Here is a 57356-nt window from a genome sequence, read left to right on the forward strand (position 1 = left end):
ATATGGGGTCTTAGCTCAGCTGGGAGAGCATCTGCCTTACAAGCAGAGGGTCATAGGTTCGAGCCCTATAGGCCCCACTTTCAAAGAAAACCTGGTTCGCCGATATGGCTCAATTGGCAGAGCAGCTGATTTGTAATCAGCAGGTTATCGGTTCGAGTCCGATTATCGGCTTTGAAAAAATAATATTTTGGGGGAATTCCCGAGTGGCCAAAGGGGGCAGACTGTAAATCTGTTAGCTGTGCTTTCGGTGGTTCGAATCCACCTTCCCCCACTCAACAACTTCATATTTCGCGAATGTCGCGGGGTGGAGCAGTCTGGAAGCTCGTCGGGCTCATAACCCGAAGGTCATAGGTTCAAATCCTATCCCCGCAATTTTGCCTTGGTAGCTCAGTTGGTAGAGCAGAGGACTGAAAATCCTCGTGTCACTGGTTCGATTCCGGTCCAAGGCATACGGGCGTGTAGCTCAGTCGGTAGAGCACTTGACTTTTAATCAAGTTGTCCGGGGTTCGAATCCCCGCACGCTCAGTACATTTAAAAGGCGAGAATCCTTAAGCAAGGTTCTCGCCTTTTTTGTTGATACGGATTAATCTTGTTTGATCGTAACTGTTCAGTACCCTCACAGTTACGGGCAAAAATCCATTGAAAATTGCCTTCGGCAATGGGATTTTTGCCTGCAAGCCCATGTTTTCATACGGTCAGCGCAGTGAATGCGCAGACCTACTAAATAGTTACGTTTGATCTATAACCATACTCTGACCAAAGAGGAGACGATGGAATGAAGACAAAAAAGGCACAGAATGTATCAGAACAGAGTAAGTGGATTCATGAGTTTGAGAATCTGTATATCCTGACCTACAAATCCCTGTACCGGCATGCCAAGCTGATTTTTAACCAGGAAGAAAAGACGAAGGAGCTTCTGGTTCAGGTTTATATGGAGGCGTATCAGCGAGGGGAACAGCTGCAGAAGGAGAAGAGTCCGCTGGACTGGCTGCTGAAACGTTCTGATTTCCTTGCCGAAACGAAGCTGGAGGCAACAAAGGAAATGATCGAGGCCTCCTATGCGGAAGAGAAAATGCAGTCCAAGGAAGCAAAGAAGGAGAATCTGGCAAATCTGGATGAGACATCGCTGCTTCTGGAAATTGAGGATCGTCTTGGAATTGTGGAAGGTGATGGGGAACATGCGGAGGAACCGGAGGTTTCCGCAGGAAAGAGAATAGGATCGCTGGTATTGCTTGTAGTGGCCAGTGTACTTGCTATTGCCGGAATCTGGAAGGTAAAGCATCAGCTTGATCTGCTGCAGGCACCGTTTGAGCGGACGTTTCAGCAGACAGAGGAAACAGAAGAAAAAAACGAGAATATAGAGATTCAGCTGGGGGATAAGGCTGTAGTTCTTTCAGAATCAGGACAGATTCTCTATACAATACCGTTGGAGGAAAGCAGTCTGGCAGGCACGCATGATTACAATGAGGAAATTCAGACTCGTGATGGCTGGACTTATTATTTACCGTGTCCGGAGCGAAAAGACAGCCAGCTTTCCCAGGTTCATCCATCCCTGTATCATACGCTGTATCGGGCAAATTCCGATCAGGAGATTGAGATTATTGCGCAGGATGTAGATAATTTTACATTCTGGGAAGACGGGATCTATATCATGCAGTATGGATCTGTGCAGCGTATCAGTGTAGACGCGGCATTTGCGACACAGCAGATTGGAATTTATGCGGCTGTGGAACAGGATGAGATTTACCTGTATGACACGCTGGGAAGGAAACTCCAGACCGATGTGGACGGAAATTATCTGTATGGGGACCGGATCTTTAAGATGTCCGGAAACCGGATTGAGGATATTCAGACAGCACCTCATGAGTCCGATGGTGTTTCGTATTATCTGAAAGAACAGGAGAATGGAAAGGGACAGGCTATTTTCTGCAATAAGGGCGGAAATGAAGTGCTCTTTGAATCCATGGGTAAATCGATTGACAGTTTCTGCATTGTCGGAGACTGGATTTATTATAGTGCCTGGATGAAGGGGAAGGAGCGCGGCAAGCAGTACAGTCAGCTATTCCGTCTTTCCCTGACAGAAGCGGATGCGGAAGTCGAAGAACTGCATAAGCGTTTTCCGGGACGCATCTGGCAGTTGTATTATTCTGAGGAAGGTGACCAGCTTTATGGAAATTACTGTCCGAAAAACTGGAAGAGCAGTTATGGCGTGATTGCGGTAATCTCCAGATCCGGTCAGATGAGCTATCTGGACGATGCGGAGCTTCGGGAGAGAGAAGAGACAACCGGTAATGACCGGGTAGAATTTGTGATGATGCAGGACGGCCAGGTATACTGTTACTGGGAGGACTGCTATTGGAAAAAGGGAGAAGAACCGGTGGCTATGTGGCGCAGGGTTCTGGTGATCCCGGATAAAAACAGGGTTGTGATGGAAGACTGATCTTCTGTCACAACCCTGTTTTTATATTCCTTATTCATCGAATTCTGCAATGACGTAGAAGCCACGGGCATTTTCCTTGATGTCCTTGATGACGCCCTTTTTCGATTTTAACCGGTCACGCGATTTATAGCAGCCGGACATGGCCACGGCCGGTTCAATGATATAACTGTAATTGAAGCCTTCACGTTCGGTTACATCGACTACATCGCCAATGTTCACCAGCCCCTGACGCTCCATTTTAAATTCCATTTCCCGCATGGAAGTTCATCTCTTTTCTTTTCATAGTATGTGTTTTGATAACTGTTCAGTAGGTCTGCGCATTCACTGCGCTGACCGTATGAAAACATGGGCTTGCAGGCAAAAATCCCATTGCCGAAGGCAATTTTCAATGGATTTTTGCCCGTAACTGTGAGGGTACTGAACAGTTATGCGTTTTGATTATAATGAAAATGAGTTGGAATGTAAAGATATTCTATGTTACAATCACTTATACGAAAAAGAAGGAACAGTAAAGAAGGATATTGTCAAGAAAGATGAAGAAAGAAGAATTACTGAGAGAGCGGTTAAAGCGCTATAGCGCTTCGGGGGCGGCAGCATTTCATATGCCTGGGCATAAGCGGCAGATGGACTGCGGACTGTTGCAGGACTTTCCTAACCCGTTTTCCATTGATATTACGGAAATTGACGGGTTTGACAATCTGCATCACCCAGAGGGCATTTTAAAAGAATCCATGGAATGGGCAGCCAGAGTGTATGGCGCGGATCATACCTACTATTTGGTAAATGGAAGCAGCTGTGGAATTTTAAGCGCGATCGGCGCGGCAGCGCGTCCTGGAGAGACCATACTGGTGAGCCGAAACTGCCATAAGTCAGTGTATCATGGGCTTATCCTCAATTCGCTGAAGCCGGAGTATGTTTATCCACAAATTATAGAAGAATTGGGGATTCAGGGCGGGATAAAACCGGAAGATGTGGAAAAGAAGTTAACAGAGCACCCGGAGATCCGGTGTGTTCTGATTGTATCACCGACGTACGATGGTGTTGTGTCTGATATCCGCGGAATCGCGCAGGTGGCACATGATCATGGAATTCCGTTGATTGTGGATGAGGCCCATGGCGCGCATTTTTCATTCGGGGAAGGGAACTTTCCGGAATCCGCGCTGCAGTGTGGGGCAGACCTGGTAATTCAGAGCCTTCATAAAACACTGCCAAGCCTGACCCAGACGGCAATCCTGCATTTGCAGGGAGAGCGGGTCAGCCGCGGCCGCCTGGAGCGGTGCCTTCAGATGTATCAGAGCAGCAGTCCGTCGTATGTGTTTATGGCGGTGATGGAGCAGTGTATTTTTGAGATGCAGCAGCACGGAACAGAATATATGACAGCATTTGCGGCGCGTATCCGAACTGTGAGGGAACGCCTGGGAGAGCTGCAGAATCTGAAATTGCTTGACCGGAAGCAGCGTGGTGCACATGGCGTATTCGATGTGGATGAGTCTAAGCTGGTAATTTCCTGTCAGGGACGAATGACGGGAGAAGAGCTGAACGAGTGTCTGCGCCGGGATTATGCAATTGAGATGGAAATGTGCGGGGCAGATTATGCTGTGGCAATTCTGACTTTTTTAGATAGTGAGGAACACCTGGAGCGGCTGGTGGAGGCGCTGCTGGCAATGGACCGGAAGGCTGGAACAGCGAAAAAAAAGCTGGAAGCTGCCAATGGGAATTTTCGAGGAGAAAAGGCCGGTAATGACGGGGATGAGCAGCAGAAAAAGGTATCTGGTGCACCGGAACGCTGCATGACTCCGGCGGAGGCCTTCAACGCACTTTTGGAGCGCGTCTCTCTGGAAGAGTCCGCGGGACGGATCTCTGGCGAATTTATTTATCTGTATCCGCCTGGGATTCCGATCATTACACCGGGAGAGCGCATGACGGCAGAAATCATCCGTCAGGTGGTGTATGACCGGAATATCGGACTGCCAGTGCAGGGAATGGAGGATCAGAATACCGAATATCTGCAGGTTGTAAAAGTGAATGGAAAACAGGACAGGACACCGGGAGAAAAAGGCAGATAAAACGGGTCTGGAGGAAATGGAAATGGGAAAGATTTTTTATCTGATGGGCAAGAGCGCATCGGGAAAGGATAGTATTTATAAGCGGCTGCGGAGTGTGTGCCCGGAGCTGAAGAGTATTGTGCTCTATACAACACGGCCCATGCGGGACGGGGAGCAGGAAGGCGTAGAGTATCATTTTATCGATGGTACCCGGCTTAAGAATCTGGAGCAGTCTGGCAGGGTGATTGAAGTGCGGACCTATCAGACGGTGTTTGGCCCCTGGAGCTATGCGACGGTGGATGACGGGCAGATTGATCTGGCAAAAAACAGTTATCTGGTGATCGGTACGCTGGATTCCTACGAAAAACTGCGGGAGTATTATGGAAAGAAAGCACTGGTTCCGCTGTATGTGACGGTGGATGACGGTGTGCGCCTGGAGCGTGCCCTTGCCAGGGAGCGGCAGCAGAAGGAGCCAAAGTACGCAGAACTCTGCCGGCGCTTTCTGGCAGATGAGGCCGATTTTTCGCCGGAACGCCTGAAGGGGCTGGATGTGACGGAATCGTTTGAAAACCGGGAATTGGAGGAGTGTGTCCGGGCAATTGCGGACCGGATCCAGATGGAAGGACGGCGGGAAGAAGCCGATCGTTAATGTATATAGCAGACATTTTCTGAACGGAAGATGCCGTATGGTACAGTGGTGGCTGCAGATTTTACCGATTTGGAATGCGGAGCATTGGCTGAAAGGAAAAAGTGTGTTATACTTTTGGGTGATATGCCTTAAAATTAGAGAGATTGTGAGGTGACTGCGATGCTGAATTTTCAGGAGATCATTGGTCATGACCAGATAAAAGAACATTTTCAGAAGGCAATTGAATATAACAAGGTGTCTCATGCCTATATTCTGGCCGGTGAGGCGGGGATGGGACGAAAGTCCCTGGCGAATGCCTTTGCCCTTACGCTTCTGTGTGAGAAAGGGAAAAGTGAGCCCTGTATGGAATGCCATGCCTGCAAACAGGTATTGAGCGGCAGCCATCCGGATCTGATCTATGTGTCCCATGAAAAGCCGGGCACCATCGGAGTGGACGATATCCGAAAGCAGATCAATGACACCATCATGATCCGTCCATACAGCAGCTATTATAAAGTATACATTGTCGATGAAGCAGAGAAGATGACGCAGCAGGCACAGAACGCGTTGTTAAAAACCATCGAAGAGCCGCCGTCCTACGCGGTGATCCTGCTTTTAACTACCAATCAGGAAGCATTTCTGCCAACGATTTTGTCACGCTGTGTGCAGCTGAAATTAAAGCCTTTGCGTGATTTTACCGTGAAGAAATATCTGATGGACACCCTGCATGTGGAGGAGGCAGATGCTGACATTTATGCGGCTTTTGCCCGTGGCAATCTTGGAAAGGCTATTTCGCTGGCGTCTTCCGAGGATTTTAAGCTTCTGCATGGTGAGATGCTTCATCTTTTAAAACATGTGAAGGAGATGGATATTTCCGAGCTGCTGGATTACATCCGGAAGATGAAAGAGGAAAATCTGGACATTTACGAGTGCCTGGATTTTATGCAGCTCTGGTACCGGGATGTGCTGCTTTATAAGGTAGCGCGGGATATGAACCAGCTCATTTTTAAGGATGAGTACAGCAGCATCAACGAGATTAGTCAGAAGTGTTCGTATGAAGGGCTGGAGAAGATTTTAGAGGCCATCGACAAAGCGCGTGTCCGTCTGGACGCGAATGTAAATATGGAACTGGCCATGGAGCTGATGCTTCTGGTAATGAAAGAGCAGATTGACCGCAGGCGTGAACCGTGACAGGAGCATGCCAGGAACAGATAGGAGATAGAAAATATGGTAACAGTAATTGGAGTACGCTTTCGCACGGCAGGAAAGATTTATTATTTTTCTCCGGGAAAGCTGGAAATTAAAAATGGCGACCATGTCATTGTAGAGACGGCCCGCGGTATTGAGTACGGCCATGTCGTACTGGGAAACCGCGATGTGGAAGATAACAAGGTGGTACAGCCGTTAAAGGCAGTCATCCGTATGGCCAATAAGGATGACATTGCCCGTGAAGAGGCAAACCGTAAAAAAGAAAAGGATGCCTTTAAAATTTGTCAGGAAAAGATTCGCAAGCATAAGCTGGAGATGAAGCTGATCGATGTGGAGTACACGTTTGACAACAATAAGATTCTTTTTTATTTCACAGCGGATGGGCGGATTGATTTCCGTGAACTGGTCAAGGATCTTGCGTCTGTATTTAAGACCAGAATTGAGCTGCGCCAGGTGGGCGTGAGAGACGAGACCAAGATTGTAGGCGGTGTTGGAATCTGCGGAAGAGCGCTCTGCTGTCATTCTTATCTGTCCGAGTTTATTCCGGTATCCATCAAGATGGCAAAGGAGCAGAATCTTTCTTTAAATCCGACCAAGATTTCCGGTGTCTGCGGACGTCTGATGTGCTGCTTAAAGAATGAGGAAGAAACTTACGAGTATTTAAACAGCAAGCTTCCGGGTGTGGGTGATTATGTAACTACCGACGACGGGTTAAAGGGTGAGGTGCAGAGCGTAAATGTGCTGCGCCAGCTGGTAAAGGTCATTGTGACCGTGGAAAAAGATGAGAAAGAGATCCGAGAGTACAAGGTAGAGCAGTTAAAGTTCAAGCCGCGCCGCAGAAAAGGCAAGGGCGAGCAGGCGGAGGACCATGAACTGAAGAAGCTGGAGGCACTTGAGAAAAAGGAAGGAAAATCAAAGCTGAATGAATAATGTGATCTGCGGTGAGGATGAGCGGATCGATGATCTGCAGAGAAACGGTTACCGCATCATCCAGAAAAAGAAAGGCTTCTGTTTTGGCATGGATGCTGTGCTGCTGTCTGGTTTTGCACAGGTAAAAGAGGGCGAAGTGGCAGTGGATCTGGGTACCGGAACGGGAATCATCCCGATCCTTCTGGAGGCAAAAACGAATGGAAAGCATTTTACCGGTTTGGAGATTCAGGAGGAGGTGGCTGAGATGGCAGGCCGCAGCGTCCGCCTGAATCAGCTGGAGGACCGGGTAGACATCGTAAGAGGAGACATCAAAGAAGCCAGCCGCCTGTTCGGCAAGGCTTCTTTTGATGTGGTTACCTCCAATCCACCTTACATGAACGACAATCACGGGCTGAAGAATCCGGATCTGCCAAAGGCCATTGCGCGGCATGAGGTGTTCTGCACGCTGGATGATGTGTGCCGGGAAGCATCGCTGCTCTTAAAAAGCGGCGGGCGTTTTTATATGGTACACCGGCCGCACCGGCTGGTGGAGATCATCACGGCCTTAAAGACCTATAAGCTGGAGCCAAAGCGCATGAAGCTGGTGCATCCGTTTGCGGATAAGGAAGCCAATATGGTGCTGATCGAGGCGGTGCGCGGTGGAAAGTCCATGATGAAGGTAGAGGCCCCGATCATTGTATACAAGGAGCCGGGCGTGTACACACAGGAAATTTACGATGTGTATGGATATTAGAGAAAACAGTGGCAGGAGGAAATTATGGCTGAGCAGGAAAAGGCAGCAGGCAAGTTATATCTTTGCGCGACACCCATCGGAAATCTGGATGATATTACGCTGCGCGTACTCAATACTTTAAAGGAAGCAGACCTGATTGCCGCAGAGGATACCAGACACAGCATTAAGCTGCTGAACCATTTCGGGATCAAGACCCCGATGACAAGCTATCACGAATACAACAAAATTGACAAGGCACGCTATCTGGTGGAGCAGATGCGTCAGGGCGTGAACATTGCGCTGGTGACAGACGCCGGAACACCGGGTATTTCTGATCCGGGCGAGGAGCTGGTGAAGCAGTGCTATGAGGCGGGCATTGAGGTGACGTCCCTTCCGGGGCCGGCAGCCTGCATTACAGCGCTGACCATATCCGGACTGGCTACGAGACGGTTCTGCTTTGAGGCTTTTCTTCCGGTGGATAAAAAGGAGCGTCAGTGGATTCTGGAGGAATTAAAGACAGAAACCCGTACCATGATCGTGTATGAGGCGCCGCATCATCTGGTGAGGACTCTGCAGGAACTTTCTGATGCGCTGGGAGCGGACCGCCGCATTACCATCTGCAGGGAGCTGACCAAAAAGTATGAGGAAGCTTACCGGACCACCTTCGCGGAGGCACTGGAGCGCTACGGGACCGAGGAGCCGAAGGGCGAGTGTGTCATCGTGATTGAGGGAAAGAGCATCGGAGAGCTAAAGGCGGAGCAGCAGAAATCCTGGGAAGAGATGAGTCTGGAGGAGCATATGGATCTCTATCTGAACCAGGACATTGACCGGAAAGAGGCCATGAAGCAGGTGGCGAAGGACAGGGGAATCGCAAAACGGGATGTGTACCGCATGCTGACGGAGCAGAAGGAACAATAACTGATCGGAAATGTCGGCCGCAAATTTGGATCAGAATGAGGAAAAGGAAAGTCCGATCCGAGTTTGCGGCAAAAAAATGGCAAATTATACCAAAATTCCGTCTTATATTATCAAAATATTAAATCTATGGCATGTCTTCGAAATCCAATAAGATAGAGATATTCAAAGGAGAAGGAGATATGACATCATGGAGAACGAAAGGCTGCTGGCGAAGATAGAAGAGCTGATGAAGCAGAGGGGGTACAGCCGTTACCGGCTTTCCCAGTTAAGTGGGATTAAACAATCGACTCTTACAACGATGTTTAACAAGCGGAGTACCGTCAGCATTGACACTTTGACCAAGATCAGTCAGGCATTCGGCATGAAGTGTTCGGAATTTTTAAGTCTGGTTGAGGATGATCCGGAAGCGAATACCGCAAAAGATTTTCCTGTATGCGAGTGGGAGGCACTGAATAAGGACCGCAAGCATGTGGTGGTTCTGATGATGCGTCTTTTAAAGGATGAACAGGCTGAAATAAAATAATAATAAAGAAGAGTTTTGTCGGGAAATATTGCTTGACAAAACTCTTTTTATTCTATAAGATATAAAACGTCAAAATACTTTGAATATCAAAACATTTGAAATTAAAAGTAAATAGAAGGCTGTTGTGACAAGAGACAGCACGAATTCAAGAGGAAACAGGTACGAGCATGACAGGCAGAATTATTGGAACCGGTTCTTATGTTCCGGAGCGGATTGTGACGAATGAAGAATTGGCAGGGGTTGTGGAGACCAGTGACGAGTGGATCGTTACCCGCACGGGAATCCATGAGCGCCGGATCGCGGAGACGGAAGGCACCAGCGTGCTGGCGTCCAGAGCGGCAGAGCGTGCCCTGGAAGACGCAAAGGTATCGGCAGAGGAGATCGATTTTATTCTGCTTGCGACATCCTCACCGGATCACTGTTTCCCAAATGGAGCCTGCGAGGTACAGGCGGCCATTGGCGCGGTTCACGCCATGGCGTTTGACATCAGTGCCGCATGTTCCGGCTTTGAGATCGCGCTCAGTACTGCTCAGGCTTTTATTCAGGCTGGAGTGTACCGGACCGGACTTATTATCGGCGCAGACTGCTTAAGCAAGCTGACCGACTGGAGTGACCGGGCAACCTGTGTTCTGTTCGGAGATGGCGCGGGGGCGGCAGTCATCCAGGCGGATGAGGAAGCTGGTATCATTCACACGGTCATGGGGTCCGACGGAGCCAGAGGCATGGTGCTTTCCTGTCTGGCCCGCAGCGAGGGAAATTTCCTGAATGGAAAAACTCCGGAGCTTGGATACATCTACATGAATGGTCAGGAGGTATTCAAGTTTGCGGTAAAGAAGGTTCCGGAGTGCATCCATCAGGTGCTTTCCGAGAGCAAAACGGATATTGAGGAGATTAAGTACTTCGTTCTGCATCAGGCCAATTACCGGATCTGCGAGGCGGTGGCCAAGCGGTTAAAGCAGCCCTTTGACAAGGTGCCCATGAACATTGACAAGTATGGAAATACTTCCGGCGCGACGGTGCCGATCCTGTTAGACCAGTTGAACCGGGAAGGAAAGTTAACCCGGGGGGATAAGCTGGTGCTGGCGGGCTTTGGCGGCGGCCTCACCTGGGGCGCTGTTTTGTTAACCTGGTAGTATGGAACCAAATCCGGTTCCTTCAAATTATAAAAGAAAACATTTCATATTAAAGGAGATCAAAATTATGTTAGAGAAGATGAAAGAAATCATTGCAGACCAGTTAAGCGTAGATGCAGACAGCATCACCGAGGCTTCTTCCTTCAAAGAGGATTTAGGCGCTGATTCCCTGGACCTGTTCGAGTTAGTTATGGCTCTTGAGGATGAGTACTCTGTAGAGATCCCGTCTGATGATCTGCAGAACCTGCTGACCGTTGGCGATGTTATGAATTACCTGAAGGAGAAAGGTGTAGAGGCGTAAGCCCTGCACCCTTTTTTAGACAGCACATCAGGCTTGTGCCTGCGACACGTCTGGTGGAGTAGTTACAGTTCACGGGTAGGAATTTTCTGAACTGAAAATTCCGTATGATACAGTGATGGTAGCAGATTTTGCCGATTTGGAATGCGAAGCATCGGCAAAATCCCGTTACTGTTTGCACAACGTGTGAACAGTAATGTAAAAAGCGGGAAGTTGGAGGAGTCAGATGAAAACAAGAATTACAGAACTCTTAGGCATTGAGCACCCGATCATTCAGGGTGGTATGGCATGGGTGGCAGAGAGCCATCTGGCAGCAGCAGTATCTGCAGCAGGCGGTCTGGGCCTGATTGGCGGAGCAAACGCTCCGGCAGAGGTAATCCGCAATTACATCCGCGAGGTAAAGGCAGTAACCGACAAGCCCTTTGGCGTAAACGTCATGCTGATGAGCCCGTATGCCGATGAGGTAGCAAAGGTTGTTGTGGAGGAAGGCGTAAAGGTCGTAACCACTGGCGCCGGAAACCCGGAGAAATATATGGAGATGTGGAAGGCAGCGGGCATTAAGGTAATCCCGGTTGTAGCTTCCGTAGCTCTGGCAAAGAGAATGGAGCGCTACGGCGCAGACGCGGTTGTGGCAGAGGGAACCGAGTCCGGAGGACACATCGGTGAGGCAACTACCATGACCCTGGTTCCGCAGGTTGTGGACGCTGTTTCCATTCCGGTCATCGCAGCAGGCGGTATCGGTGACGGACGCGGCATCGCGGCAGCATTTATGCTGGGCGCAGAGGCTGTTCAGATGGGAACCCGTTTCCTGGTTGCAAAGGAATGTACCGTGCATCAGAACTACAAGGATCGTGTCTTAAAGGCAAAGGATATTGATTCCACCGTAACTGGCCGTACCCACGGACATCCGGTACGCTGCTTAAGAAACCAGATGACCAGAGAGTATGTGAAGCTGGAAAACGAAGGCAAGAGCTTTGAGGAGCTGGAGTATTTAACCCTCGGAACTCTTCGCAAAGCGGTTCAGGAAGGTGATGTCACCAACGGAACCGTAATGGCAGGACAGATTGCAGGCATGGTTTCCAAAGAACAGACCTGCAAGGAAATGATCGATGAGATGATGGCACAGGCAGAAGCGCTTCTGGGCCGCAAGTAAAGCGTGCTACGGAAGGAAGCTGTGCAGAACAGACAGAAACAGAGTATTTGAATAAAAAAGGAGCAAGAGTGATGAGTAAGATCGCATTTATTTACCCGGGACAGGGCGCGCAGGTATGCGGCATGGGACAGGATTTCTATGAGCAGACAAAGGCCGGAAAAGAGACCTTTGACCTGGCGAGTGATATTCTGGGATTCTCCGTTCCGGAGCTTTGCTTTACGGAGAATGACCGTCTGGATATCACCGAGTATACCCAGGCAGCGATGGTGACCACCAGCATTGCCATGACCAAGGTACTGGAAGAACAGGGCGTAAAGCCGGATGTGACCGCAGGCTTAAGCCTGGGTGAATATTGCGCACTCTATGCTGCCGGTGTTATGAGCGAGAAGGACGCCATCGCAACAGTAAGACAGAGAGGAATCCTGATGCAGCAGGCAGTTCCGGCAGGACAGGGCGCTATGGCAGCGGTTCTGGCTATGGATGCAGCGGCAATTGAGGAAACCATTGCTGATATCGAAGGCGTACAGATCGCAAACTACAACTGTCCGGGACAGATTGTTATTTCCGGAAAGAAAGAGGCAGTAGAAACTGCCTGCGAAAAGCTGAAAGAAGCTGGTGCAAAGCGTACCATCATGTTAAATGTAAGCGGACCGTTTCATTCCCGCATGCTGACCGGTGCAGGCGAGAAGCTGGGTGAGGTGCTGGAGCAGGTGGAGGTACATACCCCGCAGATCCCGTATGTGGCCAATGTGACCGCGCAGTATGTAACGGACGCAGCAGAGGTAAAGCCGCTTCTGACCAAACAGGTTTCTTCTTCTGTCAGATGGGAGCAGAGTGTGCGCACCATGCTGGCTGACGGCGTGGATACCTTCGTGGAGATCGGACCGGGCAAAACCTTAAGCGGATTTATGAGAAAGATCGACAGAACCGTAAAGGTTCTTAATATAGAGAAACTGGATGACGTGGCAAAAGTTGTGGAGGAACTGAAGGAATGTTAACTGGCAAGATCGCAGTGGTGACCGGCGCAAGCCGCGGCATCGGAAAAGAAATCGCGAAGACCCTGGCAGCAAAGGGAGCAACCGTTGTTGTCAATTATAACGGTTCCGCAGCAAAGGCTGAGGAGACTGTAAAAGAGATCGAGGCACTGGGCGGCAAGGCAGAAGCCCTGCAGTGCAACGTGTCTGACTATGACAAGGCAGCAGAGATGATGGCTTATGTGGTGAAGACCTACGGCCGTGTGGACATTCTGGTAAATAACGCCGGAATCACCCGTGACAACCTGCTGATGAAGATGAGCGAGGAAGATTTTGACGCAGTGTTAAATACCAACTTAAAGGGCGCGTTCAACTGCATCAAGCACATTTCCCGTCAGATGTTAAAGCAGAAGAGCGGACATATCGTAAATATCTCTTCCGTATCCGGTGTTATGGGAAATGCAGGACAGGTAAACTACAGTGCTTCCAAAGCAGGCATCATCGGCATGACCAAGGCAGTGGCAAGAGAGATGGCAAGCCGCGGAATTACCTGCAACGCAGTGGCGCCGGGCTTTATCAAGACCGATATGACGGATGTGCTGTCTGACACCATCAAGGAAAGCATCAATGCCCAGATTCCGATGAGAACATTCGGTGAGACTGCGGATGTGGCAAATCTGGTAGCATTTCTGGCATCTGACGAAGCAAAGTACATTACGGGACAGGTCATCTGCGTAGACGGCGGAATGGCGATCTAATATAGGAGAACAGATATGAGCAGACGAGTAGTAGTAACCGGCATGGGTGCCATCACCCCGATCGGCAACAGTGTAGAAGAATTTTGGAATGGTTTAAAAGAAAAGAAAGTCGGCATCGCGCCGATCACCTATTTTGACACCACAGATTACAAGGCAAAGCTGGCCGCAGAGGTTAAGGACTTTGATCCGAAGCAGTTCATGGATCCGAAGGCAGCAAAGAGAATGGAGCAGTTCTGCCAATTCGCAGTAGCAGCAACCAGACAGGCCGTTGAGGACGCAGGCCTTGATATGAGCCAGGAAGACCCGTTCCGCGTGGGCGTAAGCATTGGTTCCGGTATCGGAAGTCTGCAGTCCATCGAGCGCGAGTACAAGAAGCTTCTGGAAAAAGGACCGGGCCGCGTGAATCCGCTTCTGGTTCCGTTAATGATCAGCAATATGGCAGCAGGAAATGTCTCCATCCAGTTTGGCATGAAGGGCAAATGCATCAACGTGGTGACCGCATGCGCAACCGGTACTCACTCCATCGGTGAGGCATTCCGTACCATCCAGTATGGCGATGCGGACGTGATGGTAGCAGGCGGCGCTGAGGCAAGCATTACCCCGATCGGTGTGGCAGGATTTACTTCCCTGACGGCATTAAACACCACCGACGATCCGGCCCGGGCATCCATTCCGTTTGACGCAGAGCGCGGCGGATTCATCATGGGCGAGGGCGCAGGCGTTGTTGTCTTAGAGTCCTTAGAGCACGCACAGGCAAGAGGCGCAAAGATTTACGCAGAGCTGGCTGGCTACGGCGCAACCGGTGACGCTTACCACATCACTTCCCCGGCTGAGGACGGAAGCGGCGCGGCAAAGGCTATGGAGATGGCCATCGCAGACGCTGGCATGAAGCCGGAGGATGTCGATTACATCAACGCCCACGGCACCAGCACCCACCACAATGATTTATTCGAGACTAAGGCCATCAAGATTGCGCTGGGTGATCACGCGTACAAGACCAAGATCAACTCCACCAAGTCTATGATCGGACACCTTTTAGGTGCTGCAGGCGGCGTGGAATTCATCACCTGTGTCAAGTCCATTCAGGAGGGTTATGTTCACGCAACCGCAGGCCTTGAGAAGGATGATCCGGAGTGTGATCTGGATTACTGCAAGGGCGAGGGCGTGCAGATGGATGTAAACTGCGCAATCTCCAATTCCCTGGGCTTCGGCGGACACAACGCAACCCTGCTGGTAAGAAAATTTCAGGCATAGGAACCGCAAGGCTACAGAATCGTTATGAGACATAAGTCTCCAGGAGGTATAGTATGACGATTGATGAGATCGTAACACTGATTCAGGCTGTTTCCGATAACGGCCTGACCAGTTTTGTATATGAAGAGGGCGACCAGAAGCTGGTGCTCAAAAAGAAAAAGAAAAAAAACGTAGCGCAGGCTCCGGTTGCTCCGGTTGTGATTTCTCAGCCGGCCACACCGATGATGGGCGCAATGCCGATGCAGATGGCAGCAGCTCCGGCTGCAGTATCTGAGGCACCGGAAAAGGCTGCAGAGGAGAAGAAGGAGAGCACCCTGGACATTGGTTCTGACAAGGTTGTGACTTCTCCGCTGGTAGGAACCTTCTATTCTTCCGCTTCTCCGGAGGCAGAGGCATTTGTAAAAGAAGGCGATACCGTAAAGAAAGGTCAGGTTCTTGGCATCATTGAGGCCATGAAGCTGATGAACGAGATCGAGAGTGAGTATGACGGTGTGGTAGAGGCAGTTCTGGTAAACAACGAAGACGTGGTAGAGTACGGACAGCCGCTGTTCCGCATCCGATAGGAGGATATATTATGAGACTGGGAATCAAAGAGATCCAGGAGATCATTCCGCACAGACATCCGTTTCTGCTGATCGATTTTATCGATGAGCTGGAGCCGGGCGTACGCGCGGTTGGCTATAAATCCATTACCTTTAACGAGCCGCAGTTCAACGGTCATTTTCCGGGACAGCCGGTTATGCCGGGCGTGCTGATGATCGAGGCGCTGGCACAGGTTGGCGCGGTAGCCATTTTAAGCCTGCCGGAGAACAAGGGCAAGACCGCATTTTTCGGTGCGATCAACAACGCGAAATTCAAACAGATGGTACTGCCGGGGGACCGCTTAAAGCTGGAGTGCGAGATCATCAAGCGCAAAGGCCCGGTCGGCGTAGGCAAGGCCGTTGCGACCAACGCAGAAGGAAAGGTTGCAGTATCAGCAGAGCTGACCTTTGTGATCCAGTAAGGTCGGGGAATCGCAGAGTTGAGGTACGGGAATGTTTGATAAAATCTTAATCGCGAACCGCGGCGAGATTGCGGTAAGAATCATAAGAGCCTGCCGCGAGATGGGAATCAAGACCGTGGCAGTATACTCAGAGGCAGACCGCGACAGTCTGCACACCCTGCTGGCAGACGAGGCCATCTGTATCGGACCGGCACCGTCCAGCCAGAGTTACCTGAATATGGAGCGTATTCTGGCGGCTACCGTAGCCATGAAGGCAGAGGCCATCCATCCGGGATTCGGATTCCTTTCCGAGAACGCGCGGTTCGCGGAGCTGTGCCAGAAATGTAACATCGCTTTTATTGGTCCGTCCGCGGAGATCATCAACAAGATGGGCAACAAGTCCGCAGCCAGAAAGACCATGGTGGAGGCCGGGGTTCCGGTCGTTCCGGGCAGTAAAGAGCCGGTTTACACCGTAGAGGAAGCGTTAAAGATGGCAAAGGAGATTGGATTCCCTGTCATGATCAAAGCATCCTCCGGCGGCGGTGGAAAAGGCATGCGTGTGTCCTGGAGTGAGGAGGACTTTGAGGCCAACTTCCAGAACGCGCAGATGGAGTCCGTGAAGGGCTTCTCTGACGATACCATGTACCTGGAGCGTTTTGTGGAGAATCCGCGTCATATTGAATTTCAGATTATGGCGGACAAGTACGGCAACGTCGTGCACTTAGGGGAGCGTGACTGTTCCATTCAGCGTCGCCACCAGAAAGTGCTGGAGGAGTCCCCGTCCATTGCAATCTCCGAGGAGCTTCGCAAAAAGATGGGTGAGACCGCTGTAAGGGCAGCGAAGGCCGTTGGCTATGAAAATGCGGGAACCATTGAATTCCTGTTAGATAAAAATAAAAACTTCTACTTCATGGAGATGAACACCCGAATCCAGGTGGAGCATCCGGTGACCGAGCTGGTGAGCGGCCTGGATCTGATCAAAGAGCAGATCCGTGTGGCAGCAGGAGAGAAGTTAAGCGTGACCCAGGATGATATCCACATTCAGGGACATGCCATTGAGTGCCGCATCAACGCGGAGAATCCGGCAAAGAACTTCATGCCGTGTCCGGGAAAGATTACCAACATCCACATCCCGGGAGGCAACGGAGTCCGCGTGGACACGCACATTTACAATGAGTATAAGGTTCCGGCCAACTACGATTCCATGCTGATGAAGCTGATCGTACACGGAAAAGACCGTGCGGAGGCCATTGCGAAGATGAGAAGCGCCCTGGGCGAGCTGATCATTGAGGGCATTGACACCAACCTGGACTTCCAGTTTGAGATTTTAAGCAATCCGGTCTACCAGGATGGACACAAGATCGACACCGGCTTTATCCCGGATCAGTTCCCGGAATACTGTAAGTAATGGTAATTGTGAGGGTACTGAACAGTTACAAGTAATGAATGTTATGGAGAATCCGATATGTTTAAAAATATGTTCAAAAAGACATATACCATGATCGACACTCACCGCAAGGCCAAGAATGAGGATGAGCCGAACATTCCGGAGGGCCTCTGGAAGAAGTGCAACAAGTGCGGCCAGCCGATCTATGTGGAAGATGTGCGCAACAATCTGTATGTCTGTCCGAAGTGCGGCGGATATTTCCGCGTGCATGCATACCGCCGTATCGAGATGCTGCTGGATGAGGGCAGTTTTGAAGAGTGGAATAAGGAGATGGAGTTTTCCAATCCGTTAGATTTCCCGGGCTATGAGAAGAAGGTTCAGGCAGCCCAGGAGAAGACCGGACTTCAGGAAGCTATTGTAACCGGTAAGGGAACCATCAAAGGCTTTGAGACCGCCATTGGTATCTGCGACGCCCGGTTTATCATGAGCAGCATGGGCCATGTGGTGGGCGAGAAGATTACCCGCATGGTGGAGCGCGCGACCAAGGAAAAGCTACCGGTCATCATCTTTGCCTGCTCCGGCGGCGCGAGAATGCAGGAGGGCATTGTGTCTCTGATGCAGATGGCCAAGACTTCCGCAGCCCTGGAAAAGCATCATGAGGCAGGCCAGCTCTTTGTCAGCGTTCTGACTGACCCGACCACCGGCGGTGTGACAGCAAGCTTTGCCATGTTAGGGGATATCATTCTGGCAGAACCGAACGCGCTGATCGGCTTTGCAGGACCGCGTGTCATTCAGCAGACCATCGGTCAGAAGCTTCCGGAGGGATTCCAGAGAGCGGAGTTCTTGCTGGAGCACGGTTTTGTAGATAAGATTGTAGACCGTGAGAATCAGCGTGATGTGCTGGCAGATATCCTGCGGATGCACCAGAAAACGGGAATGGCTGTTCCTCCACAGCGTGCGCAGGCAGAACCTGCCGAGTCTGTGGAAAACTATCTGGAAAAACAGAAACAGAGTGGAAAAAATGCCTGGGATACGGTGCAGCTTTCCAGAAGCGCAGCCCGTCCGGTGGCACTGGATTACATTCATGCGCTGTTTGATGACTTTATGGAATTCCATGGGGACCGCTACTTCAGTGATGATGGAGCTATCATCGGAGGCATTGCCACCTTCCGCGGTATGTCGGTAACGGTGATCGGCCAGCAGAAGGGCCGTACCACCAAGGAAAACATTCACCGGAACTTTGGCATGCCGTCCCCGGACGGATACCGCAAGGCGCTGCGCCTGATGAAGCAGGCAGAGACCTTTGGCAGACCGGTAATCTGCTTTGTAGATACGCCTGGCGCCTTCTGCGGCATTGAGGCCGAGGAGCGTGGACAGGGCGAGGCCATTGCCCGCAACCTGTTTGAGATGGCAGCACTGACCGTCCCGGTACTTTCTATCGTGATCGGGGAAGGCGGAAGCGGCGGTGCACTGGCTATGGCGGTGGCCAACGAGGTATGGATGCTGGAGAACGCCATCTATTCCATTCTTTCCCCGGAGGGCTTTGCCTCCATCCTCTGGAAGGACAGCAAGAAGGCGCCGGATGCAGCCAGAGTCATGAAGATTACGGCATCAGACCTTTATGAGCGCGGCCTGATCGAGCATGTGATCCCGGAGCAGGAACCGGCAACCATCGAGACCATGCCGGTGCTGGCAGAGCATATGAGACAGAGCATGACCGCATTCTTTGAGCGTTACAGCGGCAAGACAAAGGAAGAGATCCGCGAGTCCCGTTACCAGAGATTCCGGAATATGTAAATGTCAGCGGCGGCAGGCTGACGTGGAAAATCGTGAGAGTCCATGTGCCAGAGTTTGCCGCTGCTGGCTTAAGGAGAAGCGCATGAGCATAATGAAAGCATTGAAGATTGGTGATCTTACAGCAAAATACCCCATTATTCAGGGGGGAATGGGAGTCGGTATCAGCCTGCACTCCTTAGCAGGCGCAGTGGCAAAGGCCGGTGGTATCGGTATCATTTCCACAGCGCAGATCGGATTTAAGGATCCGGAGTTTTTAAAGGCGCCGATGGAAGCAAACCTGCGCGCCATTGGGGAGGAACTGAAGAAAGCACGGGAGATTGCGCCGAAAGGGATCATTGGATTTAATATTATGGTGGCAACCCGCAATTACGCCCAGTATGTGAAAGAGGCGGTGAAGGCCGGAGCAGATATCATCATTTCCGGAGCCGGACTTCCGGTTTCCCTGCCGGAGCTTGTGGAGGGGGCAAAGACCAAGATCGCGCCAATCGTTTCTACCGCAAAATCTGCCATGGTCATCTGCAAGATGTGGGACCGCAAGTACAAACGCATCCCGGATCTTTTAGTGATTGAGGGACCGCTGGCGGGCGGTCATCTGGGCTTTTCCAGAGAGGATTTAAGCCGCTATGGCGCAGACACAAAGGATGTGCCCCACACCTATCATCAGGATCTGTATGATGAAGAAATCCGCGGTATTATGAAGGTAGTGAAGCAGTTTGAAGAGAAATACCAGAAACACATTCCGGTAGCCATTGCAGGCGGTATCTACACCCGTGCGGATGTGGAGCACGCCATGGAGCTTGGCGCGGATGCGGTGCAGGTGGCAACCCGTTTTGTCACTACCGAAGAATGCGACGCGCCGGAAAGCTACAAGCAGGCCTATATCAACGCGAAGGCAGAAGATATCGTGATTACCCAGAGTCCGGTGGGCATGCCGGGACGGGCCATTGTGAATCCGTTCCTGGAGAAGATCACGGCCATGAAGGAGCGCGGTGAGAAAGCAAAGATCAACCACTGCTATCAGTGCCTGGAGCACTGTGATCCGGCCAACATCCCGTACTGCATCACCAAAGCCCTGTCCAACGCGGCAGAGGGCACGTTAAATGAAGCGCTGTTATTCTGCGGAAGCAACGCTTACCGTGCCGATAAGATCGAAACGGTGGAGGCTGTGGTGCAGGATCTGGTGGGAGCGGTGTAAAACGCAGAAGCTGTGTACTGGCGTGAGCAAGTGACAGGCAGATTCTGTAGATGTGCCTGACAAACAAAAATGACATGTAGGACTGTCATGAAAAGAAATGTGTTCCCAGTATGGCATAAATGAGACCTCAGCTCCATAAATTGAAAGCAAATGGTGTTATGCCTGGTTCCCAGAATCTGGCATGACAGCACCATCCGAACAGGAAGTGACCGGAATGCTTAACTATCTCTGGGGCGGCATGCTCTTAGCCGGAATGCTGTGGGGCGCGTTAAATGGAACATGGAATGAAGTGACCCAGGCTCTTCTGGACTCTGCAAAAGAATCCGTGAGTCTGGGTCTTACTATGCTCGGAATTCTTTCATTCTGGTGTGGCATCATGGAGATCGGAACCCGGGCCGGACTGGTGGGATGGCTTACCGGGCGCATGACACCGCTCCTTGATTTTCTGTTTCCAGAACTTGGGCGGGATCATCCGGCACGGGAACCCATTGCGGTGAACATCATTGCGAATATGCTGGGGCTTGGCATGGCGGCAACACCTGCAGGGTTAAACGCCATGCAGGAGATGGCAAAGGACATCCAGGCCTCCGAGGATGGGATGCGCACGGCCACAGCGTCTATGTGTACGTTTATGATTCTGAATATTTCATCTTTGCAGCTGATTCCGGTAACACTGATTGCTTACCGGAGCCAATATGGGTCCAGACAGCCGGAAGCGGTGCTGGGGCCTGCGCTGGCTGCTACGGCGGTTTCTACGCTGGTGGCAGTTGTTTTTTGCAAGCTTATGGATTGGAGGAACAGGAGAAGAAGGCAACATGACTCAGGAGAACCGACTCCTGGCAATCAGGTAAAATCCCAGGAGGTGACTCGCCGATGATCCTGTGGCTGTCTAAAATTCTCCTTCCCTTTGTTATCAGCTATGTGATTGCGTTTGGCCTGATTTCCCATCGCCCGATATTCGATGATTTTCTGGATGGCGCAAAGAGTGGCATGAAAACCGTGGCAGACATTTTGCCGACCCTGATCGCCCTGATCACGGCGGTAGGAGTAGTCAGGGCCTCCGGACTTCTGGATGCGGTGACCAGTGTCTGCGCAGGGGCAGCAGGGCTTTTGCATATTCCGCGGGAACTGGTACCCATTACCCTGGTGCGTCTGGTTTCTAACTCAGCGGCCACTGGGCTTTTACTGGATTTATTCCGGCAGTACGGGCCGGACAGCCGCACTGGCATGGCGGCATCAGTTCTGATGAGCAGCACAGAGACCGTCTTTTACTGTCTGAGCATTTATTTTGGCAGTGTGAAGGTGCGCCGGACCCGCTACATAGTGCCGGGGGCACTCATTGCTACGGCGGCCGGAATTGCAGCCAGTATCTGGATTACTGGGTAGTAAAACATTACCAAGAACACAATTCTTTCACAATGTTGTAAGAAAAACGCGGTTGTGGAAAGATAGCAAATCATGTATAATCAAGAGCGGAGCGACAGGCTTCGTGTGCAGTGAGGGAGAAAAGTGGATACTTACGCGACATTAAACGATGCCCTGGTAAAACTGTTCCGTGATGTTATGGACTTAGAGGAGCAGACCATCATTACGGAAGAATTCCAGAATATTACAAATAACGATATGCATGTAATTCAGGCCATTGGCACAGGAGAACCCAAGAATATGTCTACCATAGCAAAAGAGCTTTCTGTGACAGTGGGAACCCTGACCATAGCCATGAACAGTCTGGTGAAGAAAGGCTACGTGACCCGGGAACGAGGAAAGGAAGACCGGCGTGTAGTCTATATTTCGCTGTCTGAAAAAGGAAAGCATGCGTATGAGCATCACGAACAGTTCCACCACGACATGATTGACGCAATCCTGCAGGATCTGACTCCCGACGAAACCGAAAGCCTTGTCAAAGCACTTGCAAAACTGAACATCTGGTTTCGCAAGGCAAAAGGATAATATACAAGACATACAAGGAGGCTTTATCATCATGAAGAAATTAGTCATGGGCTTACTGGGAGCCATGATGATCTTATCATTAGCAGCATGTACCCCAACCACCGAGAAAAACAAGACCGGTGAGGTAAAAGAGCCGCAGCAGGAAGAGGTCGTTGAGTCTACCGCAGATGCCGGCCCTGGGGTTGTAACCGGAAGACCGGTCGACCAGAATGCGTCGAATCTTACCATGGTATCTGTATACAGCATCAGTGAGGATGGCAGCAAGATCGAGGGAACCATGGATTCCGTAGAGACTCTGGACGCACAGAGCCTGGTAGATCTTCTTATTCAGTACGGAGTGCTGGATGACGGCACCAAGGCAGTCAGCTTCACCACTGAGGGCAGCGTAGCCAGCCAGGAAGCAGGTCCGGGCGTAATCGCAGACACTACTATGGCAGAGAAAGCAACCCTGGAATTAAACCAGTTCCCGTCCGAGAACCAGGAAAAGGTTCTGCAGGCAGTAGCAAACACCTTCTGTGAGAATATGAATGCAGAGACCATCACCATCAAGGCAGATGGCCAGACCCTGGCAGAGGGACTGAGCTTTGTGGATGCAGGAAAATAAAATAGAATTATGAAGAGGAGTCTGTATCTGGCAAATGCCAGATACAGACTCTTTTTTTTAGAATGTTCTCCTGTATTCCAACACCGTACAGCTTTCCCAAAACCTGAAAGTTGTATTTGAAAAGATTGAGGAATGTGAAAGATTAAACGCACCTATTGACAAAAATATACAAAAAATGAGGTGGAATATCCTCGAAAAATGATGGAACATGCACACTAATGATAAAAAAGATCGGATAATATGACAATTTTTAGATCATATTGTATAGTGAAAAATACAACTTTTGCGAAAAAATATCCTGTATTGTATTGCGCAAATTGCTGTCAAAACGTATAATAAAGCCATGATAGTTGTTGAAAACAATCAAAAAACATGTTGGGAGGAATCAAAATGAAGAAAGTCTTCAAAAAAGCAACGGCAACCGTGACAGCAGCAGCGATGCTGGCAAGCCTGACCGCTTGTGGCGGTGGCGCAGCATCCAGCGCAACCACAGCAGCTCCGGCAGCTGACACCAAGGCAGAGGGCGGCGCTGAGACTACTGCGGCAGCAGCCTCTGGCATTGACAACAAGGACATCAAGATCGGTGTTTCCATCTGGTCTTCCACCGATGTTCTTGGTTCCCAGTGTAAACTGATCCTGGATGAAGCAGCAAAGGCTTTAGGGGTACAGGTTCAGTACGTTGACCAGGGCCATGTATCTGAGAAGGTTACCGCTTCTGTTGAGCAGCTTGCTGCAGCAGGATGCCAGGGTATCATTATCTGTAACTCTTCCGATACCGAGATGACTTCTGCAATCAAGACCGCAAACGACAACAAAGTTTATCTGGCACAGTTCTTCCGTGTAATCAGCAAGGACAACAGCGCAGATATCTACGACATGGCAACCCAGTCTCCGTACTACATCGGTGCAGTTCATGAGAACGAGCCGGAGAACGGCGAGAAGCTGGTTCAGATCCTTCTGGACAAGGGCGACAGAAACATCGGTCTGATCGGCTGGGAGCAGGGTGATGCTACCTGGTTAGGCAGATGGGAAGGCTACAAAGCTGGCGTTGAGAACTGGAACAAAGAGCATCCGGATGATCAGGCTAAGCTTTCTGAGCCGCAGTACGCAGGTACTTCTTCTGAAGGTGGTTCCAAGGCAGCAGAGGCTCTGATGTCCGCAGACCCGACTCTTGACGCACTGATTCCGGCAGGCGGCGGCGGTGACCCGCTTCAGGGCGCTATCGCAGCAGTTGAGCGTGCAGGTAAAGTTCAGGATATCGACATCGTTTCCACCGACTTCCTTCCGGATCTTGGCGAGAGACTTGAGAACGGTTCCATGGCTGGTCAGTCCGGCGGACATTACTGCGACCCGCTTATCGCTTTCATGATGGTTTACAACGCAATCAAGGGCAACTACAGCGGATTCGAAGGCAAGTTCGAGGATGTTCCGTTCCCGTATCTGTATGTATCTTCCGCAGATGACTACAAAGCTTACGAGCAGTACTTCGTAGATCAGCTTCCTTACACCGATGAGGAACTGGTTGAGATGTCTGAGCTGGATCTGGATGGCCTGAAAGAGGCAGCAGCTAAGATCTCCATCGAGGACGCAGCTGCAAGAGCTGGTAAATAATTTACACGAGATCAATTAGGCTGAGTGGCTTAGGACGGCCGGTATCGCGCGGCGATGCCGGCCGTCATGTCTTAGTATGAAATAAGAACGAGGTAAAAAATATGGGTACTCCTGTTGTTGATACACCCGGAAAGAAGAAAATTTCGGGAACTGCGAAAGGCTATCTGATCCTGTTTGGTCTGGTAGTTCTTTCCTGGCTGATCTTTAAGATCCTGACACCTTCCAACTTTGGTTCACCGGCCAACATGCTGAGTTACTTTCAGGCCAGCCTGATTGCTACAGTTGGTGCAGTTGGTTTCTACTTCGTCATGGTTATGGGAATGTTCGACTTCTCCATTGGCGCAAACATCATGCTTTCCGCAATTGTTGGCTGCGTATTCGCATCAAGATTCGGAATGGGCTATGCAGGCCTCATTATCGGCAGCATTGTGACCGGTTCCATTGTTGGTTTGCTGAATGGTGTTTTCTATGTAAAACTCCACATTCCGTCCATGATTGTTACCACCGGTCTTGCGCTGATTTACGAGTCCATCGCAAACTATATCGCAGGCGGCGTAGAGCAGACCCTTCCGTCTAATCTGCGTGCTTTCGGCCAGATGCCGGGCAACATCATTCTGGCAGTTCTGGCATGTGTAGTTGCTTACATTTTCTTAAATTACACCAAAATCGGTACATACACCTATGCAATCGGCAGCAACGAGTTTGTAGCCAAGAACATGGGTATTAACGTAGACAAATACAAGGTTCTGGCATTCATCTTAAGTGGTGCCTTCCTTGGTGTTATGGCAGTCCTGACCATCAGTTATGGTTCTTCCATGGTAGCAGTAACCGGCATGGCATCCATGAGCCGTAACTTCGTTCCGACCATGGGCTGCTTCTTCGGACTGGCATTCAAGAAATATGGTATGCCGTTACAGGCAATCGTGATCGGTGAGTTCGTCATCAATATCATCTTCTTCGGCTTCATCGCTATGGGTGCTCCGACTGCAATTCAGGATGTTATCACCGGTCTGGCACTGCTGATCATCATCACAGTAACCACCAAAGTAACCAAAGGCGAGATCGTCAAGTAGATCATAGGGAGGAAATGCAATGAGCGAAGTAAGGTTAGAGGTAAAAAATCTTTGCAAGTCCTTCGGTATCACGAAGGCGGTTCAGAATGTTTCATTTAACGTAAACAAAGGCGAGGTACATGCGCTGATCGGTGAGAACGGTTCCGGTAAATCAACCCTGACCAACATGTTAACCGGTATCTACAGCATCGGAAGCGGTACCTTCGTACTGGATGGAAAAGAGATCCACCCGAAAAACCAGGTTGAGGCAAACAACGAGGGCGTTTCCATCATCGTGCAGGAGCTTGGTACCCTGTCCGGCCTGACTGTGGCAGAGAATATTTTCCTGGGCCACGAAGATCAGTTCGTACATATGGGAATCAAGAACACCAATGCCATGAATAAGATGGCAACGGACCTTTTAAAGAAATATGGCTTTGAGCGAATCAAGGCAGCAGATATCATTGATGAGTATAACTTTGAGGACCGCAAGCTCATCGAGATTGTAAAGGCTACCTACTTTGATCCGAAGATCGTAGTCATCGATGAGACAACCACCGCGCTTTCCCAGGAGGGACGTGAAGAGCTGTACAAGCACATGAACCGGATCCGCGAGAGCGGCAACTCCATCATCTTCATTTCCCATGACCTTCCGGAAGTCCTGGACAAGTCCGATACCATTACCATCATGCGTGACGGTGTTTACATTGATACGGTTAAGAGTAAAGATGTAACCGAGGATGACTTAAAGCGTCTCATGGTTGGCCGTGAGGTAACCGGTGACTATTATCGTTCTGACTATGGTGAGAAGGTTTCCGATGAAGTGGTTCTTTCTGTAAAGAATGTATCTGTTCCGGGCCTGATCCACGATGTAAGCTTTGACCTTCACAAGGGCGAGATCCTTGGTTTCGGCGGTCTGTCCGAGTCTGGTATGCATGAAATCGGAAAAGCGATTTTCGGCGCATCCTATGACCGTACCGGAACGGTAGAGCTGGCAGACGGAACCCAGATCGACGATATTCCGACTGCCATCAAGCACAGCATCGCTTACACTTCCAAAGACCGTGACAACGAGTCTGTGGTATTAAACCAGAGTATCGGCGACAACATCTGCCTGCCGTCCTTAGACAGCCTGGCTGGCAAGTCTCATCTGCTGAGCGATAAGAAATTAAAAGAGTTCGCTAACAAGTATGCAAAGCAGATGTCTGTGAAGATGGTTAACGTAGACCAGTTTGTATCGGATCTTTCCGGTGGTAACAAACAGAAAGTCGTTCTGGCCAGATGGATCGGCAAGGATTCTGACATTGTTGTGTTAGACAGCCCGACCCGAGGCATTGATATCAAGGTAAAACAGGATATCTACCAGTTAATGAACCAGATGAGAAAGAATGGTAAGTCCATCATCATGATTTCTGAGGAGTTGATGGAGCTCATTGGTATGTGCGACCGCATCATTATCATGAAGGATGGCAAGACCAGCGGAGAGCTGGAGCGTAATGAGGCCCTCGATGAGAACAGCCTGATTACGATGATGGTATAAGGAGGCAGCAATGGAGAATCAAGTTAAGACAAATACAGACCAGAAAGAGCAGCAGCTCAAAAAATTATCAAAAATGTCGATGATCCGTGCCCTGCTTCCGATTGCGGGACTGATTATCATTTTCTTACTGTTTAATGTACTCACGAACTTCCGTATGATGAAGAACCTTCCGCTGGTTCTGTCACAGGTATATGTGACCATGATCGCGGCAACTGGTGTATTCTTCATCATGACCATGGGCGGTCTGGATTTCTCCCAGGGCTCTATCCTGGGTATTGCATCCATCGTGGTATGTATGCTTTCCAAGACCAGCATCCCGCTGGCCATCGTGGGTGGCATCGTGGCAGGCGCAGCAATCGGAGCCATTAACGGTTACTTCTATGTATACCGTAAGATCAAATCCTTCATTGTTACGATCTGTACCATGTTCCTGTTCCGCGGATTCATCAAGTACCTGACCACCAACGCGCCGGTTGCAGGTGCAGCAAAGCTGATCAATTTCGACAGCACTGGATTAAAGGTTGCGTGCACCGTGCTGATCCTGGCCATCGGATTTGTACTGTTCCGTTTCACCAAGTTTGGTACTTACTTAAAGGCTATTGGTGCCGGCGAGAAAGCAGCGATGTTCTCCGGTATCCGCACTGACCGCATGAAATTCTGGATTTACGTTTTAGCTGGCGCAATTACCGGTTTCGCAGCGTTTATCAACGTTATCAAAGTTGGTTCCGTTACCTCTTCCGGCGGTAACCAGTTAGAGACCCAGATCCTGATTGCCCTCGTACTTGGCGGCATGCCGATTTCCGGCGGCGCAAAAGTACGCTTTGAGAACATCATCGTAGGTTCCCTGCTTTACATCGTATTAAACAGCGGACTGACCATGATGGGCTTCTCCACGCAGCTCATGCAGCTGATTCAGGGCGTGGTATTCCTGGTATTCGTAGCAGTATTCGCAGACCGTCAGTCCCTGCAGGTAATCAAATAACAAGCCGACATCAGACTGGGGAATGACAGCATAAGGAAAAGCATCGGAGGTTTGATGATATGCCCAGAACAGCGGGAAGTCAGAATCAGGAAAATCTGAAATACCAGAAGCTTTACAACTGGGGACGTACCCTGATCACCAGTGGGGTAATCAAGAATCAGGACAAGTTTCCATCGGAACATATTCTTCAGAAAAAGTTCGGATACTCCAGGCAGACAGTGCGAAACGCGCTGGACCGTCTGGAAAAGGACGGACTGATCGTCCGGGTAAAGGGAAGCGGTACCTATGTATCGTATGAAAACAGCGGCGCAGATGGCGAACGCCCCCATGTGGGACTGATCTTAAGCTACTTTTCGGACTATCTGTTTCCGCAGGTCTACGCGGGAATTGAGTCGGTGCTCCGGGACAAGGGCTTTGAGATCGATGTGGCTGTGACCAGAAACCGGCTGAACGATGAAGAAATGTACTTAAAAGGATTTTTAAACCGGAATGTGGCCGGGCTCATTATTGAGGGAACCCGGTCCACCTTCCCGAATCCGAATCTGCGTCTTTATAAGGAGATCCGGAAACGGAACATTCCGACCCTGTTCATTCACAATCATTATCAGAATGAGCAGTTTGACAGTGTGGAGATGTCGGATGCCCGGGCAGGCTATGAGCTGACCCGGATACTGATCCAGAACGGACACCGCCGCATTGGAGGAATCTTTAAGTATGATGACATGCAGGGGATTGAGCGCTATCGCGGCTTTATTGAATGCCTGTCGGATTACGGGATCAATTTTGATGATGACTGTATCCGGTGGTACTCCACCAAGGATATGGAAGAGAAGTTGAGCAGAAAGAGTCTGCTGCGGATGTACCGCCGGACCAAAGACTGCACAGCCATGATCCTCTACAACGATGAGGTGGCCGGCTTCTATATGGATTTTTTAAAGGAACGCGGACTGCGTGTGCCGGAAGATATTTCCCTGGTGTCCTTTGACGATGCGGGGCCGGAGCAGGAAGCAGAACTGAAAATTTTATCAGCAATCCATCCCAAATATAATCTGGGGCGGATCACAGCCCGGAACCTGCTCCGCATGATGGAGGATCCGGACTGGCAGAAAAAGAACTACGCGCACCAGTTTCCGGTGGCATTCAACAATGGAAACTCGGTTCGTGATATAAGATGATCATTCACATTTATAGGAGGTAGATTGACATGAAGAAGTTATACTTTGCAGTAGGCTCCCAGGATCTTTACGGAGACGAGTGCTTAAAGCAGGTGGCTGAGGACAGCCGCCAGATGGCAGAATTCCTGAATGAAAAATTAAAAGATGTGGCAGAGGTAGAGCTGGTTCCGACCATCATCAACTCTGAGAGCTGCATCAAGACCATGCGTCAGGCATCCTGCGATGATGACTGTATCGGTGTGATCACCTGGATGCATACCTTCTCCCCGGCCAAAATGTGGATTAAGGGCCTTCAGGAGCTGAGAAAACCGCTTCTGCACCTGCACACCCAGGCAAATGAGAAGCTTCCGTATGACAGCATCGATATGGACTTCATGAACTTAAACCAGTCTGCTCACGGCGACCGTGAGTACGGCTTTATCGTAGCAAGACTTGGCATCCCGCACGAGGTGGTTGCAGGCTACTACAAGCATGACGATGTCGTTGCAAAGATCCGCCAGTTCGCAGAGGTTGCAAAGGCAATTTCCTACTCCAAGTCCTTAAAGGTTGCTTCCTTCGGTAACAACATGCGCGAAGTAGCAGTAACCGACGGCGACCGCGTAGAGAGCCAGATCAAATACGGCTGGGAGTGCAACTACTTTGCACTGGGCGATGTGGTTGACACCATCAATGCAGTGACCGAGGAAGAAATCGATGCAAAGATGAAGGAGTACACCGACAAGTACACCATGAAGACCGACCGCATCGACTCCGTTCGTGAGCAGGCAAAATATGAGGTTGGCCTGGAGAAATTCCTGGCAGCTAACGGTATCGGCGCTTTCGCAGACACCTTCCAGGATCTGCACGGCTTAAGACAGCTTCCGGGTATCGCAGCCCAGAACTTAATGGCAAAGGGCATCGGCTTTGGTCCGGAGGGCGATTACAAGATCTCCGCTTTATCCGCAGTACTCATGAAGATGTCTGAGGGCAGAGACGGCGCTACCGGCTTTATCGAGGACTATACTTACGACTTAACTCCGGGTCAGGAGCTTGAGCTGGCCTCCCATATGCTGGAGGTTCCGCCGGCATTCGCAGCAACCAAAGCGGAGATCGATGTACTGCCGCTTGGCATTGGCGGTAAGGAAGATCCGGCAAGACTGATCTTCGACGGCGTAACCGGCGATGGTATTCAGGTAACCATGGTTGATATGGGTGACCACTTCCGCCTGATCTGCGCAGACATCGAGCTGGTAAAACAGCCGAAACCGATGCCGAACCTTCCGGTAGCAAGAATCATGTACCGCCACAAACCGAACTTCCAGATCGGTACCGCAGCATGGTGCTATGCAGGCGGCGCTCATCACTCTGTTGTATCTACCGCACTGACCAGAGACGATATCGCAATGTTTGCACGTCTGACCGGTACAGAGCTTATCACCATCGGTGAGGATACCACTGAGGCAGATTTACAGAAGTTCTTCATGAAATAAATTTGGGAATGTTATCATAATGGCATAGAAAAGGCAGCCGTTCCAGGAATGAAAATTCCGTGGGCAGCTGCCTTTTTCGTTTCTTATAAATGGTTTAGTTTCCCATCTTCTGGTTCATGAGCCATGTAGTGAAATAGGCCTGGATCACATCGAAGGGAGCGTTTCCCATATCCAGAAGGAAGGTGTGAAATTTCGTTGTATTGAAAGAATCTCCAAGCTGCAGTTCGGCTGTCTCACGCATGTTGCGGATCTCCAGGGAACCGATGAAGTAGGAGAGGTAGTTGGCGGGATTATCCACCATGGTTTCAAACATGGAATCAGCAATGGATTCCGGATCACTGAAGTAGGAGGACAGATATTTCTGAACATCTTTCCGCTCCCAGCCCAGGTAGTTTACGGCCATGTCCAGGTAAGCGTGGATGCCGAGGGTGGCTTTGGAGTTGGCCTCCAACAGTTCGCCAAGCAGTGGATCCAGGCCGTTGTCCAGACGGTAGGAGAGTGCCTCTACATAAGCGGCCCAGCCCTCGGTGTAGCCGGAAAAGCTTAAGATTTTTCTGAGATCCGAGTCACAGTGCGTGTGGAACCATACCGTCTGGTATAAGTGCCCCGGATAGCCCTCATGGGCAATGGTGTTGTAGAGGGGCTGGTTGTCATAGATTGGATTCCGGTTAATGTAGATGACATTCTGGGAACTGTCATCAATTGGGGAGGTCAGGTAAAAGGCGGGGCTTAAGGAAAGCTCCAGCGCTTTTGGAACATCCTTTAAGGTGTAACTGCATTCCGGAAGCTGTGGAAAGTCCTTTAAGGTCTGCTCTTTTAATTCTTCCATGATGGCGGTGGGCTCGGTCTGACGGTACTGGTAGTTATCCAGCATGGATTCCAGCTCCGGGTGCTCCGACAACAGCTTTGAGGTGATCTGTAAATTATCGGATATTTCCTGCTCGGTGGCAGTCATCAGTTCATCAATAGAGTGGTAGGAGGTTCCGGTCGCTGTGTATACAAGGTATTGGTAGTAAGCTTTTCCATCCGGATATCCGCACATGCCTTTTTCATTGGTTCCGGTACCTTTGAGCTTTTCCAGACCATCGATCAGCAGCTTATAGGCGGGAACAAAGTGTTCCTCCAGTGCAGCTTCGTTACGGGCACAGAGTTCTTTCTTTGCGTCATCGGTCAGGTCGGGAAGCGCGTTTAACCGTTCTTTGAAGGAATCGATCATGAAGTTGTTTCCCGGAACCAGCAGGTAGCTTTTACAGGATTCCATTACATGGTCGATGGATGTGTCGCTCATCATCAGTCCGGCGTCTGCCTTTTCCTGTTCAAAGGAAAGAATCTGTCCGTAAAAGGTATCCAGATATTCCAGAATGTTCAAATAGTCTTCCACATCCTGACGGGTGTAGAAGGCGTACTCACAGAGCAGCATGGGAAGCTGTGCCTGAGTGCCGATGGTAGGCGCTAACGGCTGGCTGTAAAGCTCCAGTCCTTCGCCTTTTTTTTCGGTGTTCATCAGGCTTTCCAGAATACGGAGCGTGAGTTTCTGATCGTCCGTCAGCAGGGCGGTCTGAAAACCGGAAAGTTCCTTTCGCAGTTCTTCCTGATCGTTTCTTGTCTGCAAAAAAGCCTCCATGGAGATGGGGGCGATCAGCGCATCGGTTTTTGTGATGCCGCGGCCCTCCGGATTTTTCAGAAGAAAATGTAGATCAAGGCGGGATGCGGAAATCTCATCCTGAAACAGGCTTTCCTCCAGATCTGCAAAGCGCTGCTGTTCCTTCAGGCTGTTTTCGGTGAGCTGCTCGTAGTCCGCACCGGTTTCTTCCTCGTAAGGGGCAGCGGTAGTTGGCTGGGGCGCCCGGGAAGCGGGAGCGCAGGAAGTCAGCAGCAGGGCGCAGAGCGCTGCGGATAAAACCGAACGCTGCAATCTGACGGACCGGCGCCTTTTTTTATGGTTTTTATGCATGAAGCAATCCTCCAAATGGTCGTAAGTGTACCTAATTATATAATATACTCGGAGGAAATACAACTTATGCGGTGTGCAGAGTCGGGAGGAAGCCGCGCATTATATTGAGTTTTCGCGGACTTTATGCTATAGTTGACTTAATTAGCGCAGCAGGAAACAGGTCTGCGCAATTGCTGAGCCGGTTGAGCCAAAAAAGAATCAGTGTAACTGTGAGGGTACTGAACAGTTACGAATCAGTCACATTTGACGGGCAGATCGGCAGCGAAAGTTTAGGAGGGATTTGGCTCATGTGTCAGAATGAAAATTGTAATTGTAAGAAACCGTATTATATCACCACCGCGATCGCCTATACATCCGGCAAGCCGCATATCGGCAACACCTACGAGATCGTACTGGCAGACAGCATCGCGCGTTTTAAGAGAGAGCAGGGCTACGATGTCCGCTTCCAGACCGGTACCGACGAGCACGGTCAGAAGATCGAGTTAAAGGCTGAGGCAGCAGGCGTTACCCCGAAACAGTTTGTGGATGACGTAGCAGGACAGATCAAGACCATCTGGGATCTGATGAACACATCCTACGACAAATTTATCCGTACCACCGATGCAGACCATGAGGCTCAGGTACAGAAGATTTTCAAAAAACTGTACGATCAGGGAGATATTTATAAAGGCTATTATGAGGGTCTTTACTGCACACCGTGTGAGTCCTTCTTTACCGAATCCCAGTTAGTAGACGGCAAGTGCCCGGACTGCGGCCGTGAGGTACAGCCGGCAAAAGAGGAAGCTTACTTCTTCAGAATGAGCAAATACGCAGACCGCCTGATCGCATACATCAACGAGCATCCAGAGTTCATCCAGCCGGTATCCAGAAAGAACGAGATGATGAACAACTTCCTGCTTCCGGGCCTGCAGGATTTGTGCGTATCCAGAACCTCCTTTACCTGGGGCATTCCGGTTAGCTTCGATCCGAAGCATGTTACCTATGTATGGCTGGACGCACTGACCAACTATATTACCGGTCTTGGCTATGACTGCGATGGCAACAACGGCGAACTGTTTGAGAAATACTGGCCGGCAGACCTTCATCTGATCGGTAAGGACATTATCCGTTTCCATACCATTTACTGGCCGATCTTCCTGATGGCTCTGGGTCTGCCGCTTCCGAAACAGGTATTTGGTCATCCGTGGCTGTTACAGGGTGATGGCAAGATGAGTAAGTCCAAAGGAAATGTCCTTTATGCAGATACCCTGGTAGACTTCTTTGGCGTGGACGCTGTCCGTTACTTCGTTCTGCATGAGATGCCGTTCGAGAACGATGGCGTGATTTCCTGGGAGTTAATGGTAGAGCGCATGAACTCTGATTTGGCAAATATCCTCGGAAATCTGGTAAACCGTACTATCTCCATGTCCAACAAGTATTTCGGCGGCGAGGTGAGAAACGGCGGTGTTTCCGATGCTGTGGATGAGGACTTAAAGAATGTCGTTCTGGCATCTGTAAAGAAGGTAGAGGGCAAGATGAACGAGCTTCGTGTGGCAGATGCCATCACCGAGATTTTCAACATCTTCCGCCGCTGCAACAAATATATCGACGAGACCATGCCGTGGGCACTGGCTAAGGACGAGGCTCAGAAAGACCGTCTGGCAACGGTACTCTACAACCTGGTAGAGGCCATCACCATCGGCGCATCCCTGCTGGAGTCCTTCATGCCGGATACCTCCAAGAAGATTCTGGCACAGCTCCACGCGCAGAAGCGCGCTCTTTCCGAGATGGATCAGTTCGGCCTGTATCCGTCCGGCGAGCATGTAACCGACGCACCGGAGATTCTGTTCGCAAGAATGGACCTCAAGGAAGTTATGGAAAAGGTAGAGGCTATGCGTGCCGCAGAGAAGGCAGCCCAGCCGGCTGCTGAGGAAGCAAAGGAAGAGGAGCCAGTCATCGACATCGAGCCGAAGGCAGAGATTGAGTATGAAGACTTTGCAAAGCTCCAGTTCCAGGTTGGTGAGATCATTGCCTGCGAGGCAGTTAAGAAGTCCAAAAAGCTTCTGTGTTCCCAGGTTAAGATCGGCAGCCAGGTAAAACAGATCGTCAGCGGCATCAAGGCACACTATTCACCGGAAGAGATGGTAGGCAAGAAGGTTATGGTCGTTGTGAACTTAAAGCCTGCAAAACTGGCTGGTGTTCTGTCTGAGGGCATGCTTCTCTGCGCAGAAGACGCAGACGGCAACCTGTCCCTGATGGTTCCGGAGAAGAAGATGCCGTCCGGCGCAGAAATCTGCTAAGACGGATGACAGAAAAACAGATTTTAAGACATGGATTAAACGGCAATCAGTTAAAACTGATTGCCGTTGTCAGTATGCTGTGCGATCATGCGGCCATCCGGCTTCTGGCTTACGGGCTGATTCCGGCGCTGTATGCGGCCGGGGCTGACACGGCTGCAGAGCGGTGGAATCAGGTGTTCTGGATTCTGCGGTCCGTGGGACGCATGGCATTCCCGATTTATGTATTTCTGCTGACGGAGGGGTTCTGCCACACCAGAAACCGCAGGCATTATGCTATTCGGCTTGGCGTGTTTGCCCTGATTTCTGAAATGCCCTTTGATCTTCTGGTATATGGAAAACTGTGGGCGCCGCAGAGCCAGAATGTATTTTTTACGCTGTTTCTTGGAGTGCTTATGCTGACTCTGGTGGACTGGATCGGCAGAAATACGGATGCGGCCCTGGCACAGTACCGGCAGATGGCTGTCATTGTGGCAGCGGCACTTCTGGCCTGGTTTCTGCGGACTGACTATGACGCGGCCGGTATTATGCTGATTGCGGTGTTGTTCTGGTTCCGCCTGACACCGGATACAGCGTGCCTGGCCGGATTTATCCTGATGGCGGCAGCCGAATTCCGCCCGGTATACATACCGGGACTTGCGGCATCCTTTTTTCTGATCCGCTGTTACAATGGAACCCGCGGAGCCTGGAAAGGAAAATGGTTTTTCTATCTGGTGTATCCGGTGCATCTGCTTGTGCTTTATGGATTATACCGAGTGATTTTTTGAAAGGACCAGATACAAATATATGTCCGGCAGACCGGATGTGTGATCAGCCCCTTGTCAAGTAGACAAGTGAAATATCTAAAATAAATTTATAGGTATCCGTCATATCCGAATTGATATGGCGGATATTTGTGTTTGTGAGACATTTATTCACGGTCAGCTTGACAACGGACCTCAGCGAGAAGGCAGATGACAGTCTCTCATTGGAAAGCAGGGATTTCGCTTTTAACTTTTGGATCCATGCATTTTTATAACAAATCCATTTTCCAGGCATTTCATCTGCCGTAGCTTGTTCTCTGGACCCCAATGCGCACAAAGTTCCCCTATGTTTTGTTCCCAGCGTTGTTACCAGCCACATCCATCTCTCTGCTTCTTTTTCGCTCTCCTTCCAGCTTTCATGGTATCGCACCACCCGGAGTCTATGTGGGCAGTTTTCAATCTTAAGCTCGTAAAGATCCCATACCTCGACCGTCTTTTTTTCATGCTGGAATGTTTTCTTTTTTCCTTCCCCTCGGTTAAAAAGCCCCTCTGCATCTGAAAGATCAGCCGTTTTTTATCTTTTAAACGAATGACCGCTTCCAGTCCATTCTCCTTTATGGTGTTGATAAATGGCGCATTCAGGTACAATGCGTCTGCCACGATCACATCTGCAAAGTGTCCATGTCTTTGTCTCAACCGTCCGATCAGGCGTTTCCCTCCTGGCAGTTCGCCTTCATCTTTTTCTGGCCCGTCTCCTGGTTTTAGCATTTCCTGTCCCAGGATCACATGTGGTGCTTTCCCTACTGTCATACAGACCACGCTGCGGTGGAAATATTCCGTTTCACCTGCACGGTTTTTCCGGGTAAGACAGTCCGGACATGCTTTCCGGTGCAGAAAAAACAGTATGGAAGCTTTCATACTGCAGCATCAGGAAGAGCAGCACCGGCATAACAATGTTAAACAAAGGAATGGATTTTCTTTTATCCGATAAACACTTGATTTTTTGTGGGATTTTATATACACTCGTTATATGATTTGAGCGTCAAAAGGTATAGCCCTTCCGCTGAAATATTTGCACATTGAAAATTGAATATATTGTTGTAAAAGCAAGCATCTTTGTGTCATTTCTGTTAAAATAGAAGCAGAGATTACGAATGGAGGCTTTCACATGTCATTTGTCCTTAATAACTCGGATGAGCAACAGTAATCCCTTTTTGATTCCTTTAACAGTCTGACCAATCGGGAAAAAAGATTTCTTGATAAGTCATGGGCAAAGTACTTTGCAGAACATATTTTCCCCAAGATTGATGAGAAACCTTATGCCGTTTTGTATAGTGGTAAGGATTCAAGACCGAATACCCCGGTTAATATCCAGATCGGAGCCCTGCTTATTAAGGAACTGACGAATCTTTCTGATGAGGAATTGCTCAATTCATTAATGTTTGATATCCGCTTTCAGTATGCACTTCATACGACATCCTTCATAGAACAGCCACTCAGTGACCGGACGCTTGGTCGATTTCGGGCAAGATGTAATGCATATGAAACAGAGCACGGAGTTGATTTATTGCATAATACAATCACGGCATTATCTGCTGAAATGGCAGAAATCATGAAGATTGATACAACTCTGAAAAGGATGGACAGCCTGATGGTAGCTTCCAATATCAAACGGATGGGACGTCTGGAACTGCTTTACACTTGCACTGCAAATCTTGCGAAGGAATTGTCCAAAAACATGGAACTTCCCAAAGAACTACAGCATTATGTGCAGGCGGATGATAAAAATCAGGTTATCTACTATAACCACAGTGATGAGACAGCAGATAAGATAGCCATCGTATTAAAGGAAGTAGCTTTATTAAAAGAACTCTGCGGAACGGATTATGCCGAGTCAGCCAGCTACGAACTTTTGCTGCGTGTTCTGGAAGAACAGGCAGTTTTAAATGATGATGGTACTTATCGGCTTCGGACCAAAGAGGACGGCGGTATGAATGCGTCCATCCTGCAAAACCCTGCTGATCCAGATGCCACATATAGAGAAAAAGGCGGGAAGCAAAACCGTGGATACGTGGCAAATGTAGTAGAGGCATCCGGAGAAAATGGAAGCATCGTTGAAGATTATCAGTATGAGCAGAATATCCACAGTGACAGCCAGTTCATGAAAGAAACACTTGAATCAATGGAAGTACAGGACGAAACCGTAACTATCATAACAGATGGTGCTTACTCAGAAGCTGAAAATGAACAGCTTGCGGCAGAAAAAAACATTCACCTTGTAACAACAAACCTGACTGACCGTCAGACAGATGACATTATGGCAGACTTTGAATTCAGTGAAAACGGTCAGGAAGTACTTCGCTGTCCAGGTGGTCATGTTCCAAAGAACTGCAGTTATAATGCCGCAACAGGTCAGTGCACAGTGTCGTTCCAAAAGAATTACTGCGAACAGTGTCCCCATAAAAACCAATGTCATCCCAAAATGTTTAAGCGTGTCAGTCGGAAGACAGTTTCAGCAAAATCCAGCCAGCGTGCAAAACATCAACGGGAACGCAGCACGGAGGAATTCAAACAGCAGACCCGTTTTCGGAATGGAGTGGAAACAATCCCCTCTATACTCCGCCGGAAATATAACATTGATAAGATACCGGTGAGAGGTCTTATACAGAGCAGATTTTTCTTCGGCTGTAAAATCGGAGCATTGAACATCAAGAAGTTCTGCCAATATATGCAGAGCTTGGATAAGTGCGCTTCAAAAGCAGTAGTTGCGTAAAATTAGTTCACGGCAACCTCTGACAATCTGAGAAAAATAGGTTATCCACAACCTAATAGTTCTTATTACAGCAATATATTCAGTTTTCAATGTGTATATCAGAAAAATGGGGTAACTAAAAATTCCCTTTTGACTACCTAATCGTTATATAAGTTAACAGTTTTTTTAATGCTAAGCTGGTTTTGAACTGTTTTTTGAGTTTTTGTTGATCTGCTCTTGAAGTTCCTTGATGGTCTGTTGGAGTGAATCCACTGTAGCATTTAACCGGGCAAGCGGTTCAATCATTGCTGTGTTCTGAGCACGTAAATCTGCATTTTGTTCAAGTAGATTCTGAACCAGTTCAGCTGTAATGTTTATTGGCATACAGACCACCTTCCTTCCATGAATTTGATGGTTTAAGTATACCAAATTGGAGCACAAAACGCGAATCAGCAGTCAAATACGTATGGCAAAAATGACGGTGGATAACTGTTATTATTCCAAGCTGTAGTGTGGCCAAATATCATGGGGAGAGACACAGAAGTCCATAATATCATGCGATGGAAGAAGGTAATCCACAAATCAAAGAAACTCGCTGAATTTACATGTTGGTTATCCACCAACAACACCAGCTTAATCGAAAACAGACAATTTCAAATTCTCTGTTTTTCACAAAATATTATGGGCCTGTAATCAGAGGTCCTGAATAGTTACGTTATAAATAAAATATGAAAACGTTTACCTATTTTAAATGAGGGTGCGCAATGAGCAAAAAAGTGATTGTGTTTGGAAGTTTTGTAGTAGATCTGATGGGAAGAACACCCCATTTGCCGGCATCGGGTGAGACGGTGAAGGGCAGTATGTTTCGAATGGGGCCTGGGGGCAAAGGATTTAATCAGGGAGCCGCGGCTCATAAAGCAGGCGCGAATGTGACCATGGTGACCAAGCTAGGGCGGGATGCTTTTGGACAAGTGGCGCAGGATACGATGCAGGAACTTGGAATGAGCTCGGAATATTTACTTTTTTCGGAGGACACAGAGACCGGATGCGCTCTGATTATGGTGGATGAGAACACCAGCCAGAATAAGATTGTGGTGATATCGGGAGCGTGTGGTACAATTACCAATGAAGATGTGGAACGCCTAGCACCGCTAATGGATGGAGCAGAGTATCTGCTTACCCAGTTGGAGACTAATATTTCTTCAATTGATCGTGCAGTTCGTTTAGCTTATGAAAAAGGGGTAAAAGTGATTCTAAATCCAGCCCCAGTACAGCCGGTAAAGGATGTGCTTTTATCTATGGTTGATCTGGTTACGCCTAATGAGGTGGAAGCGGAGATTATGACAGGTATTCCGGTGTCTGATAAAGCGGCAGCAGACCAAGCGGCGAAGTGGTTTATGGATCGTGGTGTGAAAAAAGTGCTGATTACGTTAGGAAGCCGCGGTGTCTACATTCACGACGGCATAAAGAGCGGAATTCTTCCAGCATACCGAGTAAAGGCGCTGGATACCACCGGGGCAGGTGATGCATTTAACGGAGGGCTTCTTACAGCACTTTCTGAGGGAAAAGATCTATGGGAAGCGGCGGTTTTTGCAAATGCGCTGGCAGCACTGTCTGTGCAGAAATTGGGTACTACAGTGTCCATGCCGCTGAGAAAGGAGATTGACGCTTTTTTGGCAGAACATAAGTGAGAGAGGTGCCTATGACAATTTGCGATATCGCGAAAATGGCAGGCGTTTCGGCTACCACCGTCTCCCGTGTCATCAACAATAAAGGATATGTAAAGGCGGAAATCCGAGAGAAGATCGAAAGACTGATCCAAGAACACCATTACAGACCTAGTGCTGTGGCACGTGGTCTGATTCGTAACAATACAGAGATGATAGCAGTGATCCTGCCGGACGTGAAAGAGCCATTTTTCGTTAATATATTGAATGCCATTGATATTAGGGTGGACAATTCATGGAGTTCTGTTGTACAATACATCAGAAGATCCAGAAAAGGAGTATCAAGCTATTCTGCAGGCGCTGGATCACCGTGTACAGGGAATTCTGATGTTGCCAGTGATCGGGACAAAGCGTCGGACCGTGGAACTTCTCAAGAAGGCGGAAGAAGATGGAATTCATGTGGTTCTAATAGATCGAAATGTGCCGGACGGAGAGTTTGCTGCAGTTTTTGTGGATAATCGAAAGACTATATACGATGGTATTAGCCTATTTCTAAAAGCATGGCATGAAAAGATCGGAATTATTACCTGTCCGGAAGTTCTACGGGACGGAATGACAAGGTTGGATGGATATGTAGCCTGTCTGGCGGATGTAGGTATTGTCCTTCGAAAAGAGTACATATATCAAGGAGATTTTTCCCAAGAAAGTGGTTATCAGGCATGCTTGTATTTTCGGACACTGCCAGATCCTCCGACAGCAGTGCTGGCTACATGCAGTTCTGAGACGCTTGGATGTATCCGGTATCTGAATGAGAATGGTCTTACACCAGGTTTGGATGTAGGACTGATTGGTTTTGATGATATTTCTACTTTAAATACAATTGGTTATCCGGTGACGATGCTGGATTGTCCTATGCGTAGCATGGGAGAAGTTGCATATGAGATGCTGAATGACCGAATGAATGGCAGAACTGATGAAAAGAAATGCAAACGTGTTCTGATGGAATCGAGAATACTGATCCGCGGCAGCGAACGGCGAGGCGGCAGAAACTATGCAGGATATGGTGTGAAGTGATTAATTTAGGAGGCATCTTATGACACTGTTAGAGAAAAAGGTTCTGGCTATTCTGGCAGAGCCGCAGCTTACATATCCCCAGAGATTGAAAGAACTGGCGGCGATAGCGGAGAATATGCCGGATCCGGTGGCGCTGAGTCCCGAGGCGCAGTGGTTTGTGGATCGGGATATTGTATTTGATATGGGAGAGGGCAATGCGCCCTACCGTCCCCGTTATGTCCTTCCGGACTATGACAAATTTATGAAGCAGGGCAGCAGGTTTCTGATGTTGGACCCGCCGAAGGATATTTGGGATGCGGTATCAAATCTGCTGATTCTGTACCGTCATGTGCCGTCGGTGATTGCAGGACCGGTGTACATAGGACATATCGACCGGCTTTTGGAACCTTTTGTAAAAGATGAGGAGGAGGCCAGACATGCCATCCGGATTTTCCTCACCAATATAGACCGGACCATCGGTGATTCTTTCTGCCACGCAGACATTGGGCCTTATGATACGAAAGCGGGCCGGATTATTCTGGAACTGTCTGCCGAGATGCAGAGACCGGTTCCCAATATGTCCATGATTTACAACGAGCATACGCCGGACAATTTTGCGTGCAAGGCCATCGAGACGGGGTTGGTGACGGCGAAGCCAAGCTTTGTCAATGACGCCATGTATACGGCGGACTGGGGCAGCGATTACGCCATTGTCAGCTGCTACAACGCGCTTCCTATCGGTGGCGGCGGTCTGACGCTGGGACGTCTGAATATGAAGAAGCTGTCGGATGTCTGCGAGAGCGAGGAGCAGTTCTGGGAGATGCTGCCGAAGGCGGTAGCCGCCCAGTGTGAGCAGATGGACAAGAGGGATACATTTATATTTGAAGATGCTAAATTTATTGAAAATACGTTTCTGGCAGATGAAGGCCTGATCTGTCGTGAAAAATTTGTAGGTATGTTCGGCATGGTGGGGCTTGCTGAGTGTGTCAACCGGATTCTCGGACTGGAAAAGGCGGACGAGCGTTACGGACACGGAAAAAAGGCGGAGGAATTTGCGCTTCGCGTTCTGGATCAGATCCATGAGCAGGTGATTGCTTATAAGCCAAAATACGGAAGTTTTGCCATGCATGGCCAGGTGGGGATTTCCACCGATACCGACGTGACGCCCAATACCCGCGTACCTGTAGGCGAAGAACCGGCACTTCCCGAACATCTTCTGTTTACAGCAAAGACACAGAAGCATTTTGCAGCTGGAATCGGAGAGCTGTTCCCCTTTGAGAAAACGGCGAAGAACAATCCCATGGCGGTTCTGGACATTATCAAAGGAGCATTTAAGGAGAATATGCGCTATTTTTCCTTCTATTCCAATGATTCCGATGTGGTTCGCGTTACCGGGTACCTGGTAAAACGTTCCGATATTGAGAAATACGATGCTGGAGAGGTAAGTCTTGACGCTTCCACGGTTCTGGGAGCCGGAGCAAGCAAAGGACTGCGGATCTTTGAACGGAGTGTGCGCAATGCCTGAGCGGGGACTGGTGAACCGGATCATCCCGTTCAGTTACGTGGATGGACCCGGCAACCGCAGCGCCATCTTCTTTCAGGGATGTGATTTCCGCTGCCGGTACTGCCACAATCCGGAGACGCAGAATCTGTGTATTGCCTGCGGCGCCTGCGTGTCGGTGTGTCCGGTACAGGCTCTCAGCATGAAAGACGGTAAAGTGGTGTGGGATTCGGCTGTTTGTGTCGGGTGCGACGCCTGTATTCAGACATGCAGGAATTACAGTTCTCCTAAAGTGCGCCGGATGACGGCGGAAGAGATTCTGGAAGAGATCGGATCATCCCTTCCCTTTATTGAGGGAATTACCGTAAGCGGCGGGGAGTGTACGCGGTACCACACGTTTATCGCTGAATTGTTCCGAAAGGCGCACAGCCTGGGCAAGACTTGTTTTGTGGATACCAACGGCCAGACCGATTTTCGGCAGATGCCGGAGCTTGCAGCAGAGATGAATATGGCCATGCTGGATGTGAAGGCTTTTGACAGCGATTATCACAGGATGCTGACAGGATGCGGAAACGATGTGGTTCTGCAGAATCTTTCTTATCTGGCAGAGATTGGAAAGCTCTATGAAGTCCGAACTGTCATTGTTCCCGGATACCTGGACAATGAAGATACGGTGCGGCAGGTGAGCCGGATTCTGGCGCAGCGGCCACAGATTCGGTACAAATTAATTCAATATCGTCCATGGGGTGTACGCCCGTCCATGGATGTGGAGCCGCCGACAGCGGCTTATATGGAGAAACTTGCAACGCTGGCCCGGGCGTCCGGCGTGGAAAAGGTGGTGTGTACATGAGAGAAGTGTGTGATATTCTGATTCGAGACAGCCGGATTCTGACCGGAGACTTTACCATAAAAGAACACGTCTCGGTGGCGGTGAAGGATAAAATAATATATGCCATAGGAACACCGGAAGAACTGGATCAGCGTTTTTGCCCGGCGGAGGTGCTGGAGGCAGATGGAAATCTTCTGATGCCCGGCTTTATAGACGGTCATACCCATACCTGCCAGCAGCTTCTGCGGGGCAGGACGGCGGATGAGTACCCTATGATCTGGACCCGTTTTTTGGTTCCCTTTGAGAGTAGCCTGAGCCCTGAAGATGTACGTGTTTCGGCGCGTCTGCACTGCGTGGAGATGATCCGGGCCGGTATCACCGGTTTTGCCGATGCCGGCGGCGTCCATATGGATCAGGTAGCCGAGGCAGTGATGGAGACGGGGATGCGCGCGGCGCTCTGTCCGTCTACCATGGACATGGGCAATGTAGTCTGCGGGGAGATGAAACACTCCACCGAAGATTGTATCCGGCTGACGGAGGAACTGCACAGCCGGTATCAGGGAGCTGGGGATGGCCGGGTGGATATCTGGTTCGGCATACGGCAGTTGATGACCTGTTCAAAACAACTGATAGAAAAGATTGTGGAAAAGGCAGAGGAGTTAGACACGGGCATTCATATGCACCTGTGCGAGCATAAGGACGAGGTCAGCTTCTGCCTGCAGAATTATAAAATGCGCCCGGCTGCGTTTCTGCAGTCGGTGGGAGCGCTGAGTCCCAGGCTTCTGACGGCTCACAACGTACTTCTGACAGAGCGTGACATTACGCTCTTGGCGGACAACAGAGTGCATGTCATTCATTGTCCAATGGCGAACTTCATCAACCACGGTTTTCCCAAAATTCCTTCCATGCTGGAGCGTGGAGCGTCTATTGGAATCGGCTGCGATGGCGCATCCCATATTGCATTGGATATGTTTACACAGATTCGGGCGCTGAAGGCGGGGGTGACGGCCCAGTGGGGGCTTCCGGTATTTGATCCGGTGGCTGTACCCAACGATCAGCTTCTGCGGATGATTACTTTTGGAGGTGCCCAGGCAATCCGCCATGGAGATACGCTTGGCGTGATTGAGGAGGGAAAGACAGCGGATCTGATTGTGATGGATGTGAAGGGTCCCCATATGCGGCCGACGCAGCGGCTTCTCAATACGGTGGTTTCTTCCGGAAACAGTCATGACATTCTTCATACCATCATTGACGGAAAGCTGGTTATGAAAGATCGGCAGCTGGTGGAATTGGATGAAGAAAAGATCATTGCAGATGCAGAGCAGCATATGAGAGAAATAAACAGAAAGTCGGGGATTTGACATGAGCAAAAAGATTTTGTACAGCTGTGATACCGGCGTGGACGATGCTCTGGCGCTTGCTTATCTGGCGGCCCAGGAAGAGTGCGAGGTGGTGGGTGTTACCTGCTCCTACGGCATGAGTTATGTGGGTGACGTCTTCCGGAACACAAAGGAAGTCCTTCGGCTCTGCGGAAAGCCGGAGATTCCGATAGTTATGGGAAGTGAGACGCCACTCAGCGGGGAACATATCGATTTCAGCGGCGGCAGCAAGTTTCACGGTATGTCCGGGATCGGCGGCGTACTTCCGCCCAGCACCCCCGAAGACTGGGGAGACGCGAAGCCGGAGGATGCCACGGATTTTATTATTGAGATGATTGAGACATACGGCAAAGAACTGTATTGGGTCACAAGCGGTCCTATGACGGATATTGCGAGAGTGCTTCGGAAAGATCCGTCTGTTGCGGAAAAGGTGGGGGCGGTTTACATTATGGGAGGTGCGCTGGCCACTCCTGGAAATGTTGGGAATGTGATGGAGGTAGTGATGGAAGCCAACGTCCGTCTGGACGTGAAGGCGTGCTATGAAGTGCTGACTTCCAAACTTCCGGTAGTACTTGTGGGGCTGGATGTGACTCGCAAGACGCTGTTTACGTATGAGGATCATGAACGGTGGCATACCATCGGTACAGAGAGCGCGCTGTTCCTTTATGAGAGCCTAAAGCATTATCTGGGTGCGTACAAACAGTTCCATCCGTATTTAAACGGCTGCGGGCTTCATGATCCGCTAGCTGCGGTGGCGGCAATCCACCCCGAGATTCTCACAACGATCCCGATGCATCTGACCTGTTTTACAGAAGGGCCTCTGCGGGGGAGAACCACGGAGGATGTATGGAGATGCAATGACCCGGAATACAGCATGAAAGCAGCCATGTTTGTGGATGTGAAGGCGTTTCAAAACGAGTTTTTCGGAAAAGTGGAGGCAATGCTCCGCAATCACTAGAGGACAGACGGAGGGGACCGACGATGGATCGTATATATGTAGCGGGATTTGATGTGTTTTATCCCGATTGGCGGGAAAAACGGTATTTAGAGTACAGGGCTCTATGCGCCGGATATGGTTTTGAGATGCAGGCGCAGAAAGCGGCGCCGGATGCAGGGAAGACCCTGGGAGAACGAATTTTTCTCAAGAACATTCATTGTATCGAGATCAGTGATTATGTGGTGGCCAATGTCAATTGTTTCCGGGGCGGGGAACCGGACAGCGGCACCTGTTTTGAGATCGGATATGCGTATGCCCTTGGGAAGAAGATATACGGGTATCTGAACGATACCAGAACCATGATGGAGAAGATCGGAGGGGAGACGGATCAGGACGGCTTCCTAGTTGAAAACTTCGACCTTCCCGTGAACCTGATGCTGGGATGCAGCATGACGCTGATCCAAGGCGACTTGGAACATTGTCTGCAAGAAATTCGGAGAAGAGAGAGGAAAGGCTGATGGGACATTTGCTTGAGGTAAAAGATGTAACCAAGATCTATGAGGGCGGTGTGCTAGCCAATCACAATGTAAACTTCACCGTAGATGAGGGCGAGATTCATGCTCTTGTAGGTGAGAACGGAGCGGGAAAGAGTACGCTGATGAAGATGCTTTACGGTTTGGAGAGTATCACCTCGGGGCATATCTACATGAACGGAGAGGAGCTGAAGCTCCAGTCCAGTAAGGATGCCATCGCCCACGGCATCGGCATGGTGCATCAGCATTTTATGCTGGTGGATTCCCTGACCGGAGCGGAGAACATGATGCTGGGAATGGAAAAGACCAGTTTCGTGTCCAATAAAAAGCGGGACATTGAGATTACCAACGAAGTGGCGAAAAAGTACAATTTTGACATCGATGCATCCCGAAGAGTCCGGGATATGAGTGTGGGAATGAAACAGAAGCTGGAGATTCTGAAGATTCTTTACCGAAGCGCCAAACTGATTATTCTGGATGAGCCCACGGCGGTTCTGACGCCTCAGGAGACAGAGGAGCTGTTCGAAAAGCTTCTGGATCTGAAAAAGAGAGGCATGACCATCATTTTCATTTCTCATAAGCTGAACGAGGTAAAACGCATCAGCGACCGGATCACCGTACTCAAGGGTGGCCTAACCAAGGGAACGCATTTGACGAAGGATGTCACGGAGGAAGATATTTCCAACCTGATGGTCGGCCGGGAAATTACCTTTGATTACGACAAAGAAAAGATTACGCCGGGAGAAGAGGTTCTGAAGGTTGAAAAACTGGCGTATGTGGACAAATTTAAGATTCCCAAGCTTTCCGGTGTCAGCCTGAGTGTCCGCAGAGGCGAGATTGTGGGAATTGCAGGCGTTGAGGGCAATGGCCAGAGCGAACTGATTTCCATTATCACCGGCAATATGCGCGCCATCGACGGAAAGGTATTTTTAAACGGCAAGGATATTACCCGGGAATCGGTAACGAACATCCGCAGGATCGGTATGTCCCATGTACCGGAAGACCGTATGATGAACGGATGCGCGGCTGAAATGAGTGTGCAGGAGAATCTGACGGTTTCCAATATCGATACATTTACCAACGGCGCGGGAATGATCCTGAAGTCAAAGATCAAGGAACACTGCCAGGAACAGATCAAAGAGTTTATGATCAAAACCAGGGATGAAAACCAGCCCATCGGCAGCCTGTCCGGCGGAAATATTCAGAAAGCGATTGTGGCCAGAGAATTTAAGGCGGAAAGCGATCTGCTGGTGCTGAATCAGCCCACCCGAGGCGTGGACGTGGGTGCGATCTCCTTTATTCATTCAAAGATTTTGGAGATGCGGAGCCATAAAAAGGCAATCCTTCTGGTTTCGGCGGATCTGAATGAGCTGATCTCACTGAGCGACCGGATTCTGGTTATGCACAAGGGTAAGGTAGTGGCCGCTCTGAGAAACGAACCGAAAGTCACCGAGCAGGAGCTGGGACTTTATATGCTCGGAATCAAGAAACAGGAGGGATTGGGATAAGTCATGGAAAATAAAAAAACAAATGCTAAAAAATTTGATGTCATGAATTATTTCAGTGTCATCCGAATCGCCGCGGCGCTTCTTTTGTCCATTGTCCTGGTTTTTGTGATTATTTTCTTCGTGAGTGAGACGCCGGGACTGGCAATTCAGAAACTGATGCTGGGGCCTCTGGAGACCAAGCGCAGCTTCTTTAACGTGGTAGTGCGGGGTATTCCGCTGGTATTTACAGGTCTGGGTTTGACGCTCTGCTTAAAGAGTGGTATCTTCAACATTAGCTCCGACGCGTCTTTCTATATGGGCGCGGTGGTGGCGACGGCGATTGCTATTTCATTTCCCCTGCCCAACATTGTGCATCAGGCGGTTCTGATTATCGCAGCGGCGATTGTAGGCGGATTGATTTCCATGCTGCCGGTTATCGTCAATAAGTATACAAAAGTAAATCCGGTGGTTCTGGCGATTATGGCTAACTCCATCTTTTACTACTTGGGGCTGTCCATTGTTAGTTCCTTTTTTCTGGAGCCAAGCGGAAGCTGGGGAAGTTACAAGTTTCCGGACCATGCGCGGATGGGAACCATGATTCAGGGAACCACCCTTCACTATGGTTTTCTGGTTATGATTGCAGTGACGATTTTTGTCATTATCCTGATGAACAAGACTTCCTTCGGTTATAAGGTTCGTGTGACGGGAAGCAACCTCGATTTTGCAAAAGCATCTGGTATTAAAACCAACTTTGTGATTCTTCTGGCTCAGTTTATCGGCGGCGCAATCGCCGGCATGGGCGGTGCCATTGAGATCGTGGGCGTGTACAAGCGTTTCCGGTGGCAGTCTCAGACGAACTATGTATGGGATGGTCTGCTGATCTACATGCTGTCCAACGGCAACCCCACATATATACCGCTGACGGCATTTTTCATCGCGTACCTGCGTGTAGGAGCGGAGATCATGTCCCGCGCTACGGATCTGGATCCGGAAATCGTGACGTTTTTGCAGGGAATCATCATTTTCCTGGTGGCGTCTCAGAAATTCCTGTATTTCATTAAGCGGAGACACGATCAGAAGATGTCTCTCAAACAGGCAGAGGAGGAAGGAGGTGCAGCAGTATGATGGAGTTCTTTTTATCACCGACATTCTGGAAGACGGTGCTGGCCAGCACCACGCCGGTTATGCTGGCAACGCTGGCGGCCAATATGATGACCAAGGCGGGAATCTTCAATCTGGCGATCGAGGGAACCATGCTGATCTGTGCGCTGACCGGAGTCGTTGTCAGTGCCTTCACTCAGAATCTTTGGATCGGCTGTATTGCGGCGGTGGCTATGGGGATTCTGGTATCCTTTATATTCGGGTATTTCTCCCTGATTATGAAGGGAGCAATGAACGCCTGCGGCGTGGCCATGAACCTGATCGCTACCGGCGGAACCGTATTTGTTCTGGTAATGCTGACGGGCAGCAAGGCCAACTCAAGCGCGCTCAAGAGTCTTACGTTCCCGGTTGTGGATATTCCTGTTATTAAAGATATTCCGGTTTTTGGAACCATTATTTCCGGACAGAACATGGTTACTTATATTGGATGGGCAATTGTGGTTCTGACGGCATGGATGCTCTATAAAACCAAGCTGGGCATCAACATCCGGGCAGTTGGCGAGAATCCTGCGGCAGCCAAAGCATCCGGTATCAACGTAATCTGGCATCAGTTTGTGGCTCTGGCGATCTGCGGTGTGTCCTGTTCCTTCGGTGGCATGTATCTATCCATGGGAGCGCTTCGCTCCTTTACTACGGGCATGGTTGCTGGAAGAGGATATATGTCTCTTGCTATGGATGCCATGAGTCAGGGCAATCCGGTGATCGGATGTTTAAGCTCTCTGCTTTACGGATTTTCCGATACAATTACTGTGTATCTTCAGCTTTACAGCAAGATCGATCTGAAGCTGATCGAGGCGTTCCCGTATCTGTTCATCATCGTTGTCCTTGTGATTATCCAGGGCATCCGCAAGATGGTGGCCCACAGAAAAGAAAAGCTTGCAAGCCTGAATCAGGCAGCATGATAAATCACCTACATTAAAGGAGGAGAAAAAATGGCTCAGGAATATTATGATCCGTGGTCAAACACAAAAACAATCAATGGACTGGAAGCAGACCTCGTAATTTCAGCTCTGCAGAAGTGCATCCGCCGGGGAGAGGAGGATACGGCTCTCCGCATGGCATATGAGCTGTATATGACTTCCACTTTCCATGAGGAGAAGATGTGGAACCGTCTTCTTGTTATCCCGGTAGAGGATATTGGTTTCGGCAATGTAGAGGCGGCTGCGGTTGTAAAGAACCTGTATGATCTGCACAAAGAATTCCCTTATAAAGACGGGGATCGGCCGATTTTCTTTATGTTTGCAATCCGCTATCTGTGCAAGTGCCAGAAAGAGCGTTCTACCGACCATATCAAGAACATTATCATGAAGGAATTTGATGCCGGATACGTTCCGGAGATTCCGGATTATGCGATTGATATGCACACCATTCAGGGTCGCGCAAGAGGCAGAGATGTATTTTATTTCTTGGATGAGGCAAGTAAAGTTCAGCCGCTTTGGGAGGAATACGATGATTCATATCGCCTAAAGCTCTATGATATTTGCAAAAAAGAAGCTGAGCAGAACAAGGAGGAAAAGTAACATGAAAAAGATGAACAGAGTTGCAGCGGCTGGCATGGCCGCAATACTGGCCGCAAGTGCGCTGACTGCATGCAGCAGCGGCAACAAACCCTCTGAGACACAGGCACCAGAGCAGACTGAGGTAGCGAAAGAAACCGATGCTCCTGTAGCAGATAATGGCGAACTGAAAGAAGTTTACGTATTTATCCGTGACAGAGGTGATCTGTCTTACTGGGACAGCATGGCTGAAGGTGCAGACCGTTCAGTTACCGATTATGCAGACAGAGCGAATGTGCATGTGGTAGAGACAACTGCAGATTTGCAAGCAAATCTGCAGGCTATGTATGAGGCGGCTGACGCAGGTGCAGACCTGATTATTACTGCTTCCGACTTTAAGGATAACCTAGTAGAAGTTGCTAATGAATTCCCAGACATCGCTTTCACTATCATCAGCGAGGATGTAATTGATCAGTGCGAAAATGGTAACGCATATGGCGTTGACTTCGCTACCAGCCAGGCAGCTTACCTAGGCGGTATCGTAGCAGCAGATCTGGCAAAGAGCGGTGTAATTGGCTTCATCGGTGGCATGGACGAGTCCTTGGTAATTCAGGAATTCTTGTGGGGCTACATTCAGGGTGCAAAGGCTTACAATCCTGACATCAAGATCGTTTACAATTATGTAGGTGCATGGAATGATCCAGATACAGCTAAGACGCAAGCTATGACACAGTATAACGATGCCAAAGCAGACGTTATCTTCGCATGTGCAGGTGGATCCGGCAACGGTGTTCACAATGCGGCAGGTGAAGCAGACAAGTATGTGATCGGTGTTGACAGTGACCAGTCTTTACTGTATGCAGACGACGAGACAATTCAGTCTAAGTTCGCTACATCTGTCGTGAAAGAGGTAGGAAACGCAGTTTATAACGTGATTGGCGAGTGGCTGGATAACGGTGAGCTTCCTTACGGCGAGTACGAGATCCTTGGTCTCGCTGATGGAGCAGTAGGCATCGTAGAAGGCGATGTTTTAAACGGTTTACTTTCTGACGAGGGAAAAGCTGCTCTGGAAGCTGCAAAGGCCGGTATCGCTGATGGTTCTGTAGAGGTAAAAAGCGCTCTTGGTAAAAGCCAGGATGAAGTTAAAGCATTCATCAACGAGAACTGTCAGTAATTCGTGTGTAATGTCTTAACTGAACATCGAGCCTGACAGCTTGGATCAAGCTGCCAGGCCACGTGGGGGACTTAATGATTTCCACGTCGTTATGGGTATCTTAACTGGATACCGAGGCTGACAACCAGCAGAAAACTCTTTTTATAAAAACTTTGAGGAGTGTGTTTTATCACACTCCTCTTTATGTATGGGGGATGAATCTTCTGTGTATGAAAAGACTTCCGGAACGTAAGTGATGAATAATCCACCTTGAACCAATATGCTGAAAAAACATTTAAAACAGGAAATGACGGGCTGCAGCTGATAGAGTGCATGGTATATTGGCGGGAAGAAACGAATGAAAGAAACGCAGAGGAATGATTTTTTTGGAACGGGCAAAGAAAGCATGTTCCTGACAATTCTGCGGCAGGTTGTTTTATTTGTTCCGCTGGCCTGGATATTTGGAAACATATGGGGCCTGTCTGCAATCTGGTATACCTTTCCTGCAACAGAGCTTTTTACAACGGCTGCGGGCTTTCTGATATGCAGAAAAGTATTGAAAAACTCCTTTCCATTTTGTATAAAAGAGGTAAAAGAATAATTGATGATACAATATGGAAAAGAGGATATACAGTTATGATGATTTTTGATACCCATGCCCATTACGATGATGAGGCATTTAACGAGGACCGGGACGCGGTCTTAAAGAGTCTTGCGGAACACGGCATTGAAGCCGTGGTAAACGTGGGCGCCAGCATCCAGACGACGAAAAATACGCTGGAGCTGATGAAAAAGTATCCGTTTGTATACGGTGCAGTCGGCGTGCATCCAAGCGAGACTGCAGAACTGAACGACCATCTTTTTGACTGGCTGCGCCATGTTTCGGAAGAGAAAAAGGTGGTAGCGATTGGTGAGATCGGCCTGGATTACCACTGGGATGAGCCGGAACCGGAGCTTCAGAAAACGTGGTTTGTGCGTCAGCTGGGACTGGCCAGGGAGAAGAAGCTTCCGGTCATCATTCACAGCCGTGACGCGGCAAAAGATACCCTGGATATTATGAAAGCAGAAAAGACGGGAGAGATCGGCGGTGTGATCCACTGTTTCTCTTACAGCCTGGAGATGGCAAAAGAGTACCTGAATATGGGATTTTATCTGGGAATCGGCGGGGTGCTGACCTTTAATAACGCGAAAAAGTTAAAAGAGGTGGTTGCTTACATGCCCCTTGACCGGATCGTGTTAGAGACAGACTGTCCGTACCTTTCTCCGGTGCCAAACCGCGGAAAGCGCAATTCTTCATTGAATCTGCCCTATGTGGTGGAAGAAATCAGCAGAATCAAAGATGTGCCGGCAGAACAGATCATTGAGATAACGAACCGGAATGCAAAACAGATGTATCGGCTTTCATTGTAATCGAAAAAATTGTGTGATAAGATAAGATGCAATACAAGTAAACAGCCGAAACAGGAGAATTATAGAATGAGAGAAAAACTTGGCAACCCGAAGAATACCATCGAGGTGATCCAGAAATACCAGTTTGCTTTCCAGAAGAAGTTCGGACAGAACTTTCTGATCGATCCCCACGTACTGGATAAGATCATTGGGGCAGCAGGCGTGACAAAAGAGGATATGGTGCTGGAAATCGGCCCGGGTATCGGAACCATGACCCAGTATCTGGCTGAGGCAGCCAGAGAGGTGGTTGCGGTAGAGATTGACAACAACCTGATCCCGATTCTGAAGGAGACTCTGGCAGAATATGACAATGTTACTGTGATCAACGAGGATATTTTAAAGGTTGACATAAAAAAACTGACAGAGGAACACAATGGCGGACGCCCCATCAAGGTCGTAGCAAACCTGCCGTATTACATTACCACACCGATCATCATGGGACTGTTTGAAAGCAATGTGCCGATCGACAACATTACGGTTATGGTGCAGAAAGAGGTGGCAGACCGCATGCAGGTGGGACCGGGCTCCAAAGATTACGGCGCGCTGTCCCTGGCAGTCCAGTATTATGCTGAGCCGTATATTGTGGCAAACGTTCCGCCGAACTGCTTCATTCCGCGTCCGAATGTAGGCTCCGCGGTCATTCGTCTGACCCGTCACAAAGAGATGCCGGTTCAGGTGGCAGATCCGAAGCTGATGTTCCGCCTCATCCGCGCTTCCTTCAACCAGCGCAGAAAGACTCTGCAGAATGGCCTGAACAATGCGCCGGATGTTTCCTTTACCAAGGAGCAGATCATGGCAGCCATTGAAAGCCTGGGCGTACCAGCCACCATCCGCGGCGAGGCACTGGACTTACAGCAGTTTGCGCAGCTGGCAAATTATTTTACGGAAAACTGTAAATAGTACAGAGTTTTTTGAATGGAACTGGGCAGAATTCATCAGGATTCTGCCCAGTTATTTTTATAATGTCTTTAATTCTTTTATTATAAAATCATATAAAACCTTGACGCATGCGGCCATTGGCCGATTTTTTGCTCTAGCCAGATAAATTTTTCTGTAGGCTTTTTCATCATCAATTTTTATTTTTTTCAGATTATAAATATTTAAAACATCCAAATCAGGTACGATGGCACTGCATTCAGCAACTCCTGCAGAAATAAAACCAGCTATGGTCATTTCTTCCTGTAAGCGAAGATATACATTGGGGGTTAGATTGTATTTAAGAAATAAGTTCGTGATGATGGTTTGTATTTCACCAATTTGGTTTGTGTATTGTATGATGGGGTAGCTTGCAATTTGATGAATAGATACACAATCAAACCTCGCAAGCGGATGATGCTGTGGAACGATACAAACAAGGTTTTGCTTAAAAAGAGGAGTAAACTCAATTTCTGGATTATCCTCAATATACGTACACAAGGCAAGGTCTAATTTTCCATTTATGATATTTTGAATACTGTCAGCCGAGGTGCTTTGATACAAATTAACGGCGATTTGTTCGTGCTCCCGTATGGTATGAAATGATTTAATAAGATTTGGTACTAATTGATATCCCAAAATAAACAGAAATCCAAAATCTACAAAACCATGTTCTTTGTTGTTAAATTCGCTGAGTGTCCGATTCCCTATCTCAAGAGAAGAAAATCCGTCAGAAGTATATCGGTAAAGAAGTTTTCCATATTTGCTGAGTTTTACATTTCTTCCATCTTTCTCAAACAGTTTAACCCCATATTCCTTTTCGAGACTGGAAATAGCATGACTGAGGCTTGGCTGAGTAATATAAAGATATTCAGCCGCTTTGGTGTAGTGCTGAAATCTGGCTAAAACATTAAAATAATATAGATTATTCATGTTCATAGTGCAGTCTCCTTTTAGTAAAAATCACATCCATTATATCATATAACAATCTATAGATGCCGTCTATAAATACAGAGAAAAAATCACATTAGTATTTATGGATTTGCGATGGTATGATTGAGACAGTTAAAACAAAGGAGGGCGAAATGAACTACGAAAACAAGTTACTTTTAGAAGGCTATTCGCTTGAAAACAGCGGAAGAGCAAACAAGAGACCATTTGAGTCGGCAGTGAGGAGTGGAAACCTGATTTTTGTATCGGGACATGCAGGTCGGTTAAATGGGGAACTCATTAACAAGGGAATTGTTGGAGCCAATGTGTCTGTTGAACAGGCGCAGGAAACGGCGAAGGCGGCATTTGTCAATTGCCTCAGGGCAGTGAAAGAGCAGGTCGGTGACCTGGACAAAATTACGAAGATTGTAAATATCAAAGGTTATGTCGCAAGTACACCAGAATTTACAGATCATCCCAAGGTTATGGATGCGGTTACAGAACTTGCTAATAAAATTTTTGGAGAAGCAGGAAAGCACAGTCGTGTAGCCCTTGGAATGTCCTCCCTTCCCGGAGGAACATCCGTTGAAGTTGAGATTGTAGTTGAAGTTTGCAACGAAAAATAATATTGTAAAAGGAGAATATAAGTATGGAAATGTCAAAGGAAATGCCTCTGGGTGTAAAACAGTTATTGACAACAGTTACTCATTTGAAAGAGGGAGAAAAAGTTCTTGTTATTACAGATGACGGCAAGAGAGAAATTGGTGAATTAGTTTATAAGTGGGCTAAACAGTATTTTGAAACAACAATGGTTGTTATGCCGCCGACAAAGGCTCATGGTGCAGAACCGACAGAACATATTGCTGCAGCAATGATGAATACGGACGTTGCTTTCGGATGCACCTCGATGTCACTCATGCACAGTCAGGCTCGTATCAATGCCTGCAAAGCAGGACGGCTCAGATGGGTAGGTGTGCAGGATTATACATTAGATATGTTTGAACATGGTGGACTTACTGCAGATTTTGACGAAGTAGCAAAGGTAATTAATCGTGTTGCTGAGAAATTCCATGGAAAAACCTTCCATCTTACATCGGAGGGTGGAACTGATCTTGTATGCAGCGTAGAAGGCAGACCGGTTACTATTGATTATGGAACTTCCATTAAGCCGGGAAGCGCTTCATTCCCTCCAAATGCAGAAGTTGCGCTTGGACCGGTAGAGGGGACGGCAAATGGCCTTGTTGTTATTGATGGAAGTATTCCGCATCCGCTGCTGAACTTAATCAAAGAGCCTATTTATCTGGATGTAAAGGATGGATTTATTGTAAACATCAGAGGTGGTCAGGAAGCAGACATTTTAAGAAAGATACTGGCTGATTATAATGATCCGACGGTTTATAATGTAGGTGAACTGGGATTAGGTTTAAATGATAAAAATGAATTATGTGGTCATATGGCACCGGATGAAGGATCTTATGGAAACTTACACATTGGCATTGGCAAAAATCTGATGTTTGGTGGTCATACAGATTCTCCGCTGCACATGGATCTGGTTATGAAAAAAATTACAGCTGATATTGATGGTCTTGTAATTATGAAGGATGGCGTACTTTTAGTCTAGGAGCTAAATAGAAACTTGCCTCTGATGATAGACATTTTACTATCATCAGAGGCATTAAAAAAATACAGGGAGAAGAGTGATGATACGCGTGAGAAAACATGTAGTTTTATTGATGGGTATTTTCCTGTTGGCTATTGGAGGAACGGGTTGCAGTAATAGCACCAGCGGCGGTTCTGGTTCGGGAAAACAGATTGTCAGTGTGGCAACAGTCCAGCCGGATAGTCATCCGATCAGTATTGGCTTAAGGGCAATGAAAGATTACATTGAACAAAATTTAGGCGACAAATACGAAGTGAAAATATATTACAATTCCATTATGGGGGATAATACGCAGGCCCTTGAATTGTTACAAATGGGAACATTAAATTTAGTTGCGACGAGTGGCAGCAATTTGGAATCGTTTGACAATATGTACAAGATTTTTGGTATGCCATATCTTTTTAATGATGAAGCTAGTTTTCGCAAATGCATGAACACAGAAAGCTTCGCGAATGAGATTTATAAATGTACGAGGAATAAAGGGATTGAGGGTGTAACCTGGTTTGCAAATGGAGTAAACAATATTTATTCTGTAACGCCAATCTATACACCGGATGATTTGAAAGGGAAAAAATTCCGGGTGCAGCCCAGTGAGGCAAATGTTATGACTGTTACGGCACTGGGGGCAGCAGCAACTACGCTTGCGTATAGTGAAGTATATACAGCATTACAGAATCATGTCATTGACTGTGCATCGAATCCGGAAATGGCACTGGTTAGTATGAAACACGGTGAAGTGGCTCCATACTATTCATATACAGA

General features: G+C 48.9%; 55 protein-coding genes, 6 tRNA genes and 2 pseudogenes (1 of these 63 running past the window's edge). 58 read left to right on the forward strand and 5 right to left on the reverse strand.

Annotated elements, in window-relative coordinates; genetic code table 11:
* Window positions 1-4 precede the first annotated feature (4 nt).
* The 7 genes from WMO41_RS08575 (at window position 5) to WMO41_RS08605 (ending at window position 2440) form a co-directional block, all read left to right on the forward strand.
* Window positions 5-77 (forward strand) — tRNA-Val (locus WMO41_RS08575).
* 21 nt (window positions 78-98) lie between these two features.
* Window positions 99-171, forward strand: a tRNA-Thr gene (locus WMO41_RS08580).
* A gap of 18 nt (window positions 172-189) precedes the next feature.
* Window positions 190-271, forward strand: a tRNA-Tyr gene (locus WMO41_RS08585).
* 27 nt (window positions 272-298) lie between these two features.
* Window positions 299-372 (forward strand) — tRNA-Met (locus WMO41_RS08590).
* Window positions 373-376: 4 nt separating this feature from the next.
* Window positions 377-449 (forward strand) — tRNA-Phe (locus WMO41_RS08595).
* 3 nt (window positions 450-452) lie between these two features.
* Window positions 453-525: transfer RNA gene (locus WMO41_RS08600), tRNA-Lys, on the forward strand.
* Window positions 526-775: 250 nt separating this feature from the next.
* Window positions 776-2440 (forward strand): hypothetical protein, encoded by a 1665-nt coding sequence (locus tag WMO41_RS08605; protein WP_349229406.1) that lies wholly within the window; start codon window positions 776-778, stop codon window positions 2438-2440.
* Between the two features lie 30 nt (window positions 2441-2470).
* Here WMO41_RS08605 and WMO41_RS08610 read toward each other — a convergent pair whose 3' ends face one another.
* Window positions 2471-2698, reverse strand: a complete 228-nt coding sequence (locus tag WMO41_RS08610; protein ID WP_177292182.1) for a hypothetical protein — start codon at window positions 2696-2698, stop codon at window positions 2471-2473.
* Between the two features lie 275 nt (window positions 2699-2973).
* On the opposite strand from WMO41_RS08610, the gene WMO41_RS08615 reads away from it, so the two are divergent.
* From WMO41_RS08615 to araA, 28 genes are all read left to right on the forward strand, one after another.
* A complete protein-coding gene (locus WMO41_RS08615) occupies window positions 2974-4506 on the forward strand; it encodes an aminotransferase class I/II-fold pyridoxal phosphate-dependent enzyme (protein WP_349229407.1) in 1533 nt (510 codons plus the stop codon).
* Window positions 4507-4528: 22 nt separating this feature from the next.
* Window positions 4529-5134, forward strand: a complete 606-nt coding sequence (locus tag WMO41_RS08620; RefSeq protein WP_349229408.1) for a nucleoside/nucleotide kinase family protein — start codon at window positions 4529-4531, stop codon at window positions 5132-5134.
* Between the two features lie 159 nt (window positions 5135-5293).
* Window positions 5294-6304 (forward strand): DNA polymerase III subunit delta', encoded by a 1011-nt coding sequence (holB, locus tag WMO41_RS08625; protein WP_349229409.1) that lies wholly within the window; start codon window positions 5294-5296, stop codon window positions 6302-6304.
* 36 nt (window positions 6305-6340) lie between these two features.
* Window positions 6341-7252: a regulatory iron-sulfur-containing complex subunit RicT gene (locus WMO41_RS08630; RefSeq protein ID WP_177292186.1), complete on the forward strand. Its 912-nt coding sequence runs from the start codon at window positions 6341-6343 to the stop codon at window positions 7250-7252.
* Complete coding sequence (locus WMO41_RS08635) at window positions 7245-7985, forward strand: methyltransferase (protein ID WP_177292187.1); 741 nt, start codon at window positions 7245-7247, stop codon at window positions 7983-7985. Before WMO41_RS08630 ends, WMO41_RS08635 begins: the two co-directional genes overlap by 8 nt.
* Window positions 7986-8009: 24 nt before the next feature.
* Window positions 8010-8882 (forward strand): 16S rRNA (cytidine(1402)-2'-O)-methyltransferase, encoded by an 873-nt coding sequence (gene rsmI / locus WMO41_RS08640; protein ID WP_349229410.1) that lies wholly within the window; start codon window positions 8010-8012, stop codon window positions 8880-8882.
* 187 nt (window positions 8883-9069) lie between these two features.
* The gene (locus WMO41_RS08645) at window positions 9070-9405 is read left to right on the forward strand and encodes a helix-turn-helix domain-containing protein (protein ID WP_349229411.1); all 336 of its coding nucleotides are present in this window, start codon (window positions 9070-9072) and stop codon (window positions 9403-9405) included.
* Window positions 9406-9572: 167 nt separating this feature from the next.
* A complete protein-coding gene (locus tag WMO41_RS08650) occupies window positions 9573-10538 on the forward strand; it encodes a beta-ketoacyl-ACP synthase 3 (protein ID WP_177292190.1) in 966 nt (321 codons plus the stop codon).
* A 67-nt stretch (window positions 10539-10605) separates the two neighbouring features.
* On the forward strand, window positions 10606-10839 hold the full coding sequence (gene acpP / locus WMO41_RS08655; RefSeq protein ID WP_118533698.1) for an acyl carrier protein: 234 nt from the start codon (window positions 10606-10608) through the stop codon (window positions 10837-10839).
* 223 nt (window positions 10840-11062) lie between these two features.
* Complete coding sequence (fabK, locus tag WMO41_RS08660) at window positions 11063-11989, forward strand: enoyl-[acyl-carrier-protein] reductase FabK (RefSeq protein WP_349229412.1); 927 nt, start codon at window positions 11063-11065, stop codon at window positions 11987-11989.
* 71 nt (window positions 11990-12060) lie between these two features.
* Window positions 12061-12987, forward strand: a complete 927-nt coding sequence (fabD, locus tag WMO41_RS08665) for an ACP S-malonyltransferase (protein WP_177292192.1) — start codon at window positions 12061-12063, stop codon at window positions 12985-12987.
* Complete coding sequence (gene fabG, locus WMO41_RS08670; RefSeq protein ID WP_177292193.1) at window positions 12981-13721, forward strand: 3-oxoacyl-[acyl-carrier-protein] reductase; 741 nt, start codon at window positions 12981-12983, stop codon at window positions 13719-13721. The genes fabD and fabG overlap by 7 nt, the downstream gene beginning before the upstream one ends.
* Before the next feature lie 15 nt (window positions 13722-13736).
* Window positions 13737-14975 carry a beta-ketoacyl-ACP synthase II gene (fabF, locus tag WMO41_RS08675; protein ID WP_349229413.1) on the forward strand — a complete coding sequence of 413 codons (1239 nt, stop codon included), beginning with the start codon at window positions 13737-13739 and terminating at the stop codon, window positions 14973-14975.
* A gap of 53 nt (window positions 14976-15028) precedes the next feature.
* Window positions 15029-15538, forward strand: coding sequence for an acetyl-CoA carboxylase biotin carboxyl carrier protein (gene accB / locus WMO41_RS08680; RefSeq protein ID WP_177292195.1), 510 nt, complete (start codon window positions 15029-15031; stop codon window positions 15536-15538).
* Between the two features lie 11 nt (window positions 15539-15549).
* Window positions 15550-15978, forward strand: coding sequence for a 3-hydroxyacyl-ACP dehydratase FabZ (gene fabZ / locus WMO41_RS08685; protein ID WP_349229414.1), 429 nt, complete (start codon window positions 15550-15552; stop codon window positions 15976-15978).
* Between the two features lie 31 nt (window positions 15979-16009).
* Window positions 16010-17365: an acetyl-CoA carboxylase biotin carboxylase subunit gene (locus tag WMO41_RS08690; protein WP_349229415.1), complete on the forward strand. Its 1356-nt coding sequence runs from the start codon at window positions 16010-16012 to the stop codon at window positions 17363-17365.
* A gap of 57 nt (window positions 17366-17422) precedes the next feature.
* A complete protein-coding gene (locus WMO41_RS08695) occupies window positions 17423-19141 on the forward strand; it encodes an acetyl-CoA carboxylase carboxyltransferase subunit alpha (RefSeq protein ID WP_349229416.1) in 1719 nt (572 codons plus the stop codon).
* Between the two features lie 82 nt (window positions 19142-19223).
* Window positions 19224-20336, forward strand: coding sequence for an NAD(P)H-dependent flavin oxidoreductase (locus WMO41_RS08700; protein ID WP_349229417.1), 1113 nt, complete (start codon window positions 19224-19226; stop codon window positions 20334-20336).
* A gap of 214 nt (window positions 20337-20550) precedes the next feature.
* Window positions 20551-21213 (forward strand): nucleoside recognition protein, encoded by a 663-nt coding sequence (locus WMO41_RS08705; protein WP_494338440.1) that lies wholly within the window; start codon window positions 20551-20553, stop codon window positions 21211-21213.
* Window positions 21210-21722 (forward strand): spore maturation protein, encoded by a 513-nt coding sequence (locus tag WMO41_RS08710; protein WP_349229419.1) that lies wholly within the window; start codon window positions 21210-21212, stop codon window positions 21720-21722. Before WMO41_RS08705 ends, WMO41_RS08710 begins: the two co-directional genes overlap by 4 nt.
* 123 nt (window positions 21723-21845) lie before the next feature.
* On the forward strand, window positions 21846-22286 hold the full coding sequence (locus tag WMO41_RS08715; protein WP_349229420.1) for a MarR family winged helix-turn-helix transcriptional regulator: 441 nt from the start codon (window positions 21846-21848) through the stop codon (window positions 22284-22286).
* A gap of 31 nt (window positions 22287-22317) precedes the next feature.
* Window positions 22318-22890 (forward strand): hypothetical protein, encoded by a 573-nt coding sequence (locus WMO41_RS08720; RefSeq protein ID WP_349229421.1) that lies wholly within the window; start codon window positions 22318-22320, stop codon window positions 22888-22890.
* Window positions 22891-23280: 390 nt separating this feature from the next.
* A complete protein-coding gene (locus tag WMO41_RS08725; protein ID WP_349229422.1) occupies window positions 23281-24501 on the forward strand; it encodes a sugar ABC transporter substrate-binding protein in 1221 nt (406 codons plus the stop codon).
* 101 nt (window positions 24502-24602) lie between these two features.
* On the forward strand, window positions 24603-25574 hold the full coding sequence (locus WMO41_RS08730) for an ABC transporter permease subunit (protein WP_177291436.1): 972 nt from the start codon (window positions 24603-24605) through the stop codon (window positions 25572-25574).
* 19 nt (window positions 25575-25593) lie between these two features.
* A complete protein-coding gene (locus WMO41_RS08735) occupies window positions 25594-27093 on the forward strand; it encodes a sugar ABC transporter ATP-binding protein (RefSeq protein ID WP_349229423.1) in 1500 nt (499 codons plus the stop codon).
* A gap of 10 nt (window positions 27094-27103) precedes the next feature.
* On the forward strand, window positions 27104-28075 hold the full coding sequence (locus tag WMO41_RS08740) for an ABC transporter permease (RefSeq protein WP_349229424.1): 972 nt from the start codon (window positions 27104-27106) through the stop codon (window positions 28073-28075).
* Window positions 28076-28134: 59 nt separating this feature from the next.
* Window positions 28135-29250 (forward strand): GntR family transcriptional regulator, encoded by a 1116-nt coding sequence (locus tag WMO41_RS08745; RefSeq protein ID WP_349229425.1) that lies wholly within the window; start codon window positions 28135-28137, stop codon window positions 29248-29250.
* A gap of 29 nt (window positions 29251-29279) precedes the next feature.
* The gene (gene araA, locus WMO41_RS08750; RefSeq protein ID WP_349229426.1) at window positions 29280-30719 is read left to right on the forward strand and encodes an L-arabinose isomerase; all 1440 of its coding nucleotides are present in this window, start codon (window positions 29280-29282) and stop codon (window positions 30717-30719) included.
* Between the two features lie 94 nt (window positions 30720-30813).
* Here araA and WMO41_RS08755 read toward each other — a convergent pair whose 3' ends face one another.
* On the reverse strand, window positions 30814-32673 hold the full coding sequence (locus WMO41_RS08755; RefSeq protein ID WP_349229427.1) for a DUF885 domain-containing protein: 1860 nt from the start codon (window positions 32671-32673) through the stop codon (window positions 30814-30816).
* 287 nt (window positions 32674-32960) lie between these two features.
* On the opposite strand from WMO41_RS08755, the gene metG reads away from it, so the two are divergent.
* Window positions 32961-34952, forward strand: coding sequence for a methionine--tRNA ligase (metG, locus tag WMO41_RS08760; RefSeq protein ID WP_349229428.1), 1992 nt, complete (start codon window positions 32961-32963; stop codon window positions 34950-34952).
* A 5-nt stretch (window positions 34953-34957) separates the two neighbouring features.
* Complete coding sequence (locus tag WMO41_RS08765) at window positions 34958-35716, forward strand: TraX family protein (RefSeq protein WP_349229429.1); 759 nt, start codon at window positions 34958-34960, stop codon at window positions 35714-35716.
* A 342-nt stretch (window positions 35717-36058) separates the two neighbouring features.
* On the opposite strand, the gene WMO41_RS08770 is transcribed toward WMO41_RS08765, so the two are convergent.
* Entirely contained in the window at window positions 36059-36610 is a 552-nt protein-coding gene (locus tag WMO41_RS08770; protein ID WP_349229430.1) for a transposase, read from the reverse strand.
* Between the two features lie 373 nt (window positions 36611-36983).
* On the opposite strand from WMO41_RS08770, the pseudogene WMO41_RS08775 reads away from it, so the two are divergent.
* Together WMO41_RS08775 and WMO41_RS08780 are read left to right on the forward strand one after the other, a co-directional pair.
* Window positions 36984-37211: pseudogene (locus WMO41_RS08775) on the forward strand (transposase); the annotation flags it as partial.
* A 93-nt stretch (window positions 37212-37304) separates the two neighbouring features.
* Window positions 37305-38465: a transposase gene (locus WMO41_RS08780; RefSeq protein WP_349229464.1), complete on the forward strand. Its 1161-nt coding sequence runs from the start codon at window positions 37305-37307 to the stop codon at window positions 38463-38465.
* Window positions 38466-38636: 171 nt separating this feature from the next.
* Here the strand turns inward: WMO41_RS08780 and WMO41_RS08785 are convergent, their stop codons facing one another.
* Window positions 38637-38828, reverse strand: coding sequence for a DUF6444 domain-containing protein (locus WMO41_RS08785; RefSeq protein WP_349229431.1), 192 nt, complete (start codon window positions 38826-38828; stop codon window positions 38637-38639).
* 380 nt (window positions 38829-39208) lie between these two features.
* Between WMO41_RS08785 and rbsK the strand changes: the two genes are divergently transcribed.
* The 16 genes and pseudogenes from rbsK to rsmA all read left to right on the forward strand — a co-directional run bounded on the left by rbsK (window position 39209) and on the right by rsmA (window position 53989).
* Window positions 39209-40135: a ribokinase gene (gene rbsK / locus WMO41_RS08790; protein WP_349229432.1), complete on the forward strand. Its 927-nt coding sequence runs from the start codon at window positions 39209-39211 to the stop codon at window positions 40133-40135.
* A 35-nt stretch (window positions 40136-40170) separates the two neighbouring features.
* A pseudogene (locus WMO41_RS16075) lies at window positions 40171-40227 on the forward strand (LacI family DNA-binding transcriptional regulator); the annotation flags it as partial.
* A 151-nt stretch (window positions 40228-40378) separates the two neighbouring features.
* Window positions 40379-41185, forward strand: coding sequence for a LacI family DNA-binding transcriptional regulator (locus WMO41_RS08795; RefSeq protein ID WP_349229433.1), 807 nt, complete (start codon window positions 40379-40381; stop codon window positions 41183-41185).
* Window positions 41186-41204: 19 nt separating this feature from the next.
* On the forward strand, window positions 41205-42689 hold the full coding sequence (locus WMO41_RS08800; protein ID WP_349229434.1) for a YjjI family glycine radical enzyme: 1485 nt from the start codon (window positions 41205-41207) through the stop codon (window positions 42687-42689).
* On the forward strand, window positions 42682-43515 hold the full coding sequence (locus tag WMO41_RS08805; RefSeq protein ID WP_349229435.1) for a YjjW family glycine radical enzyme activase: 834 nt from the start codon (window positions 42682-42684) through the stop codon (window positions 43513-43515). The genes WMO41_RS08800 and WMO41_RS08805 overlap by 8 nt, the downstream gene beginning before the upstream one ends.
* Window positions 43512-44855 (forward strand): amidohydrolase family protein, encoded by a 1344-nt coding sequence (locus WMO41_RS08810; protein ID WP_349229436.1) that lies wholly within the window; start codon window positions 43512-43514, stop codon window positions 44853-44855. Before WMO41_RS08805 ends, WMO41_RS08810 begins: the two co-directional genes overlap by 4 nt.
* Window position 44856: 1 nt before the next feature.
* Window positions 44857-45831 (forward strand): nucleoside hydrolase, encoded by a 975-nt coding sequence (locus WMO41_RS08815; RefSeq protein WP_349229437.1) that lies wholly within the window; start codon window positions 44857-44859, stop codon window positions 45829-45831.
* Between the two features lie 23 nt (window positions 45832-45854).
* On the forward strand, window positions 45855-46328 hold the full coding sequence (locus WMO41_RS08820) for a nucleoside 2-deoxyribosyltransferase (RefSeq protein WP_349229438.1): 474 nt from the start codon (window positions 45855-45857) through the stop codon (window positions 46326-46328).
* The gene (locus WMO41_RS08825) at window positions 46328-47851 is read left to right on the forward strand and encodes an ABC transporter ATP-binding protein (protein WP_349229439.1); all 1524 of its coding nucleotides are present in this window, start codon (window positions 46328-46330) and stop codon (window positions 47849-47851) included. Before WMO41_RS08820 ends, WMO41_RS08825 begins: the two co-directional genes overlap by 1 nt.
* A gap of 3 nt (window positions 47852-47854) precedes the next feature.
* Window positions 47855-48955 carry an ABC transporter permease gene (locus WMO41_RS08830; protein ID WP_349229440.1) on the forward strand — a complete coding sequence of 367 codons (1101 nt, stop codon included), beginning with the start codon at window positions 47855-47857 and terminating at the stop codon, window positions 48953-48955.
* Window positions 48952-49893 carry an ABC transporter permease gene (locus WMO41_RS08835; protein ID WP_349229441.1) on the forward strand — a complete coding sequence of 314 codons (942 nt, stop codon included), beginning with the start codon at window positions 48952-48954 and terminating at the stop codon, window positions 49891-49893. Before WMO41_RS08830 ends, WMO41_RS08835 begins: the two co-directional genes overlap by 4 nt.
* Window positions 49894-49923: 30 nt before the next feature.
* Window positions 49924-50511, forward strand: a complete 588-nt coding sequence (locus WMO41_RS08840; protein ID WP_349229442.1) for a hypothetical protein — start codon at window positions 49924-49926, stop codon at window positions 50509-50511.
* A 1-nt stretch (window position 50512) separates the two neighbouring features.
* Window positions 50513-51661: a BMP family ABC transporter substrate-binding protein gene (locus WMO41_RS08845; protein WP_349229443.1), complete on the forward strand. Its 1149-nt coding sequence runs from the start codon at window positions 50513-50515 to the stop codon at window positions 51659-51661.
* A gap of 337 nt (window positions 51662-51998) precedes the next feature.
* On the forward strand, window positions 51999-52241 hold the full coding sequence (locus WMO41_RS08850; protein ID WP_349229444.1) for a hypothetical protein: 243 nt from the start codon (window positions 51999-52001) through the stop codon (window positions 52239-52241).
* 38 nt (window positions 52242-52279) lie between these two features.
* Window positions 52280-53050, forward strand: coding sequence for a TatD family hydrolase (locus WMO41_RS08855; protein WP_349229465.1), 771 nt, complete (start codon window positions 52280-52282; stop codon window positions 53048-53050).
* A gap of 66 nt (window positions 53051-53116) precedes the next feature.
* Window positions 53117-53989, forward strand: coding sequence for a 16S rRNA (adenine(1518)-N(6)/adenine(1519)-N(6))-dimethyltransferase RsmA (gene rsmA / locus WMO41_RS08860; RefSeq protein ID WP_349229445.1), 873 nt, complete (start codon window positions 53117-53119; stop codon window positions 53987-53989).
* Window positions 53990-54046: 57 nt separating this feature from the next.
* Here rsmA and WMO41_RS08865 read toward each other — a convergent pair whose 3' ends face one another.
* Window positions 54047-54943, reverse strand: coding sequence for a LysR family transcriptional regulator (locus tag WMO41_RS08865; protein WP_349229446.1), 897 nt, complete (start codon window positions 54941-54943; stop codon window positions 54047-54049).
* 113 nt (window positions 54944-55056) lie between these two features.
* On the opposite strand from WMO41_RS08865, the gene WMO41_RS08870 reads away from it, so the two are divergent.
* The 3 genes from WMO41_RS08870 to dctP all read left to right on the forward strand — a co-directional run.
* On the forward strand, window positions 55057-55560 hold the full coding sequence (locus WMO41_RS08870; protein ID WP_349229447.1) for a RidA family protein: 504 nt from the start codon (window positions 55057-55059) through the stop codon (window positions 55558-55560).
* Between the two features lie 23 nt (window positions 55561-55583).
* A complete protein-coding gene (locus WMO41_RS08875; protein WP_349229448.1) occupies window positions 55584-56555 on the forward strand; it encodes an aminopeptidase in 972 nt (323 codons plus the stop codon).
* Window positions 56556-56634: 79 nt separating this feature from the next.
* Window positions 56635-57356, forward strand: partial view of a TRAP transporter substrate-binding protein DctP gene (dctP, locus tag WMO41_RS08880; protein WP_349229449.1) — the 5' portion only. 307 nt of this gene lie beyond the right edge of the window; the window shows 722 of its 1029 coding nt (coding positions 1-722); its start codon is at window positions 56635-56637; its stop codon lies off the right edge, out of view.

This window comes from Ventrimonas faecis, assembly GCF_040096075.1.
GTDB classification, from domain to species: domain Bacteria; phylum Bacillota; class Clostridia; order Lachnospirales; family Lachnospiraceae; genus Brotaphodocola; species Brotaphodocola faecis.

Excerpts from the sequence above, each read along its gene's own strand:
- accB (WP_177292195.1), top strand. The coding sequence starts at position 15,029 with ATGACGATTGATGAGATCGTAACACTGATTCAGGCTGTTTCCGATAAC.
- WMO41_RS08740 (WP_349229424.1), top strand. The coding sequence starts at position 27,104 with ATGGAGAATCAAGTTAAGACAAATACAGACCAGAAAGAGCAGCAGCTC.
- WMO41_RS08650 (WP_177292190.1), top strand. The coding sequence starts at position 9,573 with ATGACAGGCAGAATTATTGGAACCGGTTCTTATGTTCCGGAGCGGATT.
- WMO41_RS08870 (WP_349229447.1), top strand. The coding sequence starts at position 55,057 with ATGATTGAGACAGTTAAAACAAAGGAGGGCGAAATGAACTACGAAAAC.
- WMO41_RS08795 (WP_349229433.1), top strand. The coding sequence starts at position 40,379 with ATGCCATTGATATTAGGGTGGACAATTCATGGAGTTCTGTTGTACAAT.
- WMO41_RS08620 (WP_349229408.1), top strand. The coding sequence starts at position 4,529 with ATGGGAAAGATTTTTTATCTGATGGGCAAGAGCGCATCGGGAAAGGAT.
- WMO41_RS08825 (WP_349229439.1), top strand. The coding sequence starts at position 46,328 with ATGGGACATTTGCTTGAGGTAAAAGATGTAACCAAGATCTATGAGGGC.
- WMO41_RS08875 (WP_349229448.1), top strand. The coding sequence starts at position 55,584 with ATGGAAATGTCAAAGGAAATGCCTCTGGGTGTAAAACAGTTATTGACA.
- holB (WP_349229409.1), top strand. The coding sequence starts at position 5,294 with ATGCTGAATTTTCAGGAGATCATTGGTCATGACCAGATAAAAGAACAT.
- fabG (WP_177292193.1), top strand. The coding sequence starts at position 12,981 with ATGTTAACTGGCAAGATCGCAGTGGTGACCGGCGCAAGCCGCGGCATC.
- WMO41_RS08720 (WP_349229421.1), top strand. The coding sequence starts at position 22,318 with ATGAAGAAATTAGTCATGGGCTTACTGGGAGCCATGATGATCTTATCA.
- fabK (WP_349229412.1), top strand. The coding sequence starts at position 11,063 with ATGAAAACAAGAATTACAGAACTCTTAGGCATTGAGCACCCGATCATT.
- WMO41_RS08815 (WP_349229437.1), top strand. The coding sequence starts at position 44,857 with ATGAGCAAAAAGATTTTGTACAGCTGTGATACCGGCGTGGACGATGCT.
- fabZ (WP_349229414.1), top strand. The coding sequence starts at position 15,550 with ATGAGACTGGGAATCAAAGAGATCCAGGAGATCATTCCGCACAGACAT.
- fabF (WP_349229413.1), top strand. The coding sequence starts at position 13,737 with ATGAGCAGACGAGTAGTAGTAACCGGCATGGGTGCCATCACCCCGATC.
- WMO41_RS08635 (WP_177292187.1), top strand. The coding sequence starts at position 7,245 with ATGAATAATGTGATCTGCGGTGAGGATGAGCGGATCGATGATCTGCAG.
- rsmA (WP_349229445.1), top strand. The coding sequence starts at position 53,117 with ATGAGAGAAAAACTTGGCAACCCGAAGAATACCATCGAGGTGATCCAG.
- WMO41_RS08730 (WP_177291436.1), top strand. The coding sequence starts at position 24,603 with ATGGGTACTCCTGTTGTTGATACACCCGGAAAGAAGAAAATTTCGGGA.
- WMO41_RS08850 (WP_349229444.1), top strand. The coding sequence starts at position 51,999 with ATGAAAGAAACGCAGAGGAATGATTTTTTTGGAACGGGCAAAGAAAGC.
- WMO41_RS08820 (WP_349229438.1), top strand. The coding sequence starts at position 45,855 with ATGGATCGTATATATGTAGCGGGATTTGATGTGTTTTATCCCGATTGG.
- WMO41_RS08835 (WP_349229441.1), top strand. The coding sequence starts at position 48,952 with ATGATGGAGTTCTTTTTATCACCGACATTCTGGAAGACGGTGCTGGCC.
- WMO41_RS08845 (WP_349229443.1), top strand. The coding sequence starts at position 50,513 with ATGAAAAAGATGAACAGAGTTGCAGCGGCTGGCATGGCCGCAATACTG.
- rsmI (WP_349229410.1), top strand. The coding sequence starts at position 8,010 with ATGGCTGAGCAGGAAAAGGCAGCAGGCAAGTTATATCTTTGCGCGACA.
- WMO41_RS08770 (WP_349229430.1), bottom strand. The coding sequence starts at position 36,610 with ATGAAAGCTTCCATACTGTTTTTTCTGCACCGGAAAGCATGTCCGGAC.
- WMO41_RS08855 (WP_349229465.1), top strand. The coding sequence starts at position 52,280 with ATGATTTTTGATACCCATGCCCATTACGATGATGAGGCATTTAACGAG.
- WMO41_RS08865 (WP_349229446.1), bottom strand. The coding sequence starts at position 54,943 with ATGAACATGAATAATCTATATTATTTTAATGTTTTAGCCAGATTTCAG.
- WMO41_RS08755 (WP_349229427.1), bottom strand. The coding sequence starts at position 32,673 with ATGCATAAAAACCATAAAAAAAGGCGCCGGTCCGTCAGATTGCAGCGT.
- WMO41_RS08785 (WP_349229431.1), bottom strand. The coding sequence starts at position 38,828 with ATGCCAATAAACATTACAGCTGAACTGGTTCAGAATCTACTTGAACAA.
- WMO41_RS08645 (WP_349229411.1), top strand. The coding sequence starts at position 9,070 with ATGGAGAACGAAAGGCTGCTGGCGAAGATAGAAGAGCTGATGAAGCAG.
- WMO41_RS08800 (WP_349229434.1), top strand. The coding sequence starts at position 41,205 with ATGACACTGTTAGAGAAAAAGGTTCTGGCTATTCTGGCAGAGCCGCAG.
- WMO41_RS08765 (WP_349229429.1), top strand. The coding sequence starts at position 34,958 with ATGACAGAAAAACAGATTTTAAGACATGGATTAAACGGCAATCAGTTA.
- WMO41_RS08695 (WP_349229416.1), top strand. The coding sequence starts at position 17,423 with ATGTTTAAAAATATGTTCAAAAAGACATATACCATGATCGACACTCAC.
- WMO41_RS08840 (WP_349229442.1), top strand. The coding sequence starts at position 49,924 with ATGGCTCAGGAATATTATGATCCGTGGTCAAACACAAAAACAATCAAT.
- araA (WP_349229426.1), top strand. The coding sequence starts at position 29,280 with ATGAAGAAGTTATACTTTGCAGTAGGCTCCCAGGATCTTTACGGAGAC.
- WMO41_RS08700 (WP_349229417.1), top strand. The coding sequence starts at position 19,224 with ATGAGCATAATGAAAGCATTGAAGATTGGTGATCTTACAGCAAAATAC.
- acpP (WP_118533698.1), top strand. The coding sequence starts at position 10,606 with ATGTTAGAGAAGATGAAAGAAATCATTGCAGACCAGTTAAGCGTAGAT.
- WMO41_RS08830 (WP_349229440.1), top strand. The coding sequence starts at position 47,855 with ATGGAAAATAAAAAAACAAATGCTAAAAAATTTGATGTCATGAATTAT.
- rbsK (WP_349229432.1), top strand. The coding sequence starts at position 39,209 with ATGAGCAAAAAAGTGATTGTGTTTGGAAGTTTTGTAGTAGATCTGATG.
- WMO41_RS08735 (WP_349229423.1), top strand. The coding sequence starts at position 25,594 with ATGAGCGAAGTAAGGTTAGAGGTAAAAAATCTTTGCAAGTCCTTCGGT.
- WMO41_RS08805 (WP_349229435.1), top strand. The coding sequence starts at position 42,682 with ATGCCTGAGCGGGGACTGGTGAACCGGATCATCCCGTTCAGTTACGTG.
- metG (WP_349229428.1), top strand. The coding sequence starts at position 32,961 with ATGTGTCAGAATGAAAATTGTAATTGTAAGAAACCGTATTATATCACC.
- WMO41_RS08725 (WP_349229422.1), top strand. The coding sequence starts at position 23,281 with ATGAAGAAAGTCTTCAAAAAAGCAACGGCAACCGTGACAGCAGCAGCG.
- WMO41_RS08630 (WP_177292186.1), top strand. The coding sequence starts at position 6,341 with ATGGTAACAGTAATTGGAGTACGCTTTCGCACGGCAGGAAAGATTTAT.
- fabD (WP_177292192.1), top strand. The coding sequence starts at position 12,061 with ATGAGTAAGATCGCATTTATTTACCCGGGACAGGGCGCGCAGGTATGC.
- WMO41_RS08780 (WP_349229464.1), top strand. The coding sequence starts at position 37,305 with ATGAAGATTGATACAACTCTGAAAAGGATGGACAGCCTGATGGTAGCT.
- WMO41_RS08690 (WP_349229415.1), top strand. The coding sequence starts at position 16,010 with ATGTTTGATAAAATCTTAATCGCGAACCGCGGCGAGATTGCGGTAAGA.
- WMO41_RS08745 (WP_349229425.1), top strand. The coding sequence starts at position 28,135 with ATGCCCAGAACAGCGGGAAGTCAGAATCAGGAAAATCTGAAATACCAG.
- WMO41_RS08610 (WP_177292182.1), bottom strand. The coding sequence starts at position 2,698 with ATGCGGGAAATGGAATTTAAAATGGAGCGTCAGGGGCTGGTGAACATT.
- WMO41_RS08605 (WP_349229406.1), top strand. The coding sequence starts at position 776 with ATGAAGACAAAAAAGGCACAGAATGTATCAGAACAGAGTAAGTGGATT.
- WMO41_RS08710 (WP_349229419.1), top strand. The coding sequence starts at position 21,210 with ATGATCCTGTGGCTGTCTAAAATTCTCCTTCCCTTTGTTATCAGCTAT.
- WMO41_RS08705 (WP_494338440.1), top strand. The coding sequence starts at position 20,551 with ATGCTTAACTATCTCTGGGGCGGCATGCTCTTAGCCGGAATGCTGTGG.
- WMO41_RS08810 (WP_349229436.1), top strand. The coding sequence starts at position 43,512 with ATGAGAGAAGTGTGTGATATTCTGATTCGAGACAGCCGGATTCTGACC.
- WMO41_RS08615 (WP_349229407.1), top strand. The coding sequence starts at position 2,974 with ATGAAGAAAGAAGAATTACTGAGAGAGCGGTTAAAGCGCTATAGCGCT.